Genomic DNA, 57,671 nt, shown 5'->3' with positions numbered 1-57,671 from the left:
AGTTCAACGGCAGCTTTAACCAGATGGCCCTGATGCATTTCCAGCTTACGTTCAAACAGTTCGAACAGCGTAAAAGCATCCGCAGTACCGCCCGCAAAGCCCGCGATGACTTTGTCGTTGTACAGACGGCGGACCTTTTTCACGTTGCCTTTCATTACGGTATTGCCCAACGTGGCCTGGCCATCACCAGCGATGACCACATGGCCGTTACGGCGTACGCTTACTATAGTTGTCACGAGCTGACCCCTTGGTTACGAATACAGAGTACAAACCCCGTACAAAAGTACGGGGCATAATGCAATTATAGATGGGGGAGATTTTGAGGGTTTCAACCCCCGGTGGCGAGCCGAATACAGTTTGTGTGACCCGCCATCTTCAAACGATTGAGGGTGTTGTCTGCGTTTTCTTTGCCTTTCACCGGGCCAATGACCACACGATTCCAGCCATTGTTGGTGGTAATTTTCGAGTCAAAACCTTCGAACGCCAGTTGAGCACGTACCGTCTCTGCCTGTTCCGCGCCTCTGAACGAACCGCACTGTACCATCCAGCGGCGTTCATCTTTTTTCTCTGCCGTCGGTTTTGGCGCGTCTGCGGCACGAGCAACGGGCGCAGCCTGCTGTGGTTTCGGCTGTGCAGCAGTATGCGCAGGCGTTTGCAGCAGATCCTGGTACGGTTGCTGAGTGGACGCAGGTTTAGACTGCCGCGGCTGAGACTGTACTGGCGCGGCTTGCGCAGTACGTGTCTGTTGCTGCCAGCTTTGTTCTGTCGCACGTGGCTGCTGGGCCAGACGTTGCTGTTCTGCTAACTGCTGCGCCTGACGCTGGCGTTGTAGCGTTTGCTGGCGCTGTTCCGGCGTCTGCTCATTCCACGGAACTTCAATTAGCTGCGTTGGCTGCTGGCGCATATCGGCCTGCATTTGCTCAAGAAGCTGGCGCTGTTCCGGTGTCAGTTGTTCCGGCGTTTTCACTTCACCACCGGCAGAAGGTTCTGTTGGCGCACGCACACCAGGCTGGCGACTTTCCAGCTCTTTTATGTAACGCCAGCGTTCTTCCGGTTTCGGAGGTAGTCCATTTCCGGTCACTTTCTGGCTTTGCAGCGTCTCGGACTCTTCTTTCTTGTGATGCGTAATGAAGTACAGACCACCGATAAAGGTCACAAGAACGGCGGCAGCAATAGCGACCATTGCGGGAGAAACCGCAGGCAGATTTCGTTGCTTTTTCCGTGAGGTGCTCTTTTTTCGCCGCGAAGGTGCCGGTTGGCTGCGGCGTACATAATCTCGTTGTGCCACTATCGTTTCGCTGTATTTATTCGTTCGTCAGCCCGCCATGTTACTTAAGCGGCGGGCCTTTGACCAGTCACGGAAGTCTTAAAGGTTTACTTTAAGTCAATGTGCGCGTCGATCCCCGGATAATAAGCTCGCAGTCCATTAAACGTGAGCCACTGCCGACCGTTTGCCCCTGCATTTGATCAAGCAATAACAGCATAGCTTCCCGACCGATTTCGTAACGCGGCTGCGCAATGGTTGTCAGCGGCGGATCACAGAATTGCGTCAGGTCGATGTTATCAAAACCGATGATGGAAAGGTCGTCAGGGATTTTCAGCCCCTGACGTTTGGCCTGTGAAAGTGCGCCGAGCGCCATCACATCGCTATGACAGAAGACGGCAGTAGGCGGCTGCGGAAGGTCGAGCAACTGTTGCATGGCTTTACTTCCGGCTTCGAAGGTGAAATCGCCTCGGGCGATATATTGCGGATCAACCATAATTCCGCAGCGACGCAGCGCCTGAACGTAGCCTTGCAGGCGATAGTGACACAGCGGCATCTCTTCTGGACCAGCAATACAGCCAATCCGTTTATGTCCCTGTTCATACAGGTAATTTACCGCATCGAATGCCGCGGTCAGGTTGTCGATATGAACCGTCGGCAGCTCCAGCTCCGGCGCAAATTCGTTCGCCATCACCATAGGCGGCAGATTACGTTGCTCCTCTATGCTGGCATCAAACGGCAGCCTTGAACCCAGCAGCAACATGCCATCAATTTGCTTGGTGATGATTAAATCGATAAAGGTTTTTTCCTGCTGATTTTGATGTGCGCAGTCACCAATCAGCACCAGATATCCGTGACTTGCCGCCGTAATTTCGATACCGCGAATAATTTCGCTAAAGAAGGGATCACAGATATCCGGGACAATTACCAGAACTGTACGGGACTCATTACGCTTAACGTTACGTCCCATTGGCTGTGGTAAATAACCCACTTCCCGAGCGGCTTTTTCAACCCGATTACGAGTGGCCAGGGAGACTTTATCGGGATTCATCAATGCTCGGGAAACGGTCGCTGTAGAGACTTTTGCTTTCAGGGCAACGTCTTTCATGGTTGCGGCAGTTTCCTGCTTCTTCTTCGCTTTCACACTCACTCCTCGCCTGGCACGTCAGGCGTACTACATCCATGTTTACTTCATATCGGCAACATTTTTAGCAGATAGTGCGTGAAAACGGTTACAGAATTTTCATGAAAAGTGTGATGAATATTTAATTTTTCGATCCGCCTCGCATCGTGAGCGGTTTAGCCTTCAATGGGATCGACATCCAGCACCCATTTCACTTTTCGTGAATCCGGTATTGTGTTGATAAGCGCCAGAGTGCCATTAATGATGTGCTGCAAGCGCACGCGGGAAGGGTGTTGCAACAAGATCTGCCAGCGCCAGCGACCGCCTCGTTTGGGTGCCAGTGCCGGAACCGGGCCGAGAACCCACAGTTTGTCATCCGCCAGCGGACTGGAGAGGATCAGATTGCGCAACTGCTGCAGGAACAGCGGTGCGTGCTGATTATTATGATCTTCTGCGCGCACAATCACATGGCTGGTCCACGGTGGCAGTTGCATCATTCGCCGTTCGGCCAGCGCCTGTTCGGCAAAGGCGTCGTAGCCTTTATAGAGCAACGTTTGCAACAGAGGATGTTCCGGATGGTGTGTTTGCAGCACCACCTCACCCTGTTTACCTGCACGCCCCGCACGACCAGCGACCTGAGTGTAAAGCTGGGCAAAACGTTCTGCTGAGCGAAAATCGGCAGAAAATAGCGCGCCATCGACGTCCAGTAACGCCACAAGCGTGACATCCGGAAAGTGGTGACCTTTCGCCAGCATTTGCGTACCAATCAAAATCCTCGCGCCACCGCGATGCACTTCCGCCAGTTGCTGCTCCAGCGCGCCTTTACGGCTGGTGGTGTCGCGGTCGATACGTGAAATGGCTACACCAGGGAACATCGGCGCAAGCGTCTGTTCAAGCTGCTCAGTGCCCAGCCCCACCGGCATCAGGTGCGTAGAGCCGCAGGACGGACACTGGCGCGGCACCGGGCGCTGGCTATCGCAATGGTGGCAGCGCAGATGTTGCTGTGCCTGATGCAGCGTGTAGTAGTGATCGCAACGTGGGCATTCGGCAATCCAGCCGCAGTCGTGGCACAGCAGCGCAGGCGCAAAACCACGGCGATTAAGAAAGAGAATAACCTGGTTGTCGGCCTGTAAATGCTGGCGCATACGACTGATTAACGCTGGAGCCAGCCCCGCCTGCACCTTCTGACCTTTTAAATCCAGCACGTGTTGAATTGCCGGACGCGCATTACCCGCCCGACGTGTCAGGCGCAGCAGGCGATATTTTTTCTGTTGCACGTTGCATAGCGTTTCCAATGCAGGCGTTGCCGAACCGAGAATGATCGGGATTTGCTCGCTGTGCGCGCGATATACCGCCAGGTCTCGGGCATGATAGCGCCAGCCTTCCTGCTGCTTGTAGGAACTGTCATGCTCTTCGTCGATGACAATCACGCCGAGATTTTTAAATGGCGTAAACAGTGCGGAACGCGTACCAATCACAATCGCTGCTTCGCCATTTTTCGCTTTCAGCCACGCCGAAAGGCGTTCGCTGTCGTTCAGACCAGAATGCAGAACTTCCACGGGGGCGTTAAATCGTTCACGAAAACGGGCGATAGTTTGCGGTGTCAGGCCGATTTCCGGCACCATTACCAGCGCCTGCTTGCCCTGGCTGAGAACGTTTTCCAGCACGCTTAAATAGACTTCCGTTTTACCGGAACCGGTGACGCCCGCCAGCAGCCAGGCAGAAAAAGAATCGGCCGCGCTATGAATTGCGCCAACGGCGGTGGCTTGTTCAGTATTCAGCCGCAGACGTTCGCCAGAAACGGCATAGCCCGTTCGCCAGTCGCTAAATTCTGGCGTTTCGCTTGCCAGTTCACACAAACCTTTTTTGCGCAGCGCCTGTAGTGCGGCATCATTAAATTCGAGAGTGGCGACCTGGTCGCGCCAGATTTTCCCTTGCCGCAATGCTGCCAGCGCTTGCTGCTGTTTTGGCGAACGTTTCAGGCTGTTGATATCCACCGCCTGGCCCTGCTCGGTGGCAAACCAGTACCACATTGGCGTGTTCGCCGCAGGTCGCCCCTGGCGCAGTAAAATCGGCAAGGCATGAAATAACACATCGCCAATCGGATGATGATAGTAATCCGCCGCCCATAGCAGTAATCGCCAGACGGAGTGAGTAAACACCGGCTCACTGTCCAGCACTTCTCCCACCGCTTTCAGTTCGTTGAGTGGCAACTCGCTAACGTCGCTAATCGACACCACAATCCCGATGCGTTCTTGCTGTTTGCCAAACGGCACGCGCACGCGACACCCGGCTTTAACCGTCATGCCTTCAGGCAGCAGATAGTCAAAGGTACGAGGGAGCGGAACGGGCAAGGCAACGTGGGCAACGGGCATAGCATCATCCTGACTTGAAATTCGGTGGAACAGTATACACATTGCCGTAGAGGAGTGCGGATCAGTTTGCATACGCTGGTTAATTTCTGTATGATTCGGCGCCTTTGATACGAAATGATCGTATTGAAACTATACTTTAAACATCGCGTGGTGTCTGGCGTTAGGGCTGGAAGAGCGACGCGGCCTTAAACCGAGGTTTTCCCATGAAAAAAGATATTCACCCGAAATACGAAGAAATTACTGCTAGCTGCTCTTGCGGTAACGTAATGAAAATCCGCTCCACCGTTGGTCATGACCTGAACCTCGACGTGTGCAGCAAGTGCCACCCGTTCTTCACTGGCAAACAGCGTGATGTTGCTACCGGTGGCCGTGTTGATCGCTTCAACAAGCGTTTCAGCATCCCGGGCAGCAAATAAGACCGGATTTCCGAAAAAAGCGCCGCACGGCGCTTTTTTTGTGCCTGAAAACTTTCATCAGCAACATAACTCATTGAGTTTGTGTTTTTTTATCTTTTCTTTCATCGCGAAAATCCATTTTATCGATACCGTATTTTTTCATGCGCAAATACAGCTTTTTTCTGGGTATCTGAAAGTAATCTGCAACGTCGTTTATACGACCCTGGTGGAAGTTGAGAGCATCAATAATTATTTGTCTTTCATAACTTTCTACTCGTTCATCCAGCGGTGCTGGATCAGTCTCCATCATCTGCAAATTGACCGAATCGTCCAGCATTAAAACACCTACTGCAACCAGTTCTGCTGCATTCACCAATTCAATGATATTACCCGGCCAGGCACGCGCCATCAGCCGTTTATAAAACGTTTTTCCCAGCAACGGCTGTTGGCGATTTAATCGTTTACAGGTGAGTGTCAGATAATGGTGAAAAATAGGTTCAATATCCCCCGGTCGTTGGCTTAGTGGTGGGCATTCAATGTGGGTGAGTGAAAAAAGAAAATACAATGCGGGAATGATTTTCTGTGCGGCGGCCAGTTCAGCCAGAGGGCTTTGATTAACAACCATCAGACGAAACGATCGATCCTGTGGGCGTTCCTGGAGTTGAATCAAGAGACGCTGATTTTCTTGTGTTAAATGTTCAAGTTCTTTTAATAACAGCGTGCCACCTTCTGCCTCTTTCACCCATTCTTCCAACGGTTGCTGACTATTAGCGCTGAGTGTGCGTTCAATTAAAGGTCTTTCTTTGCGAGAACTAAATTGATGAAGATAATGAGCAGCTAATGTTCTCCCTGTACCCGGTTCGCCGTAAAAACAGACGGGAAGATCGGTTTCTGCCAGCGTTTCAAGTTGTTGGCGTGTCTGGCGGATCCAGCCGCTGTTACCGATTAAGTGTCGATTAAACTGAGTGTGTCGCCATTTTTTTTGTTCCAGATAAGCTTCACGCTCTGCCAGTGCTTTTTCGATAAGTGATAGAAATTGTTCCGGATTGACCGGTTTTTGCAGGAAATCCCACGCTCCCTTTTTTACCGCTTCAACGGCCATAGGAACATCGCCATGACCGGTGATCATCAGAATAGGAAGATTAGGGTCGATCAGCGTTATTTTTTCCAGCAGCGTAATGCCTGAAATATCTGGCATGCAAACGTCGCACACAACGATGCCTTCCCAGGTATTTTGCAGCAATTGTAGGGCCTCTGAAGGGTTGCTACAGGTACATACTACATAACCCTCTTGCTGTAAGAGAGCGCTGTAGGCTTGCAGAACATCATTATCGTCATCAATTAACAGTATTGTTGGGTGGGTGTCTGTCATGCTTAAAGCTTCCTGAAACGTAGAATAACCAGCGCATGGTGGTCGAGAGTAGACGCGATATGTAACTCTCCCTGGCACTGACGCATAATAGAATGACTAATCGAAAGGCCAATACCCAAACCTACAGCTTTGTCAGTGGTAAAAGGTGTTAATAGTCGATCAGCCAGAAGCACAGGCCAGCCTTTTCCATTGTCAGCAATATATAGCGTTACAGTGGTGGCTTCTTCTTCAAAGTTAATGGTTATTGTGGGCGGTTCTTCCAGACAGGCTTCCAGGGCATTGGTAAATAAATTAACTAAAACTTGTTGAATTAAAACATCATCGCCATACACAGCAGGGAAATGATCCGGGTAGTGAAGAGAGGCTTTCAGTGGTCGATGTTTCAATGCCAGAAGTTCCCAGGATGAATAAATTACCTGCTGTAAATTGATTGCGCCGCCAGCTAATTCACTATCACGACGGCGGGCGAAGTTGCGCAGTCGTTTAACGATGTTATCCATGCGTTCGACCAGCGATCGCATAGTGACGATATAATTTTTTACCAAACCAACGTCTTGCTGTTCTAAAGCGCGGTTGGCACTGAACAGATACATAGATAATGCATTAAGTGGTTGATTAATTTCATGTGCCAGTGTTGTCATTGTCTGCCCGACTACGGCCAGTTTTGCGGTTTGGATCAATTCACTTTGTGCAGTACGAAGGTTTTTTTCAGTCGCTATTCGATCGCATATTTCCTGCTCCAGTTGACGTTGTTGTTGATTAATTTGTTCAATGGTCTGGCGGAGCAGGTTGGCAATTCTCCCAAGTTCATCGTTGCCGGAGACAGGGATATCAGCATCGAGTTCACCATTGCTTAACTTGACGACGGCATTATTCAGTAACTGAAATCGGCGGATCATTCTGGGACGAATGTAGAGGTAATTTACCAGAATGACGAACAGCAAGGCGGTAACCATAGCCGACAAAATCAGTAGCCCGCTGATTTGCATTATTTTTTCCAATCGTAGATTGAATGTTTGTAGTTGTTGATGGCTATTTCCTAATTGAGTTTCTAATTGGTTGCGTATTTGCGTAAATACACGCTCTTTATCCCCGATAGTACTCATGAGGGTCTGTTGAGCTTGCTGCCAGGCAGCGAGGGTTCCGGGCAGATAATTTTGTTGAGTACCAAGCTCCCACAAGGAATAAACCGTCTGATGTAATGTGATGGTACTGGAATAAGACGATAACGATCTCACATTTTCGTCAATGCTGTGCTTCAAAAAATTCAGGTATTGAATATGTTGTTTTAACGAATCTATATCTCCACTATGTGTGTTAAGCATCTCCTTTAGTGTGCTGACGATCTGGGTTTCTATATGTGAAAGTTCGAAAACAAGTTGTAATTCTTTTTGAATAGTTTGTTGAGCATTTTGCAAATCCTGATTTTCGTGCAGATCTTTTCGTTGGCTGAGTTGATTGAGCAACGACGATTGTTGCCAACTTAAATCCTGAGTCAGAGAGTTAAGCTCATTATTGAAATCATCATGTAACCAGTTAACTCTTGAGGATATAACGTCGAGTTTTCCTTTTTCTTGATTGTTGTTATTCACCGCGCTATCGAGCTTGCTAAGCAATCTGTGACTACTGGCAACCTGTTGGTTAAGCGCATTTTGATGTACTGAATCAAGATGGGGATTAATGGCCTTAATTTTTTGTAGCCGTTGTTCAATTTGTTCCCTCACCTGAAGACGATTAACGGTATTGGTTGTCTGTTGTAGCTCATTGAATTCATTTACCAATGCGGTAAGGTTTTCTTCAAAAAGAAATGAAGCCTGAATCCGCGGGAAATAATCATCAAGCGCGTAGCGAACCTGAGAATTTTGTTCATACCACGAATAGAGGCTAACTACGCTAACGAATAGCGTAAGAACGGCACTAAAAACAAAGGCGAGGCGTAAGCTCGTCCCTATAGTATGTAGTTGTTTCACTTTAATGACTCGAGTTGCATGTTCACTAATTGCTGTTGATGCAGGAAAAACTGCTGCCATGCCATGATCTGAGCTTCACGAAAGCCTGATTGCAGTTCGAATTGCTGCAGATACATGGAATTAATAGCCTGTTGTGGGGTAACAGGAACGGCTGTTAATAATGCGCGCACATCTGGCAATTTACGCTTAAGCCGATGTTCTGCGGCATATAATGATTTCCAGGTGTTTTGAAGTTCGGTAAGGCGAAAAGTAATCGCATTATCAAATAACAATTGCACGAGCTTTTGGCGTTGCATAATCAACGGATAATCAAGGGAAGGGGAGGAAAATAATCGTAGTTGTTGCTCCGCGAGAGGAGTGCCGGAGGGCAGTGGGTATACCGGATATTTTCCTGAGTCAGAATCGCTCAATGCTTGTTGTCCTTCCGGGCTCAATAAGAAATTAATAAAACGACCCGCCTCCTGTGAATGTTCACTGCCGTTTGTGATAGCAATAAACATAGGTGCTGCGCGAGAGTTTGGGAAATAACTGAAACGTAAGGTTGAATTATTAAGCAGTACGTTAGCGTAATTGTCGATTATCGGACCAGCGTCTCCCAACCCTGTGCTGATCTTATTTGCTACACCGAAACTACGTGATGAAATGGTCGCGAGATTGCCGCCTATTTTCAGTAGTGTGCTCCAGCCGTTATTCCATCCTTGTTGTTGCAGGAGATCTTCAATCATCAGATGAGTGGTATCTGAACGCGAAGGGCTACTCATTAATAAGGTTCCTTGATAACGTGACCTGCTTAATTCCTTCCATGAAGTAGGTACTGGCTCATTTTTATCTTCCAGATGCGCTACATTGATCAGGATGCCATAGCCCGATACTGCAACTGCAACGGTGGTTGACCGAATAGAGGCGGGGACTAACTTTCTGCTTGTTTCTATCTGATTATTAAATGGCTGGAGCAGGTTTTTACTTTGTAATCGCTGTAGCAACATGGGGGATGAACTCAATACCAGATCAATATTTTCACCCAATGGATTTTCAAGCAGGCGCTCAATGGATGCACTGGTTCGGTTGAGTGTTCGGATTTGGGTTGCCAGGGGTTGCTTTTGCCATTGACTGATAATGTGCTCTGTCGCTTCCGAAGAAAGCGTTGTAGCAATCACCAGCTCTTGTGCTGAGGTGACGTTGACGCATAAAAGCCAACAGATTAGTGTTCGTTGTATAATACGAATCATGTCAAAAATCCTATTAACGAGAGAAAAACTCTTACGCTGTAATTCATATCATTATCCGTTCGCTAATATACTCAATGAACAGCAAGACACTTGTGTCAGTATCGGAAATTATCATTAATTTGGATGTAGCCAGCGTCACTATATCCGGAAGCGTTTGTTAAAAAAAGATCAATATTGCACCTCTGAACACGTGTATCTTGCGGAAATAGCGGTTGTTATGGGTATGCTCGGTAATTAATTTCCACACTTGCGCTATCGGATTCAGGTTATGACCGGATTCTATTGCTTCTTTGCGCCAGCCTTCATGCGCCGGAAGAATGGCTTTAATTCGAGCGCAAATGTGCTTGTCATGAAGGATATCATGAAAATGTTTAAGTCCTCCTTGTTGTTGAGCGGTGATGAAAACTTTCATGTTGCGCAGCATGATCCTCCGATAGGGTAAAATCAAGTATCTTCAATGATCACGTGTATAGATACAAAATATGTGACTGACATCAAAAACTGAAAAAATTAATAAAAGGAATTATTTTTATATTGGGGCTGTTGTAACCCGTTAAGACTTAAATAAGAGCCGAATTCTATTTTGGGATGTGAAAATGGGAAAGAAATGGAACATGATATTTGTATTTTTGAGTCAATTTTGACTCATTTGCCTTGTATTGTAACTTAAACTCTCTTGCTTCACTATCTTCAAAACCAATGAAGCAAGGGCTTTTGAAATACTCATCAGAGAGTAGCAACTAGCATTGCTGTTTAAAATAACTCTATGAACTGGAAGGTGATGTATGCTTTCTCTATTGAAACCTCAAGTGGCAACACATAAGGTTCCTGAAAGTGAAATAAAGAATACCTATAATCGTTATCGTATGCAGGCGCTATTTAGCGTGTTTATCGGTTATCTTTCGTATTATATTGTCAGGAATAACTTTGTTCTCTCCACACCTTATTTAAAACAAGATCTTAATCTGTCTGCGACTCAAATAGGGCTACTTAGCAGTTGTATGCTAATCGCCTATGGTATTAGTAAAGGGGTAATGAGTAGCCTGGCAGACAAAGCTAATCCTAAAGTCTATATGGCTGTGGGTTTAGTTCTTTGCGCCCTCGTTAACGTGGCGCTTGGTTTTAGTTTTGCTTTTTGGATGTTTGCGGGACTTGTCATTCTGAATGGCCTCTTTCAAGGGATGGGCGTTGGCCCTTCGTTTATTACAATAGCCAACTGGTTCCCTCGTAAAGAACGGGGCATCGTCGGTGCGGTCTGGAATATTTCGCACAATGTGGGGGGTGGTATTGTTGCTCCGATTGTTGGTGGTGCATTTGCCGTATTGGGTACTGAACACTGGAAAATAGCAACGTATGTTGTTCCAGCGATTGTATCAGTTGTCATTGCTATAGTCGTGCTGATGACAGGTAAAGGTTCTCCCGTAAGTGAAGGTTTACCACCATTAAGCGAAATTGTTCCGGACGACGTCAGCATTAAAGCAAAAGATGATCGTGCGCCAGAAGATATGACTGCCTGGCAAATTTTTTGTACCTATGTGCTAAAAAACAAGAATGCATGGTTCGTCTCTTTCGTTGATGTTTTTGTCTATATGGTGCGTTTCGGAATTATCAGTTGGTTGCCCATTTACCTGTTAAGCGTGAAACATTTTACGAAGACTGAAATGAGCACGGCATTTTTAATTTTTGAATGGGCGGCTATTCCAACGACGTTATTTGCTGGCTGGTTGAGTGATAAATTATTTCATGGTCGCCGTATGCCACCCGCGATTATCAGTATGGTATTGATTTTCTTCTGCCTGCTGGGCTACTGGAAAAGCGACTCTCTGCTCTCTATTACCATTTTTGCTGCTTGCGTAGGCTGCCTTATCTATGTTCCGCAGTTCCTGGCTTCTGTGCAGACAATGGAAATTGTCCCCAGTTTTGCCGTGGGTTCCGCAGTCGGTTTGCGTGGTTTTATGAGTTATATTCTTGGCGCAACGCTTGGTACAAGTTTGTTTGGTGTTATGGTCGATCAGGTAGGTTGGGATGGCGGTTTTTATCTTCTGCTTGCTGGTGTTATCTGTTGCATTATTTTCTGTACGCTAACGCACTTTGGCGCGGTCGCTATGGAACGACAGCGTCAAAATGACGTGGCTGCGTTTTCGCAAGAGCTTCAGACCAATAAAAATTAGATTTTGGGGGCCAGTCACGAGGTGATTGGCCCATTACCAGGAAAACAGCGGCCATTCTTTAGCGACGGTAGTGAGTTGTGGCGCATCGAAAACGGCCTGTGGTGAAACCACCGTTTCTTCAAGCGGGATATTTTTGCCGTAGCGTTCTTTGAGCTTCGCCTGGACCAGCGGGTTGCTAAGATCGAACTCTTTCAGTTTTTGCTGCTCGCCCACGCTCATTCCCAGCGCGTTCTGATACACCTTCCACACCACTTCTGAACAATACTGGCGATCGTCGCTCCACGAGAAGCTGAAGTCATATGGTTGACCAAGATAACGTTTTGTCGCTTGCGCCAGTTTTTGCTGTTGTTCGGTATTCAGCCCGCCTTCAACACGGCGCACAATGTATTTGCCCTTTTCACCGTGGGCGATCCACTGCTTCAGCGGGGTGTATTTCACCGGGCCGACGGCTTCAAAGACGTAGGGCTTTTTATTGCGTATCACCAGCATACCGGTATGGCTGTAATCGGAATGGGTCGCCAGTTGGATCGCTTTACTTTGCGATGAGCGAGAGATCTGAAAGATGATGTCGCCGGTTTGTGGCTGCCAGGCAAAGGCTGGCGCAGAAACCAGCAGGCTGGGGATGAGTAGCCTGATTTTCATCGTTAAACGTCCATGTATAAAAAGGCGGTGGGTTAGATCTGAGCCGCTGACAACGTGCTTGTTGTTTATGCCGGATGCGGCGTGAACGCCTTATCCGGCCTACAAGTTCGTGCAAATTCAATAGATTGCAATATGACGTAGGCCTGATAAGCGTAGCGCATCAGGCGATTTTGCCTTTGGCAGCACTCCCCACGCCGCTCTTTTCCGCTTTAGTATTCCCACGTCTCCGGGTTAATCCCCATCTCACGCATGATCTCTTTTGCCGCTTCCGGGATTTCGTCGCTGCGCTCTTTACGCAGATCGGCATCATCCGGCAGCGGTTGCCCGGTAAAGGCATGCAGAAACGCTTCACACAGCAGTTCGCTGTTGGTAGCGTGACGCAGGTTATTCACCTGACGACGCGTGCGCTCATCGGTGAGGATTTTTAACACCTTAAGAGGAATGGAAACCGTAATCTTTTTGACTTGTTCACTCTTCTTGCCGTGCTCAGCGTATGGGCTGATATATTCGCCGCTCCATTCAGCCATGAGATACTTAATCCTCTTCGTCAATAAATTGAGACCAGACCGTACAATTAATAAGGTTACTGGTCATAAACCCGCATAGTTTACCGTACAGGCGCTACCGTGACATCGTGTAATGCGCCTGTCAGCGTGATAATGCATGTAATTTTAACGGCAATTTCTGATTTGCTCAATCTATACGCAAAGAAGTTTAGATGTCCAGATGTATTGACGTCCATTAACGCAATGTTTACTCTGGTGCCTGTCTTTTCACCGACTCAGCCCAGGGAACTTCATCACATGACGCGTAAACAGGCCACCATCGCAGTGCGTAGCGGGTTAAATGACGACGAACAGTATGGTTGCGTTGTCCCACCGATCCATCTTTCCAGCACCTATAATTTTACCGGATTTAATGAACCGCGTGCGCATGATTACTCGCGTCGCGGCAACCCGACGCGCGATGTCGTGCAGCGTGCGCTGGCAGAACTGGAAGGTGGCGCTGGCGCGGTGCTTACTAATACCGGCATGTCAGCCATCCATCTGGTGACTACCGTCTTTTTGAAGCCGGGCGATCTGTTGGTTGCGCCGCACGATTGTTACGGCGGCAGCTATCGTCTGTTCGACAGTCTGGCGAAACGTGGTTGTTATCGCGTGCTGTTTGTTGATCAAGGTGATGAGCAGGCATTACAAGCGGCACTGGCAGAAAAGCCCAAACTGGTGTTGGTAGAAAGCCCCAGTAATCCATTGTTACGCGTCGTGGATATTGCGAAAATCTGCCATCTGGCAAGGGAAGTTGGGGCGGTGAGCGTGGTGGATAACACCTTCTTAAGCCCGGCATTACAAAATCCGCTGGCATTGGGTGCCGATCTGGTGTTGCATTCATGTACGAAATATCTGAATGGCCACTCTGACGTAGTGGCTGGCGTGGTGATTGCTAAAGATCCGGATGTGGTCACCGAACTGGCCTGGTGGGCAAACAATATTGGCGTGACGGGTGGTGCGTTTGACAGTTATTTGTTGCTGCGTGGTCTGCGAACTCTGGTTCCGCGTATGGACCTGGCTCAGCGCAACGCGCAGGCGATTGTGAAATATCTGCAAACCCAACCGCTGGTGAAAAAACTTTATCACCCGTCGCTGCCGGAAAATCAGGGGCATGAAATTGCCGTGCGTCAGCAAAAAGGCTTTGGCGCAATGTTGAGTTTTGAACTGGATGGTGATGAGCAAATGCTGCGTCGCTTCCTGGGCGGGCTGTCGTTATTTACGCTGGCGGAATCATTAGGGGGAGTGGAAAGTTTAATCTCTCACGCCGCAACCATGACACACGCAGGCATGGCACCAGAAGCGCGTGCTGCCGCCGGGATCTCCGAGACGCTGTTGCGTATCTCCACCGGTATTGAAGATGGCGAAGATTTAATTGCCGACCTGGAAAATGGCTTCCGGGCTGCAAACAAGGGGTAAAAATGAGTGTGATTGCGCAGGCAGGGGCGAAAGGTCGTCAACTGCATAAATTTGGTGGCAGTAGTCTGGCTGATGTGAAGTGTTATTTGCGTGTTGCGGGCATTATGGCGGAGTACTCTCAGCCCGACGATATGATGGTGGTTTCCGCCGCGGGTAGCACCACTAACCAGTTGATTAACTGGTTGAAACTAAGCCAGACCGATCGTCTCTCTGCGCATCAGGTTCAACAAACGCTACGTCGTTATCAGTGCGATCTGATTAGCGGCCTGTTACCCGCCGAAGAAGCCGATAGCCTCATCAGCGCCTTTGTCAGCGATCTGGAACGTCTGGCGGCGCAGCTCGACAGCGGTATCACCGACGCAGTATATGCGGAAGTGGTAGGCCACGGTGAAGTGTGGTCGGCGCGTTTGATGTCTGCGGTGCTTAACCAACAAGGATTGCCTGCGGCCTGGCTCGATGCCCGTGAATTTTTACGCGCTGAACGCGCCGCACAACCGCAGGTTGATGAAGGTCTGTCTTATCCGTTGCTGCAACAATTGCTGGTGCAGCATCCGGGCAAACGTCTGGTTGTGACCGGGTTTATCAGCCGTAACAACGCCGGTGAAACGGTACTGCTGGGGCGTAACGGTTCCGACTATTCCGCCACCCAAATCGGTGCGCTGGCGGGTGTTTCCCGCGTAACTATTTGGAGCGATGTCGCCGGGGTATACAGCGCCGACCCGCGCAAAGTGAAAGATGCCTGTCTGCTGCCATTGCTGCGTCTTGATGAAGCCAGCGAACTGGCGCGTCTGGCAGCCCCTGTTCTCCACGCCCGTACCTTACAGCCCGTTTCTGGTAGCGAAATCGACCTGCAACTGCGCTGTAGCTATACGCCGGATCAAGGTTCTACGCGTATTGAACGTGTACTGGCTTCCGGCACTGGTGCGCGAATTGTCACCAGCCACGACGATGTCTGTTTGATTGAGTTTCAGGTGCCAACCCGCCAGGATTTCAAACTGGCACATAAAGAAATCGACCAGATTTTGAAACGTGCTCAGGTGCGTCCGCTGGCAGTTGGCGTGCATAACGATCGCCAGTTGCTGCAATTTTGCTACACCTCCGAAGTGGCTGATAGCGCCCTGAAAATTCTCGATGAAGCAGGATTGCCAGGCGAACTGCGTCTGCGTCAGGGGCTGGCGTTGGTAGCGATGGTAGGCGCAGGTGTCACCCGTAACCCACTGCATTGCCACCGTTTCTGGCAGCAACTGAAAGGTCAGCCGGTCGAATTTACCTGGCAGTCGGATGACGGTATCAGTCTGGTGGCAGTACTACGCACCGGCCCGACCGAAAGCCTTATTCAGGGACTGCATCAGTCCGTCTTCCGCGCGGAAAAACGCATCGGCCTGGTCCTGTTCGGTAAGGGCAATATCGGTTCGCGTTGGCTGGAACTGTTCTCTCGTGAGCAAAGTACGCTCTCGGCGCGTACCGGATTTGAGTTTGTGCTGGCAGGCGTGGTGGACAGCCGCCGCAGCCTGTTGAGCTATGATGGCCTGGACGCCAGCCGCGCGTTAGCCTTCTTCAATGATGAAGCCGTCGAGCAGGATGAAGAGTCGCTGTTCCTGTGGATGCGCGCCCATCCGTATGATGATTTAGTGGTGCTGGACGTTACCGCCAGTCAGCAGCTTGCTGACCAGTATCTCGATTTCGCCAGTCACGGTTTCCACGTTATCAGCGCCAACAAACTGGCGGGAGCCAGCGACAGCAACAAATATCGCCAGATCCACGACGCTTTCGAAAAGACCGGACGTCACTGGTTGTATAACGCTACCGTCGGCGCGGGCTTGCCGATCAACCACACTGTGCGCGATCTGATCGACAGCGGCGACACTATTTTGTCGATCAGCGGGATCTTCTCCGGCACGCTCTCCTGGCTGTTCCTGCAATTCGACGGCAGCGTGCCGTTTACCGAACTGGTGGATCAGGCGTGGCAACAGGGCTTAACCGAGCCTGACCCGCGTGATGACCTTTCCGGTAAAGACGTGATGCGCAAACTGGTGATTCTGGCGCGTGAAGCGGGTTACAACATTGAACCGGACCAGGTGCGCGTGGAGTCGCTGGTGCCAGCACATTGTGAAGGCGGCAGCATCGACCACTTCTTTGAAAACGGCGATGAACTGAATGAGCAGATGGTGCAACGACTGGAAGCCGCCCGCGAAATGGGGCTGGTGCTGCGCTACGTGGCGCGTTTCGATGCCAATGGCAAAGCGCGTGTTGGTGTAGAAGCGGTGCGTGAAGACCATCCGCTGGCATCACTGCTGCCGTGCGATAACGTCTTTGCCATCGAAAGCCGCTGGTATCGCGATAACCCGCTGGTGATCCGTGGGCCAGGCGCTGGGCGCGACGTCACCGCCGGGGCGATTCAGTCGGATATTAACCGCCTGGCGCAGTTGTTGTAATTTCAGGAATCTAATAATGCCTGGTACACATGTTTTCGTGTCTATGGTTTCTAACTAAATATATTGATTTATCATTTGGTTATAGGCCGGATGAAGCGTTTGCGCTACATCCGGCAAGAAGCAATAAGTACGTTGTCAGCCTGCATCTGTAATCCGGTCTGCCTTGCATTCCGGATTTTCTTTTCCTTACCATCCTGAATTTTTCTCATCTTTCCTGATTTTTCCTCACCATCATTGGTCATTTTTCGGTTGACGCTCCTCCGCTTTTCCTTCATCTTTACATCTGGACGTCTAAACGGATAGATGTTCACAACACAACATATAACTACAAGCGATTGATGAGGTAAGGTATGAGCTTTTTTCACGCCAGCCAGCGGGATGCCCTGAATCAGAGTCTGGCAGAAGTCCAGGGGCAGATTAACGTTTCGTTCGAGTTTTTCCCGCCGCGTACCAGTGAAATGGAGCAGACCCTGTGGAACTCCATCGATCGTCTTAGCAGCCTGAAACCAAAATTTGTTTCGGTGACCTATGGTGCGAACTCCGGCGAGCGCGACCGCACGCACAGTATTATTAAAGGTATTAAAGAGCGTACTGGTCTGGAAGCTGCACCGCATCTTACCTGCATTGATGCGACTCCCGACGAGCTGCGCACCATCGCCCGTGACTACTGGAATAACGGTATTCGCCATATCGTGGCGCTGCGTGGTGACCTGCCGTCGGGAAGCGGTAAGCCGGAAATGTATGCTTCTGACCTGGTGGAGCTGTTAAAAGAAGTCGCGGATTTCGATATTTCAGTAGCGGCGTATCCGGAAGTTCACCCGGAAGCGAAAAGCGCCCTGGCGGATTTACTCAACCTGAGACGCAAAGTGGATGCTGGAGCCAACCGCGCTATCACTCAATTCTTCTTTGATGTCGAAAGCTACCTGCGCTTTCGCGACCGTTGTGTCTCTGCGGGGATTGATGTGGAAATTATTCCGGGCATTTTGCCGGTCTCTAACTTTAAACAGGCGAAGAAATTTGCCGACATGACTAACGTGCGCATTCCGGCGTGGATGGCACAAATGTTTGACGGCCTGGATGACGACGCCGAAACCCGTAAACTGGTGGGTGCAAATATCGCGATGGATATGGTGAAAATTTTAAGCCGTGAAGGGGTAAAAGATTTCCACTTCTATACTCTGAACCGTGCTGAAATGAGTTACGCGATTTGCCATACGCTGGGTGTTAGACCGGGTTTATAAGTGTTTTTGTTTCGGTGAAAATCACACAGTGATCACAAAATTAAAACAAAGCACAAAATGCCTCCTCGAAGCGAGGGGGCAGACCAGCAAAACTATTGACTCGCTTTTTCTCCTTTATTCCTTAAAGGAACAGGGAGAAAACAGCGATAAAGCCTCTTTGTATAAAGTATTTATCCGTAATCGGACATAATCAAAAAGGCTTATTTAAGATCATTTTGATCTACACCTCTTTAACTAATGATATGTAAGATCCCAACTATCGCATCCGTGGATTAATTCAATTATAACTTCTCTCTAACGCTGTGTATCTTAAGGGTAACACTGTAGAGGGAGCATATTGATGAGCACGTCTGACGATATCCATAACACAACAGCTAGCGGAAAATGTCCGTTCCATCATGGCGGTCATGACCAGAGCGCCGGTGCGGGAACAACCACTCATGACTGGTGGCCAAAACAACTCCGTGTTGACCTGTTAAACCAACATTCTAACCGTTCTAACCCACTGGGTGAGGACTTCGACTACCGCAAAGAATTTAGCAAGCTAGATTACTACGGCCTGAAAAAAGATCTGAAAGAGCTGCTGACAGAGTCCCAACCGTGGTGGCCAGCAGACTGGGGCAGCTACGCGGGTCTGTTTATTCGTATGGCCTGGCACGGCGCGGGGACTTACCGTTCAATCGATGGTCGCGGTGGCGCGGGGCGTGGTCAGCAACGTTTTGCACCGCTCAACTCCTGGCCGGATAACGTCAGCCTGGATAAAGCGCGTCGTCTGTTGTGGCCAATCAAACAAAAATATGGTCAGAAAATCTCCTGGGCCGACCTGTTTATCCTTGCGGGTAACGTGGCGCTGGAAAATTCTGGCTTCCGTACTTTCGGTTTTGGTGCCGGTCGTGAAGACGTCTGGGAACCGGATCTCGACGTAAACTGGGGTGATGAAAAAACCTGGCTTGCCCACCGTAATCCGGAAGAGCTGGCAAAACGGCCATTAGCAGCAACCGAAATGGGGCTGATTTACGTTAACCCGGAAGGACCAAATGCCAGCGGTGAACCGCTTTCCGCGGCTGCAGCTATTCGCGCGACATTTGGCAATATGGGAATGAACGACGAAGAAACCGTTGCGCTGATCGCAGGTGGTCATACGTTAGGTAAAACTCACGGTGCAGGCCCGGCAACGCACGTAGGTCCTGATCCGGAAGCCGCACCGATCGAAAACCAGGGCTTAGGCTGGAAAAGTGATTTTGGTTCCGGTGTCGGTGCCGATGCCATTACTTCAGGCCTGGAAGTGGTCTGGACGCAAACGCCGACTCAGTGGAGCAACTATTTCTTCGAAAACCTGTTCAAATATGAGTGGGTACAGACTCGTAGTCCGGCAGGTGCCATCCAGTTTGAAGCAGTCGATGCTCCGGAAATTATCCCGGATCCGTTCGATCCGTCGAAGAAACGTAAGCCGACGATGTTGGTCACTGACCTGACTCTGCGTTTTGATCCAGAGTTTGAGAAGATTTCACGTCGCTTCCTCGATGATCCACAAGCGTTCAACGAAGCCTTTGCCCGTGCATGGTTCAAACTGACGCACAGGGATATGGGGCCGAAATCTCGCTACATCGGACCGGAAGTGCCGAAAGAAGATCTGATCTGGCAAGATCCGCTGCCACATGCGTTCTTCAACCCGAGCGAGGAAGATATCCTTAATCTTAAGGCGGCGATTGCTGAATCTGGCCTCTCCGTGAGCGAGCTGGTTTCTGTTGCCTGGGCTTCCGCCTCCACCTTCCGCGGTGGGGATAAACGTGGCGGCGCGAATGGTGCGCGTCTGGCATTGGCTCCACAGCGCGACTGGGAAGTTAATGCCGCAGCAGCACGTGCATTGCCGGTGCTGGAAGGGATCTACAAATCCTCCCATACAGCGTCGCTTGCCGACATTATTGTTCTTGCCGGTGTCGTTGGTGTTGAAAAAGCGGCGAGTGCGGCGGGTATCAGCGTTAATGTTCCGTTTACACCGGGCCGTGTAGACGCGCGCCAGGATCAGACTGACATTGAGATGTTTGAGCTGCTCAAACCTGTTGCCGACGGTTTCCGTAACTATCGTGCTGCGGCGGGTGAGGCTACAACTGAATCTCTGTTGATCGATAAAGCACAGCAATTGACCCTGACTGCACCGGAAATGACGGTGTTGGTCGGCGGGATGCGCGTACTGGGTGCCAACTTCGATGGCAGCAAAAACGGCGTCTTTACTGACCGCGTGGGCGTATTGAGCAATGACTTCTTTGTGAACTTGCTGGATATGCGTTACGAGTGGAAAGCGACCGACGAATCGAAAGAGCTGTTCGAAGGCCGTGACCGTGAAACGGGTGAAGTGAAATACACTGCCAGCCGTGCGGACCTGGTATTTGGTTCTAACTCCGTCCTGCGTGCGCTGGCAGAAGTTTACGCCAGCAGCGACGCCCACGAGAAGTTTGTTAAAGACTTCGTGGCGGCATGGGTGAAAGTGATGAACCTCGACCGTTTCGACCTGCTGTAATCTGAACTCCTTCAGCGACTGCCTTTCAGGCGGTCGCTGAAGTTTCTTTACCAGCGTATAGTGTCCACAGGAAAACTACACACTGGATCTCTCATGTCTGCCGCAGGAAAGAGCAACCCACTGGCAATCAGTGGCCTGGTTGTGCTCACACTTATCTGGAGTTATAGCTGGATTTTCATGAAGCAAGTCACCAGCTACATCGGTGCCTTCGACTTTACTGCTTTACGCTGCATTTTTGGCGCTCTCGTTTTATTCATCGTCCTTTTATTACGTGGTCGCGGTATGCGTCCGACGCCGTTTAAATACACTTTAGCTATTGCCCTGTTACAAACCTGCGGGATGGTGGGACTGGCGCAATGGGCGTTGGTGAGCGGCGGAGCAGGGAAGGTGGCAATCCTGAGCTATACCATGCCGTTCTGGGTGGTGATTCTCGCGGCGCTGTTTCTTGGTGAACGCCTGCGACGCGGGCAATATTTCGCTATTCTGATTGCCGCCGTTGGATTATTGCTGGTGTTACAGCCGTGGCAACTCGATTTCTCCTCGATGAAAAGCGCCATCCTGGCAATCCTCTCCGGCATCAGTTGGGGGGCGAGTGCGATTGTTGCGAAACGCCTTTATGCCCGCTATCCGCGCGTGGATTTATTGTCGTTAACATCCTGGCAGATGCTTTATGCGGCGCTGGTGATGAGTGTGGTCGCCTGGCTGGTGCCGCAACGTGAAATTGACTGGCAGCCCACGGTGTTCTGGGCGCTGGCCTACAGTGCGATTCTGGCGACGGCACTGGCCTGGAGTTTGTGGCTATTTGTACTGAAAAACTTACCTGCCAGTATTGCCAGCTTAAGCACGCTGGCGGTTCCTGTTTGCGGCGTACTCTTTTCCTGGTGGCTGCTTGGTGAAAACCCCGGCGCGGTTGAAGGCAGCGGTATTGTGCTGATTGTGCTGGCACTGGCGCTGGTAAGCCGTAAGAAAAAAGAAGCCGTCAGCGTAAAAAAAATCTGAAGAGCGTCTTCCCTGGGCGCTATCGCTTATTTAGCAAAATAGCGGTAGTGCCCGACAATCTGCCAGCTAAACAACACATCTTCTTCCTGCGCGCCTGCGCCAATGTTATGTATCACCAGTGGCGTACCGTTGCGGGCGAAGCCATCTGAAACCACCCCAATATGTGCCAGCCCGTTATCTAATCGCCAGGAGACAATATCGCCCGCTTGATAGTCACTGGGGTTCTTGCTGGTGGGGCGTGTTTTATCGTGGCGGATAAACCAGGTTTCCAGATTAGGCACCCGACGGTGATCGATGTTGCTGTCCGGGCGCTTTAACTTCCATTTTTGCGGGTACTCGGCAAAATTCTTCGCCATATCTTCATGAACCAGCTTCTGCAAATCTACCTGCTGGCTGCGTAATGCGCGGATCACTACATCAGAACATACGCCGCGTTCCTGCGGGACATCACCGCCAGGATAGGTAAGCTGCACATACGCCGGATCGTAAAATAGCGTGCTGCTAATTTGCTGTCTGGCACCGTCTGCGATGGCAAGGTTGGTGTTGGCCTGGATTTGTACCACGGTTGGTGGAACGGCGGGAGATTTTAAGGAGTGGCTGGTAAATGCCGTTAGAAGGCTGACCAACGCCAGTGAAGCTTTCATCTGTTTCGTCCGTGAAAATAAGAGTCACAGATTCGACCTTCCGGGCTAACGATTGTTCTGTGGAGAAAATGTCCAGAAGCGGATAAAAAACTCCCGAACAACGTGGGAGTTTTAGTTTACTGGCACAGAGTGCCGGATGCGGCGTAAACGCCTTATTCAGCCTACAAAATCACGCAAATTCAATATATTGCAGAGATTACGTAGACCTGATAAGCGTAGCGCATCAGGCTATTTTGCGTTCAAACTCCCGGACAAGCCGGGAGTTTGGCGTAGGTTATTCCCACTCTTGCAGGAAACGCTGACCATACTGGTCGGCTACCAGCAATGCAGCGTAAACCTGATCTGGCGTGGCGCCGCCAGGCATGTTGTGAATAGTTTCACCTTCTGCACAAGATGCTTCTGCGACAATCCGCATTTTCGCCGGGATATCTTCTTTAATATCCAGTTGTGCCAGGGTAATTGGCAGGCCGACAGCATGGCACAGCGCAGCTACGGTTTCGATTTCCTCAACTGGTGCGTTTTCCAGAACCAGTTGCGTCAGCATACCGAATGCCACTTTTTCACCGTGATAATAGTGATGCGCATCCGGAATGGCCGTCAGGCCATTGTGCACCGCGTGCGCCGCCGCCAGGCCGCCGCTTTCAAAGCCCACGCCGCTCAAATAGGTGTTAGCTTCAATCACACGTTCCAGCGCCGGAGTCACCACATGCTGTTCAGCGGCAAGCATCGCTTTTTCGCCTTCTTCCAGCAGGGTGTTGTAGCACAGTTCAGCCAGAGCCAGTGCTGCCTGAGTACATTTACCGCCCGCCATCGTGGTTGCGCCGCTGCGGGAACAGGCACGTGCTTCAAACCAGGTTGCCAACGCATCGCCAATACCCGCCGCTAACAGACGTGCAGGTGCGCCAGCAACAATTTTGGTATCCACAATGACGCGTTCCGGGTTGTTCGGCAGCAGCAGATAGCGGTCAAACTCACCATCATCGGTGTAGATAACAGACAGCGCACTGCACGGTGCGTCGGTAGAGGCGATAGTCGGAGCGATTGCTACCGGAACACCCATGAAATGTGCCAGTGCTTTGGCGGTATCAAGGGTTTTACCGCCGCCAATACCGAGAATTGCACCACACTGTGCGGTTTCTGCGATGCCACGTAGACGATCGATTTCATTTTGCGAACATTCACCGCCAAAGGGTGCGATTTCAACAACCAGCCCGGCATCTTTAAAGCTTTGCTCGACGGTTGCCTGAGCAAAACCTAATACAAATTTATCGCCAACAACTAACCAACGTTCTGCCAGCGGTTTCAGGTATTCGCCCAGGCGATTAATTACATCAGCGCCCTGGATGTATTTACCTGGTGATTGAATAATGCGGTCCATAATTGCTCCTTTAGAGATGAGTATTGCCAAATGCGGCATTCCAGTCGTGCTCGAACTTCTCTATAGCTGACTCTACCGCAGGGGTGTTAAGCATTTGTTGCGCTACATCTAAGGGCAGTGTGATGGATTCACATCCTGCCAGCAAACAATCCAGCGCCTGACGCGGTGTTTTAAAGCTGGCTGCCAGCACCATGCTTTCTGGCGCGTGCATTTCCAGTAACGCTTGCAGCTCCTGTACGGTACGAATGCCGTCTCCGCCCTGAGCGTCCACGCGGTTTACATAGGGGGCCACGTATTTTGCGCCAGCCAGTGCAGCTAATAGCCCTTGTGCGGCGCTGTAGACTGCGGTTCCCAGCGTGGTAATGCCTTCTTTTTTCAGCAATTTAATTGCTGCCAGACCTTCGGATGTTACCGGAATTTTCACCACAATTCCCGGAATAACGTCGCGCAGACGTTTCGCTTCTTCTACCATGCCCTGTGCGTCGCGGCTCATAGTCTGAGCAAACAGAATGCCCTCATCACCAATCGCTTTTTGCAGACGCGGCAGTACATCCCAGATGGACTCCTTGCTGGCAGCAATAATACTCGGGTTAGTCGTCACTCCGGCAATCGGGAATATGCGTGCCAGACGTTCGACTTCTGCGACGTTAGCGGTGTCCAGATACAGTTCCATGATGTTTCCTTTTACAGTTCCAGTTCATGTTGCAGCAGGCTGGCGATAGCGTCGGCGGAAGCGGCGTTAACCAGCGCGTTACGGAATTCTTCGTGCATGATGCGGCGAGCGAGGCGCGAGAAAATGCGCATATGTTGATCGCCCGCAGCGTGTTTGTTCAGGGTTAACATAATGATGAATTGTGCTTCATCATCGCCCCAGCGCACAGGTGCTTGCAGACGCGCCACACTGATGGTCGACTGCTCAATATGTTCTGATTTGCTGTGTGGAATGGCGAAACTAAAGCCCAGTCCGGTAGAGAAGACGGCCTCACGCGCCCACAGATCGGCTTCCAGTTTCCGCGGATAGCGACAGCGTCCTGCCAGCAGCAGGTTATCGGTCATGCCTTTGAGCACTTCTTCTTTGCTGCGCCAGTCGCTTTCCAGCGTGATGCACTCGGCGGTAACCAGCGGCGCATCCTGTTGCGTCATACGGAACTGCGCCAGCAGATGCTCCACTTCCAGTGAAGTACGGCAGGCCATCGCCTGGTTAAGCAACTGACGACATTCGCGGCTGTCGAGTTGCGCCATGCGTGCTTTTGCCGCCGGAATTGACGGTGCGCTCATGCTAAGTTCATCCAGCCCTAAACCGATCAGCAGCGGCAGTACGGAACCTTTTGCCCCCAGTTCTCCGCACAGGCCGATCCATTTACCCTGGCGATGCACTGCCTGAACGGCGTAATCAAGCGCCCGCAGGAATGCCGGATTCAGACTGTTGTAGTGACGGGTGACTTTAGCGTTATCACGATCCACCGCCAGCAGATACTGCGTCAGGTCGTTACTGCCGATACTAAAGAAATCAATCTCTTCGCAGCACTGGTCGATAATGAACATGACCGACGGTACTTCCAGCATGATGCCGAGTGGGATCTTTTCATCAAACGGAATGTGTTCGTTACGCAGTTGCTGTTTGGCTTCCGCCAGCTTTTCTTTCACCCATAAGATCTCTTCCATTGAGGAGATCATCGGGATCATGATTTTCAGGCTGCCGTGAGCAGAGGCGCGCAGGATCGACCGTAATTGCGTGGTAAACAGTGACGCGTATTCTTCATAAATACGCACCGCGCGATAACCAAGGAATGGGTTGGCTTCTGCGGGAATATTCAGATAATCAACGGGTTTATCGCCGCCAATATCCATAGTACGCACAATAATGCTGCGCCCGTTGGCGGATTCCAGCGCCTGACAAAAAATGTTGTACAACTCGCTTTCGCCCGGTGCACTGGTGCGATCCATATAGAGCATTTCAGTGCGGAACAGACCAACGCCTTCTGCGCCATTGCCAAACGCAGCCTGTGCTTCTACCGAGTGAGCGATGTTAGCAGCAACTTCGATACGAATACCATCAGCGGTGCGGGCTTGCTGGGTCAGCCAGACACGTTGTTGCTCACGCAGAGCGTCCTGTACGCGCGCTTCCTGTTGATAATAACGCGCCACCGCTTCTGTCGGTTCGACCACAATCGCCCCGGCGTTGCCGTCGATATAAATCGTTTGTTGCAGCCACGGGCTAAGGGTCTCGATATCCACGCCGACCAGCGTCGGAATATTAAATGAACGGGCAAGGATCACCGTGTGTGAGGTGGTGCCGCCGCTTTTCAGTAGCAGACCTTTGAGGTGATTTTTATCCAGTTCGAGGAACTGACTGGGGGTTAGTTCATCCGCCATACAAATGGCTGGCTGCGTCAATTTACCCGGTGCCGGGAAGCGTTGTTCGCCGTAAATTTGCTGGAGTAACTGGAAGCAGACGTCGCGCACATCCAGCGCACGCTCTTGCAGGTAGCTACTACTGGAACGGGCGAACTCTTCGCAAAAGTGATTCGCACTGGCAACAATCGCTTCGGCACAGCTTAATCCCTCGCTGACACCCGCCAGTAAGTGTTGACGTAAAGAGGTATCGCCCGCTAACGAACGGTGGGCTTCCAGTATTGCGCTGGTGGCACCGTCGCTATCCAGCAGACGAAACTCAATGTTTTTCAGTACCAGTGTCAGGCCGTTTTCCAGTGCAGATTGTTCGGCGTCAGCATCTTTAGCGGCAGGAAGATTACCCAGTGCATTGAGATCTAAAGAGGAAATCGGCGTCAGGATGCCGCCTGCGCTACCGTTACACACGGTGCGGGCGCGGATAATGCGCGGATTCAGATTAGTCAGTGAAACCGGCAGCGGCTCCAGTTCGTCAGATTTTACTTCTTCCAGCGGCGCGTCACAGTGGGGAAATTCATCGCGCAGCCATTGGCTTAAACGCTGGTGTGCTTCTTGTTCGTCGGCTCCAGAAATCAGTAACTGGCAGTTATCGCCCACCAGTGTATCGGTGCCAATCAGCGCCAGCGCGCTTTTGGCGTTGCCCTTGCGATCGGTACGCAGGTTATGCCACTCAATTTGCGATGAAAAAGTATTACACAGCGTTTCAACGTGGCTTGCCGGACGTGCATGTACGCCATTAGGTAGCTCACAAATAAATTCCACAATCAGGGCCATTGCCTCTCTCCCGGTAAGGTTTTCTGTTTACAGGATAAGAGTGCACGGTAACGGCCTGCCATGTGACAAATCTGTCAAAAGCTGGACAAATGTAATGTAACCGTCAATTTGCGACGCGTCTCACAAGACGCGCCACTCCGGCATGATTCCGAGATAACGCAAGTTATGAGGCGGATCGCATTTTTGTACTGACATTACAAAAGTCCAGTAAATGGCCTTTTTATCCACTGTTTGCTCCGCTTGCGATTGCCTATTGTTTCTCCCATCAAAAAAATATGGACATGGGCTTTTGCAAGCCCAGGAGCAGCTTATGAATGAGTTGGTGCAGATACTGAAAAACACTCGTCAGCATTTAATGACGGGCGTTTCACACATGATTCCCTTCGTAGTATCGGGCGGTATTTTGCTGGCGGTTTCCGTCATGCTGTACGGCAAAGGTGCGGTGCCAGATGCCGTAGCCGATCCGAATCTGAAAAAACTGTTTGATATCGGCGTCGCGGGCTTAACGCTGATGGTGCCTTTCCTTGCTGCTTACATCGGTTATTCCATTGCGGAACGTTCCGCGCTGGCTCCGTGCGCTATTGGTGCCTGGGTCGGTAACAGTTTTGGTGCAGGCTTCTTTGGCGCGCTGATCGCCGGGATTATCGGCGGCATCGTGGTGCATTACCTGAAGAAAATCCCGGTGCATAAAGTTCTGCGTTCTGTCATGCCAATCTTCATTATTCCGATCGTCGGCACCTTAATTACCGCTGGCGTCATGATGTGGGGGCTGGGCGAGCCTGTGGGCGCATTGACTAACAGTCTGACCCAGTGGCTTCAGGGAATGCAGCAGGGCAGCATTATCATGCTGGCGGTCATTATGGGGCTGATGCTGGCGTTCGATATGGGTGGTCCGGTTAACAAAGTGGCGTATGCATTCATGCTGATTTGTGTCGCCCAGGGTGTTTATACCGTGGTGGCGATCGCGGCAGTAGGGATCTGTGTTCCGCCGCTGGGGATGGGGCTGGCGACGCTGATTGGTCGCAAAAACTTCTCCGCAGAAGAACGTGAAACCGGTAAAGCGGCGTTGGTGATGGGCTGTGTTGGTGTCACTGAAGGGGCGATTCCTTTCGCCGCCGCCGATCCGTTGCGTGTGATCCCTTCCATCATGGTGGGCACTGTTTGTGGCACGGTCACCGCGGCATTGGTTGGTGCGCAGTGCTATGCAGGCTGGGGTGGTCTGATTGTGCTGCCGGTAGTTGAAGGCAAGTTGGGTTACATCGCGGCAGTGGCTGTTGGGGCTGTAGCAACGGCTATCTGCGTTAACGTGCTGAAAAGTCTGGCGCGTAAAAATGGGTCTTCAACTGATGAGAAGGAAGACGACCTGGATCTGGATTTTGAAATTAATTAATTGAGGAACGAGCCATGACGAAAATTATTGCAGTAACCGCATGTCCTTCAGGTGTTGCCCATACCTATATGGCGGCAGAGGCGCTGGAAAGTGCCGCGAAAGCAAAAGGCTGGGAAGTGAAAGTAGAAACCCAGGGGTCGATTGGTCTGGAAAACGAACTGACTGCGGAAGACGTGGTGAGCGCCGATATGGTGATTCTGACCAAAGATATCGGCATCAAGTTTGAAGAGCGTTTTGCTGGCAAGACCATCGTGCGTGTCAACATCAGCGACGCAGTAAAACGCGCTGACGTCATTATGAGCAAAATTGAAGCTCACCTGGCGCAAACCGCTTAAGTTCTTATCCCGCCCGCAAGGGCGGGTTCGCTTTCCCACAGGAGTTCCTCATGACGAATCGTATCTCTCGCCTTAAAACTGCACTGTTTGCCAATACCCGTGAAATCTCGTTGGAGCGGGCGCTGCTTTATACCGCCAGCCATCGGCAAACCGAAGGCGAACCGGTGATATTGCGCCGGGCGAAAGCGACAGCGTATATCCTTGAACATGTTGAAATTTCGATTCGTGATGAAGAACTGATTGCCGGTAACCGCACCGTAAAACCGCGCGCCGGGATTATGTCGCCGGAAATGGATCCTTACTGGTTGCTGAAAGAGCTGGATCAATTCCCGACGCGCCCGCAGGACCGCTTCGCCATTAGTGAAGAAGATAAACGTATCTATCGCGAAGAGTTGTTCCCGTACTGGGAAAAACGCTCGATGAAAGATTTCATCAATGGGCAGATGACGGACGAAGTTAAAGCGGCGACCAGTACGCAGATTTTCAGCATCAACCAGACGGATAAAGGCCAGGGGCACATCATTATTGATTACCCACGCCTGCTGAATCACGGGCTGGGTGAGCTGGTGGCGCAGATGCAACAACATTGCCAGCAACAGCCGGATAATCACTTTTATCAGGCTGCGCTGTTATTGCTGGAAGCCTCGCAGAAACATATTTTGCGTTACGCCGAACTGGCAGAAACGATGGCAGCAAGCTGCGTTAATGCCCAACGTCGGGAAGAATTGCTGACTATTGCGGAGATCTCCCGTCATAACGCCGAACATAAGCCGCAGACGTTCTGGCAGGCGTGCCAGTTGTTCTGGTACATGAACATCATTCTGCAATATGAATCTAACGCCAGTTCGCTGTCGTTAGGGCGCTTCGATCAGTATATGTTGCCGTTCTATCAGGCCTCGCTGACCCAGGGTGAAGATCCGGCGTTCCTGAAAGAACTGCTCGAGTCCCTGTGGGTGAAATGTAATGACATTGTGCTGTTACGTTCCACCAGCAGCGCGCGCTATTTCGCAGGTTTCCCGACCGGCTATACCGCACTGCTCGGTGGTTTAACGGAAAACGGACGTAGCGCGGTGAATGTGCTTTCGTTTCTCTGTCTCGACGCCTATCAAAGCGTACAGTTGCCGCAGCCAAATCTCGGTGTGCGCACTAACGCCTTGATTGACACGCCGTTCCTGATGAAAACCGCAGAAACCATTCGTCTTGGTACTGGTATTCCGCAAATCTTCAACGATGAAGTGGTGGTGCCCGCGTTCCTCAACCGTGGTGTTTCGCTGGAAGATGCGCGCGACTATTCAGTGGTCGGTTGCGTGGAATTATCCATTCCGGGCAGAACCTACGGTCTGCACGATATCGCGATGTTTAACCTGCTGAAAGTGATGGAAATCTGCCTGCATGAGAATGAAGGTAATTCCGCATTGAGTTATGACGGTTTGCTGGAACAAATTCGCGCGAAGATCAGCCACTACATCACTCTGATGGTTGAAGGCAGCAATATTTGCGATATCGGCCATCGTGACTGGGCACCAGTGCCGCTGCTCTCTTCGTTTATCAGCGATTGTCTGGAAAAAGGCCGCGATATTACCGACGGCGGCGCGCGTTATAACTTTTCCGGCGTGCAGGGGATTGGTATCGCTAACCTGAGTGATTCACTCCATGCGTTGAAAGGGATGGTTTTTGATCAACAACGTTTAAGTTTTGACGAATTGTTGTCGGTATTAAAAGCAAACTTCGAAACGCCAGAAGGCGAAAAAATCCGTGCTCGTTTAATTAACCGCTTTGAGAAGTACGGCAACGATATCGACGAGGTGGATAACATTAGCGCCGAATTGCTGCGCCATTACTGCAAAGAAGTGGAAAAATACCAGAACCCGCGCGGCGGCTACTTCACGCCGGGGTCGTATACCGTTTCTGCTCACGTCCCGTTGGGGTCGGTGGTTGGCGCGACGCCAGACGGCCGCTTCGCCGGAGAACAACTGGCTGATGGTGGTTTGTCACCAATGTTGGGTCAGGACGGACAAGGGCCAACGGCGGTGCTGAAGTCAGTAAGTAAACTTGATAACACGTTGCTTTCTAACGGTACGTTGCTGAATGTGAAATTCACTCCGGCTACCCTGGAAGGTGAAGCGGGATTACGCAAACTGGCTGACTTCTTACGTGCATTTACTCAGCTTAAGTTGCAGCACGTTCAATTTAACGTAGTGAATGCCGACACGTTACGTGAAGCCCAATTGCGCCCGCAGGACTATGCGGGGCTGGTGGTACGCGTTGCCGGATACAGCGCCTTCTTTGTCGAACTCTCGAAGGAAATTCAGGATGACATTATCCGCCGTACAGCGCATCAGTTGTAACGTTGTGGAAACGCGCCGCGAGGATGTGGCGCGTATTTTTAACATTCAGCGTTATTCGCTGAATGACGGTGAGGGTATTCGTACGGTGGTCTTTTTTAAAGGCTGCCCACATCTGTGCCCGTGGTGTGCTAATCCGGAGTCGATCTCCGGCAAAATCCAGACGGTGCGTAGAGAGGCGAAATGTCTGCATTGCGCGAAATGTTTACGTGATGCAGATGAATGTCCTTCCGGCGCATTTGAGCGGATTGGTCGTGATATCAGCCTCGACGCTCTGGAACGGGAAGTGATGAAGGATGACATTTTCTTTCGCACGTCTGGCGGTGGTGTCACGCTTTCTGGCGGTGAAGTGTTGGTGCAAGCGGAGTTTGCTACCCGTTTTTTGCAACGACTGCGGCTGTGGGGCGTGTCATGTGCCATCGAAACTGCCGGAGACGCGCCAGCAAGCAGGTTGCTACCGCTGGCGAAATTGTGCGATGAAGTGTTGTTCGATTTAAAAATTATGGACCCGACAAGAGCGCGGGACGTGGTGAAAATGAATCTGCCGCGCGTGCTGGAGAATCTGCGTTTGCTGGTGAGTGAAGGTATCAATGTGATCCCTCGTTTGCCGCTGATCCCCGGCTATACGCTCAGCAGAGAGAATATGCAGCAGGCGCTGGATGTGTTGATTCCTTTGAATATCAGGCAGATCCACCTGTTGCCGTTTCATCAGTACGGTGAACCGAAATACCGTCTGTTGGGGCGCGAATGGTCGATGAAAGATATACCGGCACCGTCGTCAGCCGATGTGGCATTGATGCGTGAAATGGCTGAACAGGCTGGTTTTCAGGTTACGGTTGGGGGGTAGGATGGCATATCTGGTTGCAGTTACCGCCTGCGTTAGCGGTGTGGCACATACCTATATGGCGGCAGAACGGCTGGAAAAGTTGTGTCAGCAGGAAAAGTGGAGCGTCAGCATTGAAACTCAGGGGGCGCTGGGAACGGAGAACCGCTTATCGGACGAGAATATCCGTCGCGCGGATGTTGTGTTGTTGATTACAGATATCGAGCTTTCTGGTGCCGAGCGTTTTGAACATTGTCGCTATGTACAATGCGGTATCTACGCTTTTCTACGCGAACCTCATCGGGTGATGAGTGCTGTTCGTAAGGTGCTTTCTGCGCCGCAGCAAACGCACCTTATTCTGGAGTAGTTGGTTTTTCTGTCAGTTGGCTGTGGTACTGCCGACGATATTCCGACGGCGAGCGTTCGGTATTTTTACGAAACAGACGGCAGAAGTAGTTGCTGTCGACAAAACCGCAGGCGTGAGCCACTTCTTTTACCTTCAGATCATAGCCTTTCAGTAGCGTCTTAGCATGTTCCAGTCGCGTGTGATTCAGGTATTCGTTAAAGCCAATAGCCCCCGTTTTTTGAAACAGATGCGATAGGTAGTTTGGTGAAATGTAGAACGCCTGCGCGACAGATTCGCGGGTCAGCGCGGTGGCATAACGTTCGTCGATGTAATCGCGAATGGCTTCGAAAAGTGCCTGGCTGCGAGAGGCTGTCTGAATTTGGCTGCCGAGCAAATCGCGGCAGTGGCTAAGCAAACTGGTGACAATAAGCCTGGCTGTTTGTTGCTCCTGCGGCTGCATTTGCATTTCATTGAGCGTTTGTAGCAGGAACGAGCCAATACGTGGGCCACGTCGGGCGACGTGTTGCTTCGCCAGATTTTGATATTGTTTGCCATCCCACTGTACGACGCTGAAGCCGAGTTGCTGTTTGCCAAACAGAACGCTAAATGTCGTGGCGGGTGTTTCCCATTGTGGGAAATTCCACCCGCCAGCGGGAACGTACAGTACATCGCCGGAAACTAACGTTGCACCTGTACCGGTATCAACAAACTCGCCTTCCAGCACAATTTCCAGCCGTGGAAAATCGACCTTATACGCGAGATCGGGGGCCGGGCCGTTGCTGCTCGCGAAGTAAACCTGGCGGAGTAACAGCGGGCCGTTGATTAGGCGGGAGAGCAGATAGTTGACGTCGTGATACATGTTATTCCCTCAGGTATGTAGACGGGAAAACAGTAACTGGCATTATGAAAAAAGGCCACCTGAAAAGTGTGGCCTGATGGGAGTGAGATGTAAACATTGCGGCAGTTGTATTGCCGGATGCGGCGTAAACGCCTTATCCGGCCTACCGCCGCGATCTGTAGGCCGGATAAGACGCGTCAAGCGTCGCATCCGGCAAATAGCACCTGGTAGATAATTACTGATTACCCACCTGATCGCCATACGGCAGAGTGTCGTAATCGATCAGCGCATTTTTCTTATACGGGTTACCAATCCAGCGGGTGGTTTCTTTGAATTGCGGGTTCACCACCGAACGGGTTGGATCGTAACCATCGTAAGATAAGCCCGCCAAATCCGACCAGGTGTGGATCAGTTCAGCCAGGCTGTATTTACGATCGACATCCTGCGAGAAATCACGCGGATGAGTCGCCTGCCATTTTTCCGACGTCCACAGCAGGAACGGAATGGTGTACATGTGGCGCGTCGGGTTGTCTTCATTACGCCCCTGAGTTTTATGCGGTGGTGTGTCATAAACCTCTTCACCGTGGTCAGAGAAGTAAACCAGGAAACCATTCGGATCAGCAGCTTTAAAGTCTTTAATCAGGCTGGCAACTACGTGATCGTTGTACAAGTTGGCGTTGTCGTAATCGTTATATGATTCCAACTCTTCTGCGCTTAATCCCGGCGGCACGTGATCGGTATTGCCATCAAACTTGCCCTGATCTTCCGGGTAACGATATTTGTATTTGATGTGCGTACCCAGCAGATGAACGATGATCAGTTTCTTCGGCGCGGGGTCCTTCAGCACTTCCTGGAACGGCTTCAGCACGTTGGTGTCGTATTCACGCGCACTCTGTGTGCGTTGCTGGTTCATGTAGTACTGTTTATCGGTCTGGCGCGAAAATACCGTCAGCATGGTGTTGCGGGCGGTCATCGTTTGCTGGTTGGTGATCCAGAACGTTTTATAACCCGCCTGTTTCATCATGTTCATCAGCGACGGCTGCGTCAGGTACAGATCCGGATTCTTTTCGTTGGCGAAAGTCAGCGCCTGTTGCAGGATTTCAATGGTGTACGGACGCGATGTGACCACATTATTGAACACGGTCAGGTTTGGGTCGGTTTTATGCAGCGCATCCAGTTCAGGCGTGGTTTCACGCGGATAACCGTACAGGCTCATGCGTCCACGCTGGGTTGATTCGCCAATCACCAGTACTAAGGTGCGCGGTTCGTTGCCCGATTTGTCTTTGAAATTAGCCAGCGGCGGTAATGCGTTATTTTCATTCAGTAGTTTCGTCAGTGAGTTAAGTTGCTGGCGATACTGATAATAACCTGTCAGGAATTGCCACGGCGCGGCGGGTTCCATGCGCGATGCCAGATTATCCAACGTTTTCTCAAACGGTTTGTTTTTGATAAACGTGTTCATGGCGATCGGGTGCAGAATCAAACCATAAAGCAGGGCAAAAGAGACAACATAACGCCACGGCTTCGGAATATAGACCGGGCGCAGGCGTGTCCATAGCAGAACTGCCACTGCTGTATAGGCCAGCGCGATAAGCACAATCTTCAGGCTGAAATACTGGCTTAAATACTCGCTGGCTTCGTTGGTGTTGGTTTCAAACATCACAAACAGAACGCTCTGCGAGAACTCCTGACCGTATATGACGTAGTAACACAGCGCCGCCAGAGAGGCCGCCCACAGCATCACGCCGATTATCGCGGCGATAATTTTAATCCGCTTCGGAAAGAGGAATACCGGGATCAACCACAGCGAACTAAACAACAGCGAGTCGCGCATGCCGTTAGTACCGCTGTAGCCGCTGACGTAAATAATGACCTGTAGTAGGGTAGAGAAAAACCAAAAGTAGAGCAGTGCCCAACCCAGGGCTTTCCAGCTAAAAAGGGGTTTAGCCTGGACTTCTGTGGAATGCATAGTAAGAACCTGTCTCGAAAAAATAGCGCCGAATGTAAGGGTAAAACCTTAAGGATATCTGAAGAGATATCCAGGATTTGAATAAAATGCAGACAGAAATATATTGAAAACGAGGGAGTTAGAACAGAAGTATTTCAGAAAACCCTCGCACTATTGCACGAGGGTTGATAGAGGGAGAGATTAGCCGGTATTACGCATACCTGCCGCAATCCCGGCAATAGTGACCATTAACGCTTGTTCTACGCGGGGATCCGGTTCATGACCTTCTTTTTCCGCCTGGCGGGAGCGGTGCAGTAGCTCTGCCTGCAACACGTTCAGCGGGTCGGTGTATATATTCCGTAGCTGAATAGACTCGGCAATCCACGGCAGATCCGCCATCAGATGGGAATCGTTGGCAATCGCCAGCACCACTTTGATGTCTTCTTCTTGCAGATTGCGTAACTCTTTACCTAACGGCCACAGTTCTTTGTCGACCAGGCGTTGGTCATAGTATTCCGCCAGCCACAGATCCGCTTTTGCGAACACCATCTCCAGCATTCCCAGACGTGTTGAGAAGAACGGCCAGTCGCGGCACATGGTTTCCAGTTCGTTCTGTTTGCCATCTTCGACCACTTTTTGCAGCGCTGTACCCGCACCCAGCCAGGCGGGAAGCATCAGGCGGTTTTGCGTCCAGGCGAAGATCCACGGAATGGCGCGCAGTGATTCGACGCCGCCGGTTGGGCGACGTTTCGCCGGACGTGAACCCAACGGCAGTTTGCCCAGTTCCTGTTCTGGCGTAGCGGAACGGAAGTAAGGAACAAAATCTTTGTTTTCACGCACGTAGCCACGATAGACATCGCAAGAGATGACCGACAGTTCATCCATAATCCGACGCCAGCTCTCTTTCGGCTCTGGCGGTGGCAGCAGGTTGGCTTCCAGAATCGCCCCGGTGTACAGCGACAGGCTGCTAACGGTGATTTCCGGTAGACCGTATTTAAAGCGGATCATCTCGCCCTGTTCGGTCACACGCAGGCCGCCTTTCAGGCTTCCCGGCGGTTGCGAAAGCAGTGCTGCATGTGCTGGTGCGCCACCGCGGCCAATGGAACCGCCGCGACCGTGGAACAGCGTCAGTTCAATACCCGCCTTTTCGCAGGTTTTGATTAACGCATCCTGTGCCTGATACTGCGCCCAGGATGCCGCCATCACGCCCGCATCTTTTGCTGAGTCGGAATAGCCAATCATTACCATCTGTTTGCCCTGAATCAGACCGCGATACCAGTCGATATTCAGCAGTTGGGTCATAACATCGTTGGCGTTGTTCAGGTCATCGAGGGTTTCAAACAGCGGTGCGACCGGCATCGCGAATCCAATTCCCGCTTCTTTCAGTAGCAGGTGGACAGCCAGTACGTCAGACGGTGTTTTCGCCATCGAGATCACGTAGGCGGCAATGGAGCCTTGCGGCGCTTCGGCAATCACCTGACACGTATCGAGCACTTCGCGCGTTTCGGCGCTTGGTTGCCAGTTGCGAGGCAGCAACGGACGTTTAGAGTTCAGTTCGCGGATCAGGAACGCCTGTTTGTCGGCCTCTGACCAGCTTTCGTAGTCTCCGATGCCGAGGTAGCGGGTCAGTTCACCCAATGCTTCGGTATGACGAGTACTCTCCTGGCGGATATCAATACGCACCAGCGGTACGCCGAAACATTTCACGCGGCGCAGAGTATCGAGCAGATCGCCGTTGGCGATAATCCCCATGCCACATGCCTGAAGTGACTGGTAGCAAGCGTAGAGCGGCTCCCATAATTCTTCGTTCTGTGTCAGCAGGCCTTCCGGTTTTGGCAGTTCTTCACCTTTCAGGCGCGCTTCCAGCCACGCCTGGGTCGCCATCAGGCGAGAACGCAGGTTTTTCATCAGATAGCGATACGGCTCTGCAGCACCTTCTTCACCGACCAGCGCCAGCAGTTCAGGTGTTGCTTCAACCATCGACAACTCGGAGACCAGAACCTGAATATCTTTCAGGAACAGGTCAGTTGCTTTCCAGCGACTGAGCAGAAGTACGTGACGGGTGATGTCGGCGGTGACGTTTGGGTTGCCATCGCGGTCGCCGCCCATCCACGAGGTAAAACGAACCGGAACAAATTCTACCGGCAGTTTGTAGCCCAGGTTTTCTTCCAGTTGCTCATTCAGTTCGCGCAGGTAATTCGGCACGCCCTGCCACAGGCTGTTTTCTACTACTGCAAAACCCCATTTGGCTTCATCAATTGGGCTTGGGCGTAGTTTGCGGATTTCATCGGTATGCCACGACTGAGCGATCAACTGGCGCAGACGGCGCATTAATTGGTGATGTTCGTAGTCAGCGAGATCTTTGTTGTCGAGCTGTTTTAAGCAGGCGTTCACTTCCACCATTTTGTGGATCAGTGTGCGGCGGGTGATTTCGGTTGGGTGTGCGGTAAGAACCAGTTCCAGCGACAACGATTCAACCGCTTTTTTGATCGTTTCTTCGCTAAGGTCTGGCTGGTTTTTTAGTTTACGCAGGGTACGGGCGATCACTTCCGGATTGCTGGCAGCCTCACCTTTTGGCGAAATGCTGTGGTATTGCTCGGCGGTGTTGGCCAGGTTCAGGAACTGGCTAAACGCACGCGCAACGGGTAGCAGCTCGTCGTTCGACAAATTTTGTAAGGTGGTGAGCAACTCCTGGCGGTTAGCATCATTGCCAGCGCGTGAAGATTTGGACAACTTACGGATAGTTTCTACGCGTTCAAGAATGTGTTCTCCCAACGCATCCTTGATGGTTTCTCCCAGCACTTTGCCGAGCATACTGACATTACTGCGCAACGCGGAATATTGTTCGTTCATATGACCCCAGACACCCCATCTTATCGTTTGATAGCCCTGTATCCTTCACGTCGCATTGGCGCGAATATGCTCGGGCTTTGCTTTTCGTCGTCTTTTATAAAGCCACGTAAACGCGGTGACGTCAAATGCTGCGAAATCGCTTCAGCAAACGAATAAATAGCAGGGATTTACGCCATTAAATTCACGACGTTTTAAATAAGCGTAACTTATGGGAATGTTAAAAATTCGCCTCGCGTAACACCAAATACGTAGGTCGGATAAGATGCGTAAGCATCGCATCCGACATTATTGCGGCGCTGGAGTTTGGCAGCAGTGCCGGATGCGGCGCGAGCGCCTTATCCGGCCTACGGTTGGGCATCATTTGAGTCACTGTAGGTCGGATAAGATGCGTAAGCATCGCATCCGACATTATTGCGGCGCTGGAGTTTGGCAACAGTGCCGGATGCGGTGCGAATGCTTTGTCCGGCCTACGGTTGGGCATCATTTGAGTCACTGTAGGTCGGATAAGATGCGTAAGCATCGCATCCGACATTATTGCGGCGCTGGAGTTTGGCAACAGTGCCGGATGCGGCGCGAGCGCCTTATCCGGCCTACGGTTGGGCATCATTTGAGTCACTGTAGGTCAGATAAGATGCGCAAGCATCGCATCCGACATTATTGCGGCGCTGGAGTTTGGCAACAGTGCCGGATGCGGCGCGAGCGCCTTATCCGGCCTACGGTTGGGCATCATTTGAGTCACTGTAGGTCGGATAAGATGCGTAAGCATCGCATCCGACATTATTGCGGCGCTGGAGTTTGGCAGCAGTGCCGGATGTGGCGCGAGCGCCTTATCCGGCCTACGGTTGGGCATCATTTGAGTCACTGTAGGTCGGATAAGATGCGCAAGCATCGCATCCGACATTACTGCGGTGCTGGAGTTTGGCAACAGTGCCGGATGCGGCGCGAGCGCCTTATCCGGCCTACGGTTGGGCATCATTTGAGTCACTGTAGGTCGGATAAGATGTGCAAGCATCGCATCCGACATTATTGCGGCGCTGGAGTTTGGCAACAGTGCCGGATGTGGCGCGAGCGCCTTATCCGGCCTACGGTTGGGCATCATTTGAGTCACTGTAGGTCGGATAAGATGCGCAAGCATCGCATCCGACATTACTGCGGTGCTGGAGTTTGGCAGCAGTGCCGGATGCGGTGCGAGCGCCTTATCCGGCCTACGGTTGGGCATCATTTGATTCACTGTAGGTCGGATAAGATGCGCAAGCATCGCATCCGACATTATTGCGGCGCTGGAGTTTGGCAACAGTGCCGGATGCGGCGCGAGCGCCTTATCCGGCCTACGGTTGGGCATCATTTGAGTCACTGTAGGTCGGATAAGATGCGCAAGCATCGCATCCGACATTATTGCGTCGCTGGAGTTTGGCAGCAGTGCCGGATGCGGCGCGAGCGCTTTGTCCGGCCTACGTTTTAATGCCAGCAAAAATGGTGAATCACCTGGGTGATCAACTCGCGGGTGGGTTTAATAAACCGTGTCTCCAGATATTCATCAGGCTGATGGGCTTGATTGATTGAACCAGGCCCTAACACCAGCGTCGGGCATAGCGTCTGAATAAACGGTGCTTCGGTACAGTAGTTCACCACTTCGGTCTGTGCGCCGAGCAATTTCTCAACCACTTCAACCAGTTGATGATTCGGCGGGCACTCATAACCAGGGATCGGCGGATGCAGCTCTTCGACCGTCAGACGACCCGGCCAGCGTTCGCTTACCGGTGCCAGCGCGTCGTTGAGCAAGCCGTTAAGTTCATTGAGCGTCATGCCAGGCAGCGGACGAATATCCATATGCAACTCACAGCAGGCACAAATTCGGTTAGATGCGTCACCGCCGTGAATATGCCCGAGGTTGAGCGTGGGATACGGTACGGTAAACGCTTCATAGTGATAGCGTTCTTTAAGGTCGTCACGTAATTGTAAAATATGGCCGATGGCGTCATGCATCAGCTCGATGGCATTCACCCCGCGTGCCGGATCGCTGGAGTGCCCCGACTGACCCATAATGCGAATGGCGTTAGAAATATGGCCTTTATGTGCGCGTACCGGTTGCAGTGACGTCGGTTCGCCAATGATGGCGCAATCCGGGCGCAGGGCGGTGGTTTCGGCAAAATAACGCGCTCCGGCCATACTGGTTTCTTCATCGGCAGTCGCCAGAATGTAGAGCGGCTTTGCAAGCTTCGTAACGTCGACATCGCGTAGTGCATCAAGGATAAACGCAAAGAAGCCTTTCATGTCGGCGGTGCCCAGACCATAGAGCTTGCCGTCATGCTCAGTCAGCGTAAACGGATCGCGCGTCCAGCGCCCGTCATCAAACGGCACGGTATCGGTATGCCCCGCCAGCAACAAGCCGCCAGCGCCGTGTCCGCAACTTGCCAGCATATTAAATTTGTTGCGTGTTCCCGGCACGGGCTGCACTTCCACATTGAAGCCCAAATCTTTGAACCAACCCGCCAGCAGAGTGATTAAATCTGCATTGCTTTGATCGAGCGCTTCTTCCGTGGCGCTTATTGAAGGTATGGCAATCAGAGCACGGTAGATCTCGATAAATGGCGGTAATTTGTTTTTCATTGTTGACACACCTCTGGTCATGATAGTATCAATATTCATGCATTAATTGTGAATAAAAATACACTAACGTTGAGCGTAATAAAACCCACCAGCCGTAAGGTGAATGTTTTACGTTTAGCCAGGCAAACAGACATAAGAAGGTGAATAGCCCCGATGTTGAATACGCTGATTGTGGGTGCCAGTGGTTATGCTGGCGCAGAGCTAGTGACCTATGTAAATCGCCATCCGCATATGAACATAACCGCTTTGACTGTTTCAGCGCAAAGCAATGATGCGGGAAAGTTAATCTCCGATTTGCATCCGCAGCTCAAAGGCATCGTTGATCTGCCGCTGCAGCCGATGTCGGATATCAGCGAGTTTAGCCCAGGGGTGGATGTGGTGTTTCTCGCCACTGCCCATGAAGTTAGCCACGATTTAGCACCGCAGTTTCTTGATGCAGGCTGTGTGGTATTCGACCTTTCCGGCGCATTCCGCGTTAACGACGCCGCCTTCTATGAAAAATATTACGGCTTTACCCATCAATACCCGGAACTGCTGGAGCAAGCCGCTTATGGTCTGGCGGAGTGGTGCGGCAATAAATTAAAAGAAGCGAATTTGATTGCGGTGCCGGGGTGTTACCCGACGGCAGCGCAGTTGGCGCTTAAACCGTTGATTGATGCCGATCTTCTAGATCTCAATCAGTGGCCGGTCATCAACGCCACCAGCGGTGTAAGCGGTGCAGGACGTAAGGCAGCGATTTCTAACAGCTTTTGTGAAGTCAGCCTGCAACCATACGGTGTCTTTACCCATCGCCATCAACCGGAAATCGCTACACACCTTGGTGCTGACGTGATCTTCACCCCGCATCTGGGCAATTTCCCGCGCGGCATTCTGGAAACGATTACCTGCCGTCTGAAACCGGGCGTGACCCAGGCGCAAGTAGCACAAGTGTTGCAACAGGCATATGCGCATAAACCGCTGGTACGGTTGTATGACAAAGGCGTTCCGGCGCTGAAAAACGTTGTCGGGCTACCGTTCTGCGATATCGGTTTTGCCGTTCAGGGCGAGCATCTGATTGTGGTGGCGACCGAAGACAACTTATTGAAAGGTGCGGCGGCACAGGCAATCCAGTGTGCCAATATTCGTTTCGGCTATGCGGAAACGCAGTCTCTTATTTAAGGGTGCAATGATGAATCCATTAATTATCAAACTGGGCGGCGTATTGCTGGATAGTGAAGAGGCGCTGGAACGGCTGTTTAGCGCACTGGTGAATTATCGCGAGTCTCATCAGCGTCCGTTGGTGATTGTTCACGGCGGCGGCTGCGTGGTGGATGAGTTGATGAAAGGGTTGAATCTGCCGGTGAAAAAGAAAAACGGCCTGCGCGTGACGCCTGCGGATCAGATAGACATTATCACTGGCGCACTGGCGGGAACGGCAAATAAAACCCTGCTGGCGTGGGCGAAGAAACATCAGATTGCTGCTGTGGGGCTGTTTCTCGGTGATGGCGACAGCGTCAAAGTGACCCAGCTCGATGAAGAGTTGGGCCATGTTGGACTGGCGCAGCCAGGTTCGCCTAAGCTTATCAACACGTTGCTGGAAAACGGTTATTTGCCGGTGGTCAGCTCTATTGGTGTGACGGACGAAGGGCAACTGATGAACGTCAATGCTGACCAGGCCGCGACGGCACTGGCGGCAACGCTGGGTGCGGATCTGATTTTGCTTTCTGATGTCAGTGGCATCCTCGACGGTAAAGGGCAACGAATTGCTGAGATGACCGCGGCGAAAGCAGAACAACTGATTGAGCAGGGCATTATTACTGACGGCATGATTGTGAAAGTGAATGCGGCGCTGGACGCTGCACGCACGCTGGGCCGCCCGGTGGACATCGCCTCCTGGCGTCATGCGGAACAGCTTCCGGCACTGTTTAACGGTATGCCGATGGGGACGCGGATTTTAGCTTAATTTTTGTTGGCCGGAGGCACAGCTTCCGGCATTGAATTTCAAAATAAGGAAACAGAGTTATGGCACTTTGGGGCGGGCGTTTTACTCAGGCAGCAGATCAACGGTTCAAACAATTTAATGACTCATTGCGCTTTGATTACCGTCTGGCGGAGCAGGATATTGTCGGCTCTGTAGCCTGGTCCAAAGCCCTGGTAACGGTAGGTGTGTTGACCGCAGAAGAGCAGGTGCAACTAGAAGAGGCGCTGAACGTGCTGCTGGAAGACGTTCGCGCCAGGCCACAACAAATCCTCGAAAGCGACGCCGAAGATATCCATAGCTGGGTGGAAGGTAAACTGATCGACAAAGTGGGTCAGTTAGGCAAAAAACTGCATACCGGGCGTAGCCGTAATGACCAGGTAGCGACTGACCTGAAATTGTGGTGCAAAGAGATGGTCAGCGAGTTGCTGGCGGCTAACCGCCAGTTGCAATCGGTGTTGGTGGAAACGGCGCAAAATAATCAGGACGCAGTGATGCCGGGTTATACCCACCTGCAACGCGCTCAACCGGTGACGTTCGCTCACTGGTGCCTGGCCTATGTTGAGATGCTGGCGCGTGATGAAAGCCGTTTGCAGGACGCGCTTAAGCGTCTGGATGTCAGCCCGTTAGGTTGTGGTGCGCTGGCGGGAACGGCCTATGACATTGACCGTGAACAACTGGCTGGCTGGCTGGGTTTTGCCTCGGCAACGCGTAACAGCCTGGACAGCGTTTCTGACCGTGATCACGTACTGGAACTGCTTTCTGCCGCCGCCATCGGCATGGTGCATCTGTCGCGTTTTGCCGAAGATCTCATTTTCTTTAACACCGGCGAAGCGGGTTTTGTCGAACTGTCTGATCGCGTGACTTCCGGTTCATCCTTAATGCCGCAGAAGAAAAACCCGGATGCGCTGGAGCTGATTCGTGGGAAATGTGGTCGTGTCCAGGGCGCATTAACCGGCATGATGATGACTCTGAAAGGGTTGCCGCTGGCCTATAACAAAGACATGCAGGAAGACAAAGAGGGCTTGTTCGACGCACTCGACACCTGGCTGGATTGCCTGCATATGGCGGCGCTGGTGCTGGATGGGATTCAGGTGAAACGCCCGCGTTGTCAGGAAGCGGCGCAGCAGGGTTACGCTAACGCCACTGAACTGGCGGATTATCTGGTGGCAAAAGGCGTACCTTTCCGCGAGGCGCACCATATTGTGGGTGAAGCGGTGGTGGAAGCCATTCGTCAGGGCAAACCACTGGAAGAACTGCCGCTGGCTGAGTTGCAGAAATTCAGCAAGGTGATTGGAGAAGATGTGTATCCGATTCTGTCGTTGCAATCGTGCCTCGACAAACGTGCGGCAAAAGGCGGCGTCTCACCGCAGCAGGTGGCGCAGGCGATTGCTTTTGCAAAGGCGCGGTTGGTGTAACTTGTTTATATCGCTCCCCTGAAAACGGGGAGTTTGCCTTATCATGCCTACGTAGTGTTGCGCTTTGTAAGCCAGATAAGGCGTTTACGCCGCATCTGGCAGGAATTTATCATCATCCTGATGCCCCTGAGTTTTACGTCCAGCCACAGCCATTCTTCGTCACATTCCTTTTAATTCTTGCGTCTTCTTTACGTTTACTTTTCCTATAAAAATCATTTTCAAATACATCAAACAATACATATTTTAATTAATTGAATATAATTAATTTCTATTGCTGTGTTCATTTTTAAGATTAATGGAATTTGTTATGTGATTATTTAACGTGTTGTTTTAACGATGATGGTTAATATTGTAGACAATATTTAAGGATATTTCTGTTCCTCGGCGGAAAATTTTATTTTTAATGTGATCACGGTTGAATAATCACTTTTTCTTCCTTGTATGGTAGTAGGCATAAAATTAAGTTTAAAACGTCTATTTAAAACACAGGAGAGTGCAATAATGAAAATTATTGCTGCGGACGTTTTTGTCACTTGCCCCGGGCGTAATTTCGTTACGCTTAAAATAACCACTGAAAGCGGACTTTGTGGGCTGGGAGATGCCACATTAAATGGTCGTGAATTGTCGGTCGCTTCCTATCTGAAAGATCATCTTTGTCCACAATTAATAGGTCGCGATGCCAGCCGTATCGAAGATATCTGGCAATTCTTTTATAAAGGTGCTTACTGGCGGCGTGGCCCCGTCACGATGTCGGCAATCTCTGCCATTGATATGGCGTTATGGGATATCAAAGCTAAAGCAGCCAATATGCCGCTGTATCAACTGCTGGGTGGCGCTTCTCGCGAGGGCGTGATGGTCTATTGCCACACCACCGGGCGTACAATTGATGAAGTCCTTGAAGACTATGCAAAACACCAGCAAATGGGCTTTAAGGCGATTCGGGTGCAGTGCGGCGTGCCGGGTATGCAAACTACCTATGGCCTGGCGAAGGGAAAAGGGCTGGCTTACGAACCGGCAACCAAAGGCCAGTGGCCGGAAGAACAATTGTGGTCTTCAGAAAAGTATCTCGATTTTACGCCGAAGCTCTTTGAGGCCGTGCGCAACAAGTTCGGTTTTAATGAACATCTGTTGCATGACATGCACCATCGCCTTACCCCTATTGAAGCGGCGCGCTTTGGTAAGAGCATTGAAGATTACCGCCTGTTCTGGATGGAAGACCCGACACCTGCCGAGAATCAGGAGTGTTTCCGTTTGATTCGCCAGCATACCGTGACACCAATTGCGGTCGGAGAAGTCTTTAATAGTATCTGGGATTGTAAGCAGTTAATCGAAGAGCAGTTAATTGACTATATCCGCACGACGATTACCCATGCTGGTGGAATTACCGGGATGCGACGGATTGCCGATTTTGCATCGCTTTATCAGGTGCGTACCGGTTCGCATGGCCCTTCTGATTTATCGCCCATTTGCCATGCGGCAGCGCTGCATTTTGATCTCTGGGTGCCTAACTTCGGTGTTCAGGAGTACATGGGTTATTCCGAACAAATGCTTGAGGTCTTCCCGCATAGCTGGCGCTTCGACGCGGGTTATATGCACCCAGGCGATGAACCAGGGCTGGGTATCTCCTTTGATGAGAAGCTGGCGGCGAAATATCCGTATGATCCGGCGTATCTCCCCGTTGCGCGTCTGGAAGACGGTACATTGTGGAATTGGTAGTGATTTAAGCGAAACCGTATATCTGTCGCTTAATTTATTTATTGAGTAATCAAATCTATTCAATTTTCTCAAGGAGTATAAAAATGGATGTTGATTTGCCAGGTAGTGTTGCGGGTAATAAACCGCAACGGATTCGCCGTATTCAGACGGTGGCGCTGGTTTTATTATTTATGGCGGGAATCGTTAATTTTCTCGATCGCTCATCATTGAGCGTGGCAGGCGAGGCGATTCGTGGCGAGTTAGGATTATCAGCCACAGAGTTTGGCGTTTTACTTTCTGCATTTTCTCTGTCTTATGGTTTTTCACAACTGCCTTCCGGTATTTTGTTAGATCGTTTTGGTTCACGAATTGTGTTAGGCGCAGGATTAATATTCTGGTCATTAATGCAGGCATTAACAGGAATGGTTAATTCCTTTAGCCACTTTATTATTATGCGTATTGGACTGGGTATTGGTGAAGCGCCGTTTATGCCTGCGGGGGTGAAATCTATCACCGACTGGTATGCGCAAAAAGAACGCGGCACGGCGCTGGGGATCCTTAACTCATCTACCGTTATCGGTCAGGCCATCGCGCCCCCTGTTCTTGTATTGATGCAACTGGCGTGGGGCTGGAGGACGATGTTTGTCATCATCGGCCTGGCGGGGATTCTGGTTGGGATTTGCTGGTACGCATGGTATCGCAACCGGGCGCAGTTTGTCCTGACCGATGAAGAACGAGCGTATCTCTCTGCACCGGTTAAGCCGCGTCCACAATTGCAATTTAGCGAGTGGCTGGCGCTGTTTAAACATCGGACAACCTGGGGGATGATTTTAGGTTTCGCTGGTGTCAACTATACCGGTTGGCTCTACATTGCGTGGTTACCCGGTTATTTGCAGGCTGCGCAAGGTTTCAGTCTGGCAAAAACCGGCTGGGTGGCGGCGATTCCTTTCCTTGCGGCGGCAGTCGGGATGTGGATCAACGGTATTGTTGTCGATAGACTGGCGAAAAAAGGCTACGACCTGGCGAAGACGCGTAAAACGGCCATTGTTTGCGGTTTGATGATGTCGGCATTAGGGACGTTGCTGGTGGTGCAATCTTCCTCGCCTGCGCAGGCGGTGGCGTTTATCTCAATGGCGCTGTTCTGCGTGCATTTCGCGGGAACATCGGCATGGGGACTGGTGCAGGTGATGGTGTCAGAAACAAAAGTGGCTTCCATCGCTGGTATTCAAAACTTTGGCAGTTTTGTCTTTGCTTCCTTTGCCCCGATCGTGACCGGCTGGGTAGTGGATACTACGCACTCGTTTAATCTGGCGCTGGTTATTGCGGCCTGCGTGACCTTCATCGGCGCGCTGTGTTACTTCTTTATCGTCAAAGATCGCATTGAATAAATATTGGGTCTGGCTCTCTTGTGGGAGCCGGGCGAAATAAAAAAAAGCGGATCCTGGAGATCCGCAAAAGTTCACGTTGGCTTTAGTTATTCGAGTTGAGAAACTCTCGAAACGGGCAGTGACTTCAAGGGTTAAAGAGGTGCCGCTCCGTTTCTGTGAGCAATTATCAGTCAGAATGCTTGATAGGGATAATCGTTCGTTGCTATGCTACCTATCGCCATGAACTATCGTGGCGATGGAGGATGGATAATGAATATTCGTGATCTTGAGTACCTGGTGGCATTGGCCGAACACCGCCATTTTCGCCGTGCGGCAGATTCCTGCCACGTCAGCCAGCCAACCCTGAGTGGGCAAATTCGTAAGCTGGAAGATGAGCTGGGCGTGATGTTGCTGGAGCGGACCAGCCGTAAAGTGTTATTCACCCAGGCGGGAATGCTGCTGGTGGATCAGGCGCGTACCGTGCTGCGTGAGGTGAAAGTCCTTAAAGAGATGGCAAGCCAGCAGGGCGAGACCATGTCCGGGCCGCTGCACATTGGTTTGATTCCAACGGTCGGGCCTTACCTGCTACCGCATATTATCCCGATGCTGCACCAGGCTTTTCCGAAGCTGGAAATGTATCTGCATGAAGCCCAGACCCATCAATTACTGGCGCAACTGGACAGCGGCAAACTCGACTGTGTGATCCTCGCACTGGTGAAGGAGAGCGAAGCATTCATTGAAGTGCCGTTGTTTGATGAGCCAATGCTGTTGGCAATCTATGAAGATCACCCGTGGGCTGATCGTGAATGTGTACCGATGGCCGATCTGGCCGGGGAAAAACTGCTGATGCTGGAAGATGGTCACTGTCTGCGCGATCAGGCAATGGGCTTCTGCTTTGAAGCGGGGGCGGATGAAGATACACACTTCCGCGCGACCAGTCTGGAGACGCTGCGTAACATGGTGGCGGCTGGTAGCGGTATCACTTTACTGCCTGCGCTGGCCGTGCCGCCGGAGCGTAAACGTGATGGCGTTGTTTATCTGCCGTGCATTAAGCCAGAACCACGCCGCACTGTTGGCCTGGTTTACCGTCCGGGTTCGCCGCTGCGCAGTCGCTATGAGCAACTGGCAGAGGCCATCCGTGCAAGAATGGATGGCCATTTCGGTAAAACGTTAAAACAGGCGATTTAAGCCGTTTAGCGCCGCGACCCGATAGGCTTCCGCCATAGTCGGGTAGTTAAAGGTGGTGTTGACGAAGTACTCAATCGTGTTGCCGCCACCTTTCTGTTCCATAATCGCCTGACCGATATGAATAATTTCGGCAGCGCGCTCACCAAAGCAGTGAATTCCCAGAATCTCTTTTGTTTCCCGATGGAACAAAATTTTCAACGTGCCCACGTTCATCCCGACAATTTGCGCACGAGCCAGATGTTTAAACTGGGCGCGGCCCACTTCATACGGCACTTTCATCGCGGTCAGTTGCTGTTCCGTTTTACCGACCGAGCTGATTTCCGGAATGGTGTAGATGCCGGTAGGGATATCTTCAATCAGATGCGCGGTGGCTTCGCCTTTCACCAGCGCCTGTGCGGCAATGCGTCCCTGGTCGTAGGCCGCCGACGCCAGGCTTGGATAACCAATCACGTCGCCCACCGCGTAAACGTGCGGCTGCGCGGTCTGGTACATGCTATTGACCTTTAGCTGACCGCGGCTGTCAGTTTCCAGTCCAATGTTCTGTAACGCCAGTGAATCGGTATTACCGGTGCGACCGTTGGCATAGAGCAGGCAGTCTGCTTTCAGCTTTTTGCCTGACTTCAGGTGCATGATCACGCCGTCGTCACAGCCTTCGATCTTCTCGTACTCTTCGTTGTGACGGATCACCACGCCACTGTTCCAGAAGTGATAGGAGAGAGAATCTGACATCTCCTGATCCAGAAATGCCAGCAGGCGATCACGGGTGTTGATCAGATCGACTTTCACATCCATTCCACGGAAGATCGACGCATATTCGCAGCCGATCACCCCGGCACCGTAGATAAGTACATGGCGCGGTTCGTGATGCATGCTAAGAATCGAGTCGCTGTCGTAAATGCGCGGATGGGTAAAATCGACGTCTGCCGGATGATAAGGGCGAGAACCGCAGGCAATGACATATTTTTCTGCGGTCAGCGTTTCTACCGTGCCGTCAGGGCAATCCAGCGCCAACGTGTGCTCGTCAACAAAGCGAGCGTTCCCCTGCAATATTTCGCAGTGATTACGTTCGTAAAATCCCTGACGCATGCGCGTTTGTTGATTAATCACATTATCGGCATGGTTGAGGATATCGGCAAAAGAAGAGCGGAGCAGCCGTGAATGATCGCTATAAAGAGGGTTTTGATTAAATTCTATAATGCGGCTGACAGCGTGACGGAGGGCTTTCGACGGAATGGTGCCCCAGTGGGTGCAACCGCCGCCAACATTTTGATAACGCTCGATAACTGCGACGCGCGCACCTTGCTTAACCAGACCCATTGCAGCGCCTTCGCCGCCGGGGCCGGAACCTATTACTATGGCATCGTAATCGTAGGAATGTGACATGGTAGGGCTTACCTGTTCTTATACATAAAAGCAACAGAATGGTAACATTTTATCGCGGGTAAGCCAATTGATCCCCGTCATTTATCTGGTTATATCGTGAGCGGCCTTTGCTTTGTCTGCTCCTTCCCTGTCTCATTAATTCGCAATTAAACGCTTTTTCTTATGGCAGATAGTTTTATCTTGCTGAAAAGTGCCTTTTTGTTATTGTCTCCGTGAAATCATTTTATAAAACAAATAGATAAACATTTTATATTGATTGGTTATTTGTATTTATACCATCAATGCAATCCGTTAATTAGCCTGTTTATCAGTGAATAAAGGAATAGCCGATGATCGAACACTCTATTCGTGGGTTTGAGGAAGAACTGCGCGAGATCCGCCATCAGATCCATGAAAATCCGGAGCTGGGGTTAAAGGAGTTTAAAACCAGTGCTCTGGTGGCGGAAAAGTTACGCCTGTGGGGTTATGAAGTTGAACAAGGGCTGGCGACGACGGGCGTGGTCGCTACCTTAAAAGTCGGTGACGGAGAGAAAAGTATTGGCTTGCGTGCCGATATGGATGCGCTGCCAATTTATGAAAATAGCGGCAAGTCCTGGGCCAGTAAACATCCCGGTTTAATGCATGCCTGCGGGCATGACGGACATACCACAATATTGCTGGGTGCCGCGCGCTATCTTGCTGAAACCCGCCGCTTTAACGGCACGTTGCGCCTTATCTTCCAGCCAGCGGAAGAAATGATTAACGGCGGCGAGATCATGGTTAAAGAAGGACTTTTTGACCGTTTCCCCTGCGATGTCATTTTCGGCATGCATAACATGCCCGGTCTGCCAGTGGGTAAGTTTTATTTCCAGCCCGGAGCGCTGATGGCGTCAATGGATCAATTCCATATTACGGTTCGTGGTTGTGGCGGACACGGTGCGATCCCTCACAAAGCGATTGATCCGGTGCTGGTTGCCGCACATATCACCACCGCATTACAAAGCATTGTGTCGCGCAATGTCGATCCGCTGGAGGCAGCAGTCATTACCGTCGGCAGTATTGTTGCGGGTGAGGCCGCTAACGTCATTCCTGATAGTGCTGAGATGAAAATTAGCGTCCGCTCTCTTAGCCGTGAAACCCGGCAACTTCTGTTGGCCCGTATTCCCGCTCTGGCACAAGCCCAGGCTATCAGCTTTGGTGCTACGGCTGATGTGACGCATGTTAACGGTACTCCGGTGTTGGTCAACGATGAAGAGATGGCGCGCTTTGCCTGGCAGGTGGCGTGTAAAACGTTTGGTGAAGATCGGGCCGGGTTTGGCATCAAGCCTCTGATGGGCAGTGAAGATTTCTCTTTCATGCTGGAAGCCCAGCCGAAAGGTGCTTTTTTGCTGTTCGGTAATGGCGATGTCGGGGAAGGGGCATGCATGGTGCATAACCCAGGTTACGACTTCAACGATGCAAGTCTGGTTCCGGCAAGCAGCTACTGGGGCGCACTGGTGGAAGCCTGGCTGCAATAAATAAAACAACACACAACATCACTATCTGGCAAGGAACATGGAATGACGGCGATCGTAAATGAAACAGTGGACGTAAGGAAAAAGCCCAGCGGCAAACGGGTGATTTTTGCCTCGGCGTTTGGCAATGCGCTCGAATTTTTTGATTTTGGCGTTTACAACTTTTTTGTGGTCTATATCAGCACGCTTTTCTTTCCACCCAGTGCCGATCACAATGTCGCGCTGTTACTGGCATTTGCAACGTTTGGCGTGAGCTTTTTTATGCGCCCGCTTGGTGGGATTATCGTTGGTGCCTGGGCCGATCGTTTCGGGCGGAAACCGGCGATGGTGTTTACCATTGCCCTGATGAGTCTCGGTACGCTGATGATCGGCATTGCGCCAACATATGCGACGGCGGGATATTGGGGAACAGCGACGCTGGTGCTGGCGCGCCTGATTCAGGGCGTTGCGGCAGGCGGTGAAGTCGGTGCCTCAATGTCTTTGCTGGTTGAGTCAGCTCCGGCAAATCGTCGCGGCTTTTACAGTAGCTGGTCGCTGGCGACCCAGGGGCTGGCAACGACCTTTGGTGGTGTCGTCGCTTTGGGTTTGAGCGCATGGCTGCCGTTCGCCACAGGTTCAGAAACCGTAATGGCGGAGTGGGGCTGGCGTGTACCGTTTTTTATTGGTGTGCTGTTAGCGCCCATCGGTTGCTGGCTGCGCCTGAGTCTGGAAAACGATGTGCCTGAACCTGTGCACCATAAAAAAGCCGCAGCCAGCGAAAGCGCGTTTTCTCTGCTCTTGCAACATAAAGCAACCATCGTTAATGGTGTTTTACTCGCTATTGGTAGTACGGTTGCAACCTATATCTCCCTCTTTTACTACGGCACCTGGGCTGCGAAGTATCTGGCGATGCCTCAACACTATTCTCATGCAGCGATGTTACTGGCGGGCGTTATTACGTTTGTGGGGGCGTTGTTGGTGGGGATGCTGTGTGATTCGGTCGGGCGTAAAAAGCTGATTTTAATCTCCCGGGTGATGGTGTTGATCTGTAGCTGGCCATCGTTCTGGCTGTTGGTGAATTATCCCAGTCCCGGCATGTTGCTGACGGTGGTTTTCGTGATGGTCAGCTTCACCACGCTTGGCGGTGTACCGGTAATGTTGCTGATTTCCGAACTGTTACCGAAACGGATTCGGGCATTGGGCTTCGCACTGGTTTATAGCATTGGCGTAGCAATCTTCGGCGGGTTTGCGCAATACTTTGCCACGCAATCCATTGTGTTACTGGATAGCCTGACGGCGCCAGCGTGGTATCTGGGCGGAGGTACGTTGTTGTCGATGCTGGCGTTGTTGTTTGTGAAAGAACCGGCTAAAGAGTTGCAGTAAATGTGTTTTATTGCGTTACCGTTCATTCACAACACTGGAGCAATCCAGTATGTTCATTCTCTGGTATAGTGCCAACAGTACTTTTGGCAAGGATTTAGACATCGTGATGGGCGTAAGAGCGCAACAAAAAGAAAAAACCCGCCGTTCTCTGGTGGAAGCCGCATTTAGCCAATTAAGTGCTGAACGTAGCTTCGCCAGCCTGAGTTTGCGTGAAGTGGCGCGTGAAGCGGGCATTGCTCCCACCTCTTTTTATCGGCATTTCCGCGACGTAGACGAACTTGGTCTGACTATGGTTGATGAGAGCGGTTTAATGCTGCGCCAACTCATGCGCCAGGCGCGTCAGCGTATTGCTAAAGGCGGGAGTGTGATCCGCACCTCGGTCTCCACATTTATGGAGTTCATCGGTAATAATCCGAACGCCTTCCGGTTATTATTGCGGGAACGCTCCGGCACCTCCGCTGCGTTCCGTGCCGCTGTTGCGCGTGAAATTCAGCACTTCATTGCGGAACTTGCGGACTATCTGGAACTCGAAAACCATATGCCTCGTGCGTTTACTGAAGCGCAAGCCGAAGCAATGGTGACGATTGTCTTCAGTGCGGGTGCCGAGGCGTTGGATGTCGGCGTCGAACAACGTCGGCAATTAGAAGAGCGACTGGTACTGCAACTGCGAATGATTTCGAAAGGGGCTTATTACTGGTATCGCCGTGAACAAGAAAAAACCGCAATTATTCCGGGAAATGTGAAGGACGAGTAATGAAACAAGCAAATCAAGATAGAGGTACGCTGCTGCTGGCGCTGGTTGCAGGCTTATCGATCAATGGTACTTTTGCGGCGCTGTTTAGCTCCATTGTGCCATTTTCTGTATTCCCGATTATTTCCCTGGTGCTGACGGTCTACTGCCTGCATCAACGTTATCTTAATCGCACTATGCCGGTAGGTTTGCCGGGTCTGGCTGCTGCCTGTTTTATTCTCGGTGTTCTGCTGTACAGCACGGTGGTTCGTGCGGAATATCCGGATATCGGTTCTAACTTCTTCCCGGCCGTGCTGTCCGTCATTATGGTGTTCTGGATTGGCGCGAAGATGCGTAACCGTAAGCAGGAAATTGCTGAGTAATCAGTATCATGCTGGATGCTGGCGCATCCAGCATGGGTTTTACTTAGCGGTTAGTAATACGCCGCACTCCATATGGTGCGTGTAGGGGAACTGATCAAACAGAGCCAGACGTTCAACCTTGTGCGTCTGGCTTAATGTTTCCAGATTCTTACATAACGTTTCCGGGTTGCAGGAGATATACAAAATACGCGGATACGCCTGCACCATTTTCTCGGTTTCACTGTCCAGACCGCTGCGCGGTGGGTCGACAAAAATGGTTTCGCACTGATAACTCTTCAGGTCGATACCTTGCAGACGGTTAAACTCACGCACGCCATTCATCGCTTGAGTAAACTCTTCCGCCGCCATACGAATAATTTGTACGTTATCTATATGGTTAGCAGCAATATTGTATTGCGCGGCAGCGACCGACGGCTTGGCGATTTCGGTGGCTAATACTCGATCAAAATTGCGCGCCAGAGCTAATGAAAAATTACCGTTGCCGCAGTACAACTCCAGTAAATCGCCTTTTGAGCCTTTGGTAACATCCAGCGCCCATTCCAGCATCTGAATATTCATCGCTGCGTTTGGCTGGGTGAAGCTGTTTTCTACCTGACGGTAGATCATCTCTTTCCCTGCGACTGGCAGACGCTCATCAATGTAATCCTGATCCAGCTCGATTTTTGTTTTCGTTGCCCGACCAATCAAATGCACATTCAGATTCTGCGCTCGCAGTGCATCGCGCAGGGCTTCTGCCTGCTGACGCCACTCGTCATCCAGCTTTTTATGGTACAGCAGAGAAACGACGGCCTGATTGCTCAATGTGGTGAGGTAATCAATCTGGAACAGCTTGTGGCGCAGAATGGGATTATTACGCACACCCGCAATCATCGCCGTCATCAACTGGTTGATCAGTTCACTGGCGGCGGGGAAGCTATCTACGCGGATGCGGCTTTTGGTCTGTTGATCGAAAATGATGTGGTACAGGTCATCGCCATCGTGCCAGATGCGGAATTCTGCTCGCATCCGATAATGACTGACCGGCGAGCGAAACACTTCCGGAACCAGGTCAGAAAACGGCGCCATCATACTTTGTAAACGTACCACTTTTTCGGCTAACTGCGCTTCATACTGTTCTGTTGGAAGGTGTTCGGGGGTCATGATGTATCCTGAAAATGAAATGTACGCGGCGATTGTAGGGATTGCTCATCAGATGTCCAGATCTTGATGAATTCCTATTTATGCGCGACGTCTGGACAGCAACTTGTTACAACCTGTAGCATCCACTCGCCGGTCCTGTGAGTTAATAGGGAATCCAGTGCGAATCTGGAGCTGACGCGCAGCGGTAAGGAAAGGTGCGATGATTGCGTAATGCGGACACTGCCATCCGGTGGGAAGTCATCATCTCTTTGTATCCTCAGATACCCCTCCAAGCCCGAAGACCTGCCGGCCAACGTCGCATCTGGTTCTCATCATCGCGTAATATTGATGAAACCTGCGGCATCCTTCTTCTATTGTGGATGCTTTACAATGATTAAAAAAGCTTCGCTGCTGACGGCGTGTTCCGTCACAGCCTTTTCCGCTTGGGCACAGGACACCAGCCCGGATACTCTCGTTGTTACTGCTAACCGTTTTGAACAGCCTCGCAGCACTGTGCTTGCTCCAACTACCGTTGTGACACGTCAGGATATTGACCGCTGGCAGTCGGCCTCGGTGAACGATGTTCTACGTCGTCTGCCGGGCGTGGATATCACCCAGAATGGCGGTTCAGGTCAGCTCTCTTCTATTTTTATCCGTGGTACAAACGCCAGCCATGTATTGGTGTTAATTGATGGCGTACGCCTGAATTTGGCGGGGGTCAGTGGTTCTGCCGACCTTAGCCAATTCCCTATTGCGCTTGTCCAGCGAGTTGAATATATCCGTGGACCGCGATCTGCCGTTTATGGTTCTGATGCAATAGGCGGAGTGGTGAATATCATCACCACGCGGGATGAATCCGGCACGGAAATTTCAGCGGGATGGGGAAGTAATAGTTATCAGAACTACGATGTTTCTACGCAGCAACAACTGGGGGATAAAACACGGGTAACTCTGTTGGCCGATTATGCCCATACCCATGGATTTGATGTTGTCGCCTATGGCAATACCGGAACGCAAGCACAACCAGATAACGATGGTTTTTTAAGTAAAACGCTTTATGGTGCGCTGGAGCATAATTTTACTGACACCTGGAGCGGCTTTGTGCGCGGCTATGGCTATGATAATCGTACCAATTATGACGCGTATTATTCTCCCGGCTCACCGTTACTCGATACCCGTAAACTCTATAGCCAAAGTTGGGACACCGGGCTGCGCTATAACGGCGAGCTGATTAAATCACAACTGATTACCAGTTACAGCCACAGCAAAGATTACAACTACGATCCGCATTATGGTCGTTATGATTCGTCCGCGACGCTCGATGAGATGAAGCAGTACACCGTCCAGTGGGCAAACAACGTCACCGTTGGTCACGGTAATATCGGCGCGGGTGTTGACTGGCAGAAGCAAACTACGACGCCAGGCACTGGATATGTTGCAGATGGGTATGATCAACGTAATACGGGGATCTATCTGACCGGGGTACAACAAGTTGGCGATTTTACGTTTGAAGGTGCTGCACGCAGCGATGATAACTCACAGTTTGGTCGTCATGGCACCTGGCAAACCAGTGCTGGTTGGGAGTTCATTGAAGGCTATCGCTTTATCGCTTCTTATGGCACGTCGTACAAGGCACCTAATCTTGGGCAACTGTACGGTTTCTACGGTAATCCGGATCTGAACCCCGAGAAAAGCAAACAGTGGGAAGGTGCGTTTGAGGGTTTAACCGCTGGGGTGAACTGGCGTATCTCCGGGTATCGTAACGATATCAGTGACCTGATCGATTATGACGATCACATCCTGAAATACTACAACGAAGGGAAAGCGCGGATTAAAGGCGTCGAGGCGACCGCCAATTTTGATACCGGACCGCTGACACATACGGTGAGTTACGATTATGTCGACGCACGTAATGCGATTACCGACACGCCGTTATTACGTCGTGCTAAACAGCAGGTGAAATATCAGCTCGACTGGCAACTGTATGATTTTGATTGGGGTATTACTTACCAGTATTTAGGTACTCGCTATGATAAGGATTACTCATCTTATCCCTATCAAACTGTGAAAATGGGCGGTGTGAGCTTGTGGGATATTGCGGTTGCATATCCGGTCACCTCTCATCTGACTGTTCGTGGTAAAATAGCCAACCTGTTCGACAAAGATTACGAGACAGTCTATGGCTACCAAACTGCAGGACGGGAATACACCTTGTCTGGCAGCTACACCTTCTGAACCACGTCCCACCGTGCTGGTGTTTGACTCCGGCGTCGGTGGGCTGTCGGTCTATGACGAGATCCGGCGTCTCTTACCGGATCTCCATTACATTTATGCTTTTGATAACGTCGCTTTCCCGTATGGCGAAAAAAGCGAAGAGTTTATTGTTGAGCGCGTGGTGGAAATTGTCACTGCAGTGCAAGAACGTTATCCCCTTGCATTGGCGGTGGTGGCTTGCAACACCGCCAGTACCGTTTCACTTCCTGCATTACGCGAAAAGTTTGACTTCCCGGTTGTCGGCGTCGTTCCGGCGATTAAACCCGCAGCGCGTCTGACCGCTAATGGCATTGTTGGACTGCTGGCAACTCGCGGAACAGTTAAACGTTCTTATACCCATGAGTTGATCGCGCGTTTCGCCAATGAATGCCAGATAGAAATGCTCGGTTCGGCAGAGATGGTCGAGCTGGCTGAAGCGAAGCTGCATGGCAATGAAGTTTCTCTGGATGCACTAAAGCGTATCTTGCGCCCGTGGTTAAGAATGAAAGAGCCGCCAGATACTGTTGTTCTGGGATGTACCCACTTCCCTCTATTACAAGATGAACTGTTGCAGGTGCTGCCAGAGGGAACCCGGTTGGTGGATTCAGGCGCAGCGATTGCCCGCCGAACGGCCTGGTTACTGGAGCATGAAGCCCCTGATGCAAAATCAGTCGATGCGAATATTGCCTTTTGTATGGCAATGACGCCAGAAGCTGAACAGTTATTGTCCGTTTTACAGCGTTACGGCTTTAAAACGCTCGAAAAACTGACAGTTTCAGGCTGATTTGATTGAAACTTGCGCATTCGGAAAATTATTTTAAATTTCCTCTTGTCAGGCCGGAATAACTCCCTATAATGCGCCACCACTGACACGGAACAACGGCAAATAAGCCGCCGGGTCAGCGGGGTTCTCCTGAGAACTTCGA

General features: G+C 51.1%; 46 protein-coding genes and 1 riboswitch (1 of these 47 running past the window's edge). Of the genes, 24 read left to right on the top strand and 22 right to left on the bottom strand.

Annotation, left to right across the window (positions count from 1 at the left end):
- The 4 genes from hslV to priA all read right to left on the bottom strand — a co-directional run.
- Positions 1–236, bottom strand: the 5' portion of a protein-coding gene (hslV, locus tag A9587_RS18455; protein WP_000208242.1) for an ATP-dependent protease subunit HslV. 295 nt of this gene lie to the left of the window's left edge; only the first 236 of its 531 coding nucleotides appear in the window; the start codon lies at positions 234–236; its stop codon lies off the left edge, out of view.
- Between the two features lie 92 nt (positions 237–328).
- The gene (ftsN, locus tag A9587_RS18450) at positions 329–1,288 is read right to left on the bottom strand and encodes a cell division protein FtsN (protein ID WP_000068823.1); all 960 of its coding nucleotides are present in this window, start codon (positions 1,286–1,288) and stop codon (positions 329–331) included.
- Between the two features lie 91 nt (positions 1,289–1,379).
- Positions 1,380–2,372 carry a DNA-binding transcriptional regulator CytR gene (gene cytR / locus A9587_RS18445; RefSeq protein ID WP_194245949.1) on the bottom strand — a complete coding sequence of 331 codons (993 nt, stop codon included), beginning with the start codon at positions 2,370–2,372 and terminating at the stop codon, positions 1,380–1,382.
- Between the two features lie 191 nt (positions 2,373–2,563).
- Positions 2,564–4,762, bottom strand: a complete 2,199-nt coding sequence (gene priA / locus A9587_RS18440; protein WP_105263841.1) for a primosomal protein N' — start codon at positions 4,760–4,762, stop codon at positions 2,564–2,566.
- A 203-nt stretch (positions 4,763–4,965) separates the two neighbouring features.
- On the opposite strand from priA, the gene rpmE reads away from it, so the two are divergent.
- Positions 4,966–5,178 carry a 50S ribosomal protein L31 gene (rpmE, locus tag A9587_RS18435; protein WP_000710770.1) on the top strand — a complete coding sequence of 71 codons (213 nt, stop codon included), beginning with the start codon at positions 4,966–4,968 and terminating at the stop codon, positions 5,176–5,178.
- A 70-nt stretch (positions 5,179–5,248) separates the two neighbouring features.
- Here rpmE and pgtA read toward each other — a convergent pair whose 3' ends face one another.
- From pgtA to A9587_RS18415, 4 genes are all read right to left on the bottom strand, one after another.
- Positions 5,249–6,529, bottom strand: coding sequence for a two-component system response regulator PgtA (gene pgtA / locus A9587_RS18430; RefSeq protein WP_000132598.1), 1,281 nt, complete (start codon positions 6,527–6,529; stop codon positions 5,249–5,251).
- A gap of 2 nt (positions 6,530–6,531) precedes the next feature.
- Positions 6,532–8,559, bottom strand: coding sequence for an ATP-binding protein (locus tag A9587_RS18425; protein WP_236942012.1), 2,028 nt, complete (start codon positions 8,557–8,559; stop codon positions 6,532–6,534).
- Entirely contained in the window at positions 8,496–9,728 is a 1,233-nt protein-coding gene (locus A9587_RS18420) for an ABC transporter substrate-binding protein (protein WP_061090963.1), read from the bottom strand. Before A9587_RS18420 ends, A9587_RS18425 begins: the two co-directional genes overlap by 64 nt.
- A gap of 157 nt (positions 9,729–9,885) precedes the next feature.
- On the bottom strand, positions 9,886–10,152 hold the full coding sequence (locus A9587_RS18415; RefSeq protein WP_105263839.1) for a hypothetical protein: 267 nt from the start codon (positions 10,150–10,152) through the stop codon (positions 9,886–9,888).
- A gap of 361 nt (positions 10,153–10,513) precedes the next feature.
- On the opposite strand from A9587_RS18415, the gene pgtP reads away from it, so the two are divergent.
- On the top strand, positions 10,514–11,899 hold the full coding sequence (gene pgtP, locus A9587_RS18410) for a phosphoglycerate transporter PgtP (RefSeq protein ID WP_000949936.1): 1,386 nt from the start codon (positions 10,514–10,516) through the stop codon (positions 11,897–11,899).
- 33 nt (positions 11,900–11,932) lie between these two features.
- On the opposite strand, the gene A9587_RS18405 is transcribed toward pgtP, so the two are convergent.
- Together A9587_RS18405 and metJ are read right to left on the bottom strand one after the other, a co-directional pair.
- Complete coding sequence (locus A9587_RS18405; RefSeq protein WP_001517521.1) at positions 11,933–12,541, bottom strand: YiiX family permuted papain-like enzyme; 609 nt, start codon at positions 12,539–12,541, stop codon at positions 11,933–11,935.
- A 209-nt stretch (positions 12,542–12,750) separates the two neighbouring features.
- Positions 12,751–13,068, bottom strand: a complete 318-nt coding sequence (gene metJ / locus A9587_RS18400; protein WP_000852812.1) for a met regulon transcriptional regulator MetJ — start codon at positions 13,066–13,068, stop codon at positions 12,751–12,753.
- A gap of 276 nt (positions 13,069–13,344) precedes the next feature.
- Between metJ and metB the strand changes: the two genes are divergently transcribed.
- The 5 genes from metB (at position 13,345) to yijE (ending at position 21,701) form a co-directional block, all read left to right on the top strand.
- Positions 13,345–14,505, top strand: coding sequence for a cystathionine gamma-synthase (metB, locus tag A9587_RS18395; protein WP_038354996.1), 1,161 nt, complete (start codon positions 13,345–13,347; stop codon positions 14,503–14,505).
- Positions 14,506–14,507: 2 nt separating this feature from the next.
- A complete protein-coding gene (gene metL, locus A9587_RS18390) occupies positions 14,508–16,940 on the top strand; it encodes a bifunctional aspartate kinase/homoserine dehydrogenase II (RefSeq protein ID WP_000110800.1) in 2,433 nt (810 codons plus the stop codon).
- A gap of 350 nt (positions 16,941–17,290) precedes the next feature.
- Entirely contained in the window at positions 17,291–18,181 is an 891-nt protein-coding gene (gene metF, locus A9587_RS18385; RefSeq protein WP_105263838.1) for a methylenetetrahydrofolate reductase, read from the top strand.
- A 340-nt stretch (positions 18,182–18,521) separates the two neighbouring features.
- Positions 18,522–20,702, top strand: coding sequence for a catalase/peroxidase HPI (katG, locus tag A9587_RS18380; protein WP_000107702.1), 2,181 nt, complete (start codon positions 18,522–18,524; stop codon positions 20,700–20,702).
- Between the two features lie 93 nt (positions 20,703–20,795).
- A complete protein-coding gene (yijE, locus tag A9587_RS18375; RefSeq protein WP_001271260.1) occupies positions 20,796–21,701 on the top strand; it encodes a cystine transporter YijE in 906 nt (301 codons plus the stop codon).
- A 26-nt stretch (positions 21,702–21,727) separates the two neighbouring features.
- Here the strand turns inward: yijE and A9587_RS18370 are convergent, their stop codons facing one another.
- The 4 genes from A9587_RS18370 to ptsP form a co-directional block, all read right to left on the bottom strand.
- Positions 21,728–22,345, bottom strand: coding sequence for a DUF1287 domain-containing protein (locus A9587_RS18370; RefSeq protein ID WP_000647904.1), 618 nt, complete (start codon positions 22,343–22,345; stop codon positions 21,728–21,730).
- Positions 22,346–22,619: 274 nt separating this feature from the next.
- On the bottom strand, positions 22,620–23,723 hold the full coding sequence (gene gldA, locus A9587_RS18365; protein WP_105263837.1) for a bifunctional L-1,2-propanediol dehydrogenase/glycerol dehydrogenase: 1,104 nt from the start codon (positions 23,721–23,723) through the stop codon (positions 22,620–22,622).
- A gap of 10 nt (positions 23,724–23,733) precedes the next feature.
- A complete protein-coding gene (gene fsa, locus A9587_RS18360; protein WP_000424828.1) occupies positions 23,734–24,396 on the bottom strand; it encodes a fructose-6-phosphate aldolase in 663 nt (220 codons plus the stop codon).
- An 11-nt stretch (positions 24,397–24,407) separates the two neighbouring features.
- Positions 24,408–26,909, bottom strand: a complete 2,502-nt coding sequence (ptsP, locus tag A9587_RS18355; RefSeq protein ID WP_001185149.1) for a phosphoenolpyruvate--protein phosphotransferase — start codon at positions 26,907–26,909, stop codon at positions 24,408–24,410.
- A 310-nt stretch (positions 26,910–27,219) separates the two neighbouring features.
- Between ptsP and A9587_RS18350 the strand changes: the two genes are divergently transcribed.
- The 5 genes from A9587_RS18350 to A9587_RS18330 are packed head-to-tail and all read left to right on the top strand — an operon-like array spanning position 27,220 to position 32,169.
- Entirely contained in the window at positions 27,220–28,299 is a 1,080-nt protein-coding gene (locus tag A9587_RS18350; protein WP_001004461.1) for a PTS fructose transporter subunit EIIC, read from the top strand.
- A gap of 14 nt (positions 28,300–28,313) precedes the next feature.
- On the top strand, positions 28,314–28,634 hold the full coding sequence (locus tag A9587_RS18345; RefSeq protein ID WP_105263836.1) for a PTS fructose-like transporter subunit IIB: 321 nt from the start codon (positions 28,314–28,316) through the stop codon (positions 28,632–28,634).
- A 50-nt stretch (positions 28,635–28,684) separates the two neighbouring features.
- Positions 28,685–30,982 (top strand): formate C-acetyltransferase, encoded by a 2,298-nt coding sequence (locus tag A9587_RS18340; RefSeq protein ID WP_000184814.1) that lies wholly within the window; start codon positions 28,685–28,687, stop codon positions 30,980–30,982.
- Complete coding sequence (locus tag A9587_RS18335) at positions 30,948–31,826, top strand: [formate-C-acetyltransferase]-activating enzyme (protein ID WP_000175534.1); 879 nt, start codon at positions 30,948–30,950, stop codon at positions 31,824–31,826. Before A9587_RS18340 ends, A9587_RS18335 begins: the two co-directional genes overlap by 35 nt.
- Before the next feature lies 1 nt (position 31,827).
- Positions 31,828–32,169 (top strand): PTS fructose-like transporter subunit IIB, encoded by a 342-nt coding sequence (locus A9587_RS18330; protein ID WP_000323857.1) that lies wholly within the window; start codon positions 31,828–31,830, stop codon positions 32,167–32,169.
- Here the strand turns inward: A9587_RS18330 and A9587_RS18325 are convergent.
- The 6 genes from A9587_RS18325 to argE all read right to left on the bottom strand — a co-directional run bounded on the left by A9587_RS18325 (position 32,156) and on the right by argE (position 40,397).
- A complete protein-coding gene (locus A9587_RS18325) occupies positions 32,156–33,007 on the bottom strand; it encodes an AraC family transcriptional regulator (RefSeq protein ID WP_000274587.1) in 852 nt (283 codons plus the stop codon). The two genes, A9587_RS18330 and A9587_RS18325, sit on opposite strands and share 14 nt — an antisense overlap.
- A 214-nt stretch (positions 33,008–33,221) precedes the next feature.
- The gene (locus A9587_RS18320; protein ID WP_105263835.1) at positions 33,222–34,955 is read right to left on the bottom strand and encodes a phosphoethanolamine transferase CptA; all 1,734 of its coding nucleotides are present in this window, start codon (positions 34,953–34,955) and stop codon (positions 33,222–33,224) included.
- Between the two features lie 180 nt (positions 34,956–35,135).
- Positions 35,136–37,787 carry a phosphoenolpyruvate carboxylase gene (gene ppc / locus A9587_RS18315; protein ID WP_001005558.1) on the bottom strand — a complete coding sequence of 884 codons (2,652 nt, stop codon included), beginning with the start codon at positions 37,785–37,787 and terminating at the stop codon, positions 35,136–35,138.
- A 217-nt stretch (positions 37,788–38,004) separates the two neighbouring features.
- On the bottom strand, positions 38,005–38,394 hold the full coding sequence (locus A9587_RS18310) for a hypothetical protein (protein WP_105281940.1): 390 nt from the start codon (positions 38,392–38,394) through the stop codon (positions 38,005–38,007).
- Between the two features lie 15 nt (positions 38,395–38,409).
- The gene (locus tag A9587_RS18305) at positions 38,410–39,258 is read right to left on the bottom strand and encodes a hypothetical protein (protein WP_105281939.1); all 849 of its coding nucleotides are present in this window, start codon (positions 39,256–39,258) and stop codon (positions 38,410–38,412) included.
- A complete protein-coding gene (gene argE, locus A9587_RS18300) occupies positions 39,246–40,397 on the bottom strand; it encodes an acetylornithine deacetylase (protein WP_105263996.1) in 1,152 nt (383 codons plus the stop codon). Before argE ends, A9587_RS18305 begins: the two co-directional genes overlap by 13 nt.
- Before the next feature lie 153 nt (positions 40,398–40,550).
- Between argE and argC the strand changes: the two genes are divergently transcribed.
- From argC to oxyR, 6 genes are all read left to right on the top strand, one after another.
- On the top strand, positions 40,551–41,555 hold the full coding sequence (gene argC / locus A9587_RS18295; protein WP_000935354.1) for an N-acetyl-gamma-glutamyl-phosphate reductase: 1,005 nt from the start codon (positions 40,551–40,553) through the stop codon (positions 41,553–41,555).
- Between the two features lie 7 nt (positions 41,556–41,562).
- A complete protein-coding gene (argB, locus tag A9587_RS18290; protein WP_001362445.1) occupies positions 41,563–42,339 on the top strand; it encodes an acetylglutamate kinase in 777 nt (258 codons plus the stop codon).
- Positions 42,340–42,398: 59 nt separating this feature from the next.
- On the top strand, positions 42,399–43,772 hold the full coding sequence (argH, locus tag A9587_RS18285) for an argininosuccinate lyase (protein ID WP_105263995.1): 1,374 nt from the start codon (positions 42,399–42,401) through the stop codon (positions 43,770–43,772).
- A 501-nt stretch (positions 43,773–44,273) separates the two neighbouring features.
- Complete coding sequence (gene manD / locus A9587_RS18280; protein WP_000690941.1) at positions 44,274–45,488, top strand: D-mannonate dehydratase ManD; 1,215 nt, start codon at positions 44,274–44,276, stop codon at positions 45,486–45,488.
- An 83-nt stretch (positions 45,489–45,571) separates the two neighbouring features.
- Positions 45,572–46,855 carry an MFS transporter gene (locus A9587_RS18275; RefSeq protein ID WP_105263994.1) on the top strand — a complete coding sequence of 428 codons (1,284 nt, stop codon included), beginning with the start codon at positions 45,572–45,574 and terminating at the stop codon, positions 46,853–46,855.
- Positions 46,856–47,104: 249 nt separating this feature from the next.
- A complete protein-coding gene (gene oxyR / locus A9587_RS18270) occupies positions 47,105–48,022 on the top strand; it encodes a DNA-binding transcriptional regulator OxyR (protein ID WP_001025929.1) in 918 nt (305 codons plus the stop codon).
- On the opposite strand, the gene sthA is transcribed toward oxyR, so the two are convergent.
- Positions 48,005–49,405 carry a Si-specific NAD(P)(+) transhydrogenase gene (gene sthA / locus A9587_RS18265; RefSeq protein WP_000019889.1) on the bottom strand — a complete coding sequence of 467 codons (1,401 nt, stop codon included), beginning with the start codon at positions 49,403–49,405 and terminating at the stop codon, positions 48,005–48,007. The two genes, oxyR and sthA, sit on opposite strands and share 18 nt — an antisense overlap.
- 329 nt (positions 49,406–49,734) lie before the next feature.
- On the opposite strand from sthA, the gene A9587_RS18260 reads away from it, so the two are divergent.
- The 4 genes from A9587_RS18260 to A9587_RS18245 all read left to right on the top strand — a co-directional run bounded on the left by A9587_RS18260 (position 49,735) and on the right by A9587_RS18245 (position 53,373).
- Positions 49,735–50,901, top strand: a complete 1,167-nt coding sequence (locus tag A9587_RS18260) for a M20 aminoacylase family protein (protein WP_016249363.1) — start codon at positions 49,735–49,737, stop codon at positions 50,899–50,901.
- Between the two features lie 42 nt (positions 50,902–50,943).
- Positions 50,944–52,260, top strand: a complete 1,317-nt coding sequence (locus tag A9587_RS18255; RefSeq protein ID WP_000125454.1) for a citrate-proton symporter — start codon at positions 50,944–50,946, stop codon at positions 52,258–52,260.
- Between the two features lie 103 nt (positions 52,261–52,363).
- Positions 52,364–53,014 (top strand): HTH-type transcriptional repressor FabR, encoded by a 651-nt coding sequence (fabR, locus tag A9587_RS18250; protein ID WP_001309117.1) that lies wholly within the window; start codon positions 52,364–52,366, stop codon positions 53,012–53,014.
- Positions 53,014–53,373: a YijD family membrane protein gene (locus tag A9587_RS18245; protein ID WP_000806410.1), complete on the top strand. Its 360-nt coding sequence runs from the start codon at positions 53,014–53,016 to the stop codon at positions 53,371–53,373. Before fabR ends, A9587_RS18245 begins: the two co-directional genes overlap by 1 nt.
- A 39-nt stretch (positions 53,374–53,412) precedes the next feature.
- On the opposite strand, the gene trmA is transcribed toward A9587_RS18245, so the two are convergent.
- Positions 53,413–54,513, bottom strand: coding sequence for a tRNA (uridine(54)-C5)-methyltransferase TrmA (gene trmA, locus A9587_RS18240; RefSeq protein WP_001696384.1), 1,101 nt, complete (start codon positions 54,511–54,513; stop codon positions 53,413–53,415).
- A 113-nt stretch (positions 54,514–54,626) separates the two neighbouring features.
- A riboswitch (cobalamin riboswitch) is annotated at positions 54,627–54,817 on the top strand.
- A 65-nt stretch (positions 54,818–54,882) separates the two neighbouring features.
- Here trmA and btuB point away from each other — a divergent pair.
- Positions 54,883–56,727: a TonB-dependent vitamin B12 receptor BtuB gene (gene btuB / locus A9587_RS18235; protein ID WP_000591341.1), complete on the top strand. Its 1,845-nt coding sequence runs from the start codon at positions 54,883–54,885 to the stop codon at positions 56,725–56,727.
- Positions 56,672–57,529 (top strand): glutamate racemase, encoded by an 858-nt coding sequence (gene murI, locus A9587_RS18230; RefSeq protein ID WP_000201835.1) that lies wholly within the window; start codon positions 56,672–56,674, stop codon positions 57,527–57,529. The genes btuB and murI overlap by 56 nt, the downstream gene beginning before the upstream one ends.
- Positions 57,530–57,671 lie beyond the last annotated feature (142 nt).

Origin of the sequence: Escherichia sp. MOD1-EC6162, assembly GCF_002965125.1 — a bacterium.
Classification (GTDB): Bacteria; Pseudomonadota; Gammaproteobacteria; order Enterobacterales; family Enterobacteriaceae; genus Escherichia; species Escherichia marmotae.
The sequence above is the reverse complement of the archived record's forward strand: the minus strand, read 5'-3'. Positions and strand labels throughout refer to the sequence as shown.

What these genes read in the sequence shown, in the direction of transcription:
- A9587_RS18255 (WP_000125454.1), top strand. Translation starts at nt 50,944, where the DNA reads ATGACGGCGATCGTAAATGAAACAGTGGACGTAAGGAAAAAGCCCAGC.
- ptsP (WP_001185149.1), bottom strand. Translation starts at nt 26,909, where the DNA reads ATGGCCCTGATTGTGGAATTTATTTGTGAGCTACCTAATGGCGTACAT.
- A9587_RS18330 (WP_000323857.1), top strand. Translation starts at nt 31,828, where the DNA reads ATGGCATATCTGGTTGCAGTTACCGCCTGCGTTAGCGGTGTGGCACAT.
- metB (WP_038354996.1), top strand. Translation starts at nt 13,345, where the DNA reads ATGACGCGTAAACAGGCCACCATCGCAGTGCGTAGCGGGTTAAATGAC.
- A9587_RS18420 (WP_061090963.1), bottom strand. Translation starts at nt 9,728, where the DNA reads ATGATTCGTATTATACAACGAACACTAATCTGTTGGCTTTTATGCGTC.
- A9587_RS18425 (WP_236942012.1), bottom strand. Translation starts at nt 8,559, where the DNA reads ATGGCAGCAGTTTTTCCTGCATCAACAGCAATTAGTGAACATGCAACT.
- A9587_RS18325 (WP_000274587.1), bottom strand. Translation starts at nt 33,007, where the DNA reads ATGTATCACGACGTCAACTATCTGCTCTCCCGCCTAATCAACGGCCCG.
- murI (WP_000201835.1), top strand. Translation starts at nt 56,672, where the DNA reads ATGGCTACCAAACTGCAGGACGGGAATACACCTTGTCTGGCAGCTACA.
- argC (WP_000935354.1), top strand. Translation starts at nt 40,551, where the DNA reads ATGTTGAATACGCTGATTGTGGGTGCCAGTGGTTATGCTGGCGCAGAG.
- A9587_RS18245 (WP_000806410.1), top strand. Translation starts at nt 53,014, where the DNA reads ATGAAACAAGCAAATCAAGATAGAGGTACGCTGCTGCTGGCGCTGGTT.
- fsa (WP_000424828.1), bottom strand. Translation starts at nt 24,396, where the DNA reads ATGGAACTGTATCTGGACACCGCTAACGTCGCAGAAGTCGAACGTCTG.
- rpmE (WP_000710770.1), top strand. Translation starts at nt 4,966, where the DNA reads ATGAAAAAAGATATTCACCCGAAATACGAAGAAATTACTGCTAGCTGC.
- trmA (WP_001696384.1), bottom strand. Translation starts at nt 54,513, where the DNA reads ATGACCCCCGAACACCTTCCAACAGAACAGTATGAAGCGCAGTTAGCC.
- A9587_RS18345 (WP_105263836.1), top strand. Translation starts at nt 28,314, where the DNA reads ATGACGAAAATTATTGCAGTAACCGCATGTCCTTCAGGTGTTGCCCAT.
- A9587_RS18415 (WP_105263839.1), bottom strand. Translation starts at nt 10,152, where the DNA reads ATGCTGCGCAACATGAAAGTTTTCATCACCGCTCAACAACAAGGAGGA.
- pgtP (WP_000949936.1), top strand. Translation starts at nt 10,514, where the DNA reads ATGCTTTCTCTATTGAAACCTCAAGTGGCAACACATAAGGTTCCTGAA.
- ppc (WP_001005558.1), bottom strand. Translation starts at nt 37,787, where the DNA reads ATGAACGAACAATATTCCGCGTTGCGCAGTAATGTCAGTATGCTCGGC.
- priA (WP_105263841.1), bottom strand. Translation starts at nt 4,762, where the DNA reads ATGCCCGTTGCCCACGTTGCCTTGCCCGTTCCGCTCCCTCGTACCTTT.
- A9587_RS18310 (WP_105281940.1), bottom strand. Translation starts at nt 38,394, where the DNA reads ATGATGCCCAACCGTAGGCCGGATAAGGCGCTCGCGCCGCATCCGGCA.
- sthA (WP_000019889.1), bottom strand. Translation starts at nt 49,405, where the DNA reads ATGTCACATTCCTACGATTACGATGCCATAGTAATAGGTTCCGGCCCC.
- pgtA (WP_000132598.1), bottom strand. Translation starts at nt 6,529, where the DNA reads ATGACAGACACCCACCCAACAATACTGTTAATTGATGACGATAATGAT.
- argH (WP_105263995.1), top strand. Translation starts at nt 42,399, where the DNA reads ATGGCACTTTGGGGCGGGCGTTTTACTCAGGCAGCAGATCAACGGTTC.
- A9587_RS18335 (WP_000175534.1), top strand. Translation starts at nt 30,948, where the DNA reads ATGACATTATCCGCCGTACAGCGCATCAGTTGTAACGTTGTGGAAACG.
- metF (WP_105263838.1), top strand. Translation starts at nt 17,291, where the DNA reads ATGAGCTTTTTTCACGCCAGCCAGCGGGATGCCCTGAATCAGAGTCTG.
- A9587_RS18405 (WP_001517521.1), bottom strand. Translation starts at nt 12,541, where the DNA reads ATGAAAATCAGGCTACTCATCCCCAGCCTGCTGGTTTCTGCGCCAGCC.
- oxyR (WP_001025929.1), top strand. Translation starts at nt 47,105, where the DNA reads ATGAATATTCGTGATCTTGAGTACCTGGTGGCATTGGCCGAACACCGC.
- gldA (WP_105263837.1), bottom strand. Translation starts at nt 23,723, where the DNA reads ATGGACCGCATTATTCAATCACCAGGTAAATACATCCAGGGCGCTGAT.
- argE (WP_105263996.1), bottom strand. Translation starts at nt 40,397, where the DNA reads ATGAAAAACAAATTACCGCCATTTATCGAGATCTACCGTGCTCTGATT.
- btuB (WP_000591341.1), top strand. Translation starts at nt 54,883, where the DNA reads ATGATTAAAAAAGCTTCGCTGCTGACGGCGTGTTCCGTCACAGCCTTT.
- yijE (WP_001271260.1), top strand. Translation starts at nt 20,796, where the DNA reads ATGTCTGCCGCAGGAAAGAGCAACCCACTGGCAATCAGTGGCCTGGTT.
- A9587_RS18275 (WP_105263994.1), top strand. Translation starts at nt 45,572, where the DNA reads ATGGATGTTGATTTGCCAGGTAGTGTTGCGGGTAATAAACCGCAACGG.
- katG (WP_000107702.1), top strand. Translation starts at nt 18,522, where the DNA reads ATGAGCACGTCTGACGATATCCATAACACAACAGCTAGCGGAAAATGT.
- manD (WP_000690941.1), top strand. Translation starts at nt 44,274, where the DNA reads ATGAAAATTATTGCTGCGGACGTTTTTGTCACTTGCCCCGGGCGTAAT.
- argB (WP_001362445.1), top strand. Translation starts at nt 41,563, where the DNA reads ATGATGAATCCATTAATTATCAAACTGGGCGGCGTATTGCTGGATAGT.
- A9587_RS18260 (WP_016249363.1), top strand. Translation starts at nt 49,735, where the DNA reads ATGATCGAACACTCTATTCGTGGGTTTGAGGAAGAACTGCGCGAGATC.
- A9587_RS18320 (WP_105263835.1), bottom strand. Translation starts at nt 34,955, where the DNA reads ATGCATTCCACAGAAGTCCAGGCTAAACCCCTTTTTAGCTGGAAAGCC.
- A9587_RS18350 (WP_001004461.1), top strand. Translation starts at nt 27,220, where the DNA reads ATGAATGAGTTGGTGCAGATACTGAAAAACACTCGTCAGCATTTAATG.
- A9587_RS18340 (WP_000184814.1), top strand. Translation starts at nt 28,685, where the DNA reads ATGACGAATCGTATCTCTCGCCTTAAAACTGCACTGTTTGCCAATACC.
- A9587_RS18370 (WP_000647904.1), bottom strand. Translation starts at nt 22,345, where the DNA reads ATGAAAGCTTCACTGGCGTTGGTCAGCCTTCTAACGGCATTTACCAGC.
- metL (WP_000110800.1), top strand. Translation starts at nt 14,508, where the DNA reads ATGAGTGTGATTGCGCAGGCAGGGGCGAAAGGTCGTCAACTGCATAAA.
- metJ (WP_000852812.1), bottom strand. Translation starts at nt 13,068, where the DNA reads ATGGCTGAATGGAGCGGCGAATATATCAGCCCATACGCTGAGCACGGC.
- cytR (WP_194245949.1), bottom strand. Translation starts at nt 2,372, where the DNA reads ATGAAAGACGTTGCCCTGAAAGCAAAAGTCTCTACAGCGACCGTTTCC.